Genomic DNA, 57,671 nt, shown 5'->3' with positions numbered 1-57,671 from the left:
ACCTTAACCACTTTAGCGATTGCGGCTTCATTAGGTTTGTCTTCGTATATTTTTATAAACTGAGCCATTTTTTTTTAGTTTAAAGTTTAAAATGTTTAAGATTTGAAGTTTTATTAACTGAAAACTTTAAAACTTAAACTTGAAACAAATTTTTACCCGATAATATCCAATTTTGCAAAACGCAACAGTAATTTTTTTATTCCGCCAACTTCAAATTTGATTTCGGCTTTTTTATCTGCTCCTACGCCATCAAGATTTAAAACTTCCCCTTTTCCAAATCGTTCGTGCATAACTATATTTCCGGCAACCAGTTTATTATCAAATAAATTAGCATTTCCGGAAGCAGCATTGTTGCTGACAGGTTTTAATTTACGAATATTTATATCTGATTTGGGTTCGTTATCAGAAACATATTTGGGCGGTGTTCCGTTAGCTGGTTTTGCCAGACGCAGCTTGGACTTATCCACATCTCCAAATATATCACTATCAATCATAGGTTTGTACCTGTAATTATTTTCAGGAGGTGTCATGTATTCCAGATATTGACTGTCGATTTCCTCAATAAAACGCGAAGGTTCACTGTCTGTCAATTTTCCCCAACGGTATCGTGACTGAGCATACGTAAGATACGCTTGATGCTCCGCACGGGTCAAAGCTACATAAAACAAACGACGTTCTTCTTCGAGTTCACTTCTCGTACTCATACTCATGGCGCTCGGAAACAAATCTTCTTCCATTCCCACCACAAAAACATGAGGAAACTCTAATCCTTTTGCCAAGTGAATGGTCATCAACGCAACACGATCTTCATCACTGGTGTCTTTGTCTAAATCGGTCGCCAAAGCCACATCCTCCATAAATTCTGATAAGGCGCCACGGGCTCCATCCACTTCTTTTTGGCCATCCGTGAAATCTTTGATTCCGTTCAGTAATTCCTCAATATTTTGAATTTTCGCCATTCCTTCAGGAGTAGCATCTTTTTTTAATTCCTGAATCAATCCTGTTTTTTTGGCAACATGATCAGCAAGATTAAACGCATCCTGATTTTCATTTATAGCCTGAAAACTCTGAATCATTGTAACAAAATCGAGTAGTTTTTGCTTGGTTCCTGAATTCAGTTTTAAGTCAATTCGTTCTATGTTTTGCATGACTTCAAACATTGAACGCTTGTAATGGTTCGCTGCGATGGTCAGTTTTTCGATAGTTGTATTCCCAATTCCACGTGCCGGATAATTAATCACCCGAACTAAAGCTTCTTCATCTTTTGGATTGATAACCAATCGTAAATAGCACAAAACATCCTTTACTTCTTTCCTTTGGTAAAATGAAAGTCCTCCATAAATACGGTACGGAATGTCTCTTTTTCTCAGCGCATCTTCCATCGCACGGGATTGTGCATTGGTACGGTACAAAATAGCAAAAGCGCCGTTAGGTAACTGATTTTGCATTTTTTGTTCCCAAATGGTGCTCGCCACAAAACGACCTTCTTCGTTGTCTGTTAAACTGCGGTGGACTTTTATTTTTGGACCAAAATCATTCGCGGTCCAAACGATTTTGTCCAGCTTAACTTTATTTTTATCAATAATTGTGTTTGCTGCTTCAACAATATTTTTTGTGGAACGGTAATTTTGTTCCAATCTGAACGTTTTTACACCTTCATAATCTTTCTGGAAATTCAGTATATTGTTGATGTTTGCACCACGAAACGCATAAATACTTTGCGCATCATCCCCTACCACACAGATATTCTGAAATTTATCAGATAAAGCTCTTACAATTAAATACTGCGAGTGATTGGTATCTTGGTACTCATCCACCAAAATATAACGAAAACGATTTTGATATTTGGCCAGAACCTCTGGAAAACGAGTCAGTAATTCGTTAGTTTTTAATAATAAATCATCAAAATCCATAGCGCCTGCTTTGAAACATCGGTCGACATAATTTTGATAAATTTCTCCCATACGAGGCTTTTTAGACATCGCATCCGCTTCTTGTAGATCCGGATTATTAAAATAGGCTTTTACGGTAATCAAACTGTTTTTAAAATTTGAAATTCGGCTTAAAACCTGTTTCGGTTTGTACACATCGCGGTCCAATTGCATTTCTTTGATAATCCCGGAAATAGCACGAAGCGAATCCTGAGAATCATATATGGTAAAGTTGGAAGGATATCCAAGATGTTCGGCTTCCGAGCGTAAAATTCGCGCAAAAACCGAGTGAAATGTTCCCATCCAAAGATTTTTTGCTTCACCGGCACCTACGATATCCGAGATACGTTTTTTCATTTCTCGGGCCGCTTTGTTGGTAAAAGTAAGCGATAAGATACTGAACGCATCAATACCCTGACTCATCAAATAAGCAATTCTAATTGTCAACACCCGAGTTTTACCGGAACCAGCACCCGCAATAATTATCATGGGTCCGTCTTTTTGGAGAACGGGTTCGCGTTGGGCTTCATTAAGTTGATCGATATATTTGTGCATGGAAGTTTTTATAGTTTTGTATGCAAAAATAAGCATTAAAGATGTAAAAGTGTAATTTTATATGAAGCTAAAAAACCATTCTTTGTTTGTTGAACCAGATAAGGAATATAAGTTCATGTAAGTGCTTTTTCGACTGAAGTGTCGTTAAATAATAGACACAATTTAACTTGTAACCTATTAAAAAATTATTTAAAAAATACATCGTACGCAAAGCGGATTAAGGTCCCTACAACCACGACCAGAAAGAAAATCCGAATAAAACTATTTCCTTTGTTAATGGCTAGTTTTGCACCTATCCAACCGCCAAGAGCATTGCTGGCAGCCATGGGTAATGCTATTGCCCAAATGATTTTTCCTTTTAAAATAAACAAACAAATAGAACCAAAATTTGTCGCCAAATTTACCATTTTGGCATTTGCGGAAGCGTGCAGAAAATCGAAACCCATGATGGCAATAAAAGCCACGACTAAAAAACTTCCGGTTCCCGGACCGATAAATCCATCGTACAAACCAACTACAAAGCTTATTCCGATAGCATTCCAAATTTGGGTTCTAGGTGAATGATTTTTTTCTATGTGTTGTCCAAAATTTTTCTTCCCATAGGTGTAAATCACTAAAAATGAAAGAACAACCAACAATAACGGTTTCATGAAATCGTTGCGGACATACGTCAACAAAGTAGATCCCAAAAATGCCGATGGAAATGCCAAAAGCATCATAATCGACAATAGTTTCCAGTTCATATCTACCTTTTTCAGATATTGATATGCCGCAAAAGAAGTACCACTAAAAGCAGGAACTTTCAAGGTTCCAATTACGGTTGAAACAGGAAGATTTGGCAATAAAATCAATCCCATAGGCGTTTGTATCAATCCGCCTCCACCAACAATTGCGTCAATAAATCCTGCAGCAAAGGCCGCTAAACAAAGAAAAACCAGAACATAAGTCTCCATTATGATATTCAATTTTAAATAGTGCTGTTACGAATGGCAAAAATACTATTCGGTTTGATTTATTGCTATCAAATAGAAATTGTTTTATACTATAAAAAGTATATTTTTGTTCTTTTAATTTTAAATCAAAATGGATTCAACAAAAATTATAGAAATTCTGGCGTACACTATACCGGCACTAATTACTGGTGGAGTGGCTTATTATTTATTTAACTCTTATTTTAAAGATCAACAAAACACAAGACGCTGGTTGTTGCAGAAAGAGGCTCAAAAAGATGCTTTACCGTTGCGTTTACAAGCCTATGAACGCATGGTTTTATTTATGGAACGCATCAATCCTACTAAATTATTGATTCGGATTGCTCCTATTTCTAACGATAAAAACGATTACGAAAACCTGATAATAGCACAAATCGAACAGGAATTTGAACACAATTTAACGCAGCAAATATACATGTCTGATGAATGCTGGACGATTATTGTCACAGCAAAAAACAGTACCATTCAAATGATTCGCAAAGCCAATAGAAGTGAAAGTGTAAATAGTGCTGATAAATTACGTGAAGTACTTCTGAACGATTTGATGGAAAAACAATCTCCTAGCAATGCGGCTTTGGCGTACATCAAAAACGAAGTGAGTCAAATGTGGTAAACATACATCGATACAAAAAACTAAAATTCACTAGTTTCTACAAGAATAATCTTTTGAAAATAGTGAATTAGCGGTTTTTAAATCTTTATTGATTTAAAACTTATTCCTTCAACAACCGATTCAACTGAAATTCCTCGGCTTCATTTAAATTTGGAACAATTCTTTCAAAAGACGCTCTCATTTCTGGATTTTTCAATAATTTTCGAATGCTATCTCTACCAAATTTAGTGAATTGCCACATATGATGCGTAGTAGCATTTACCAGATTTTTCAAAACAATATCATTTGTTATATTGAAAGCAAACAATTTCTCCAATGCATTTTGTCTTGTATTCGCTTCATAATCAATTGATGAATACTGTATTAATTCGGTTTCGAAAACTTGTCTCTCAAAAGCATAATCCGGCGTTGACAAAGCCAATGTCAGCCACAACGTCCTTAAATTATAGTCATTGAAACCCATCCAGGTTTTTGATTTTTCCAAATAATGAATGCGTTGCTCTGGAAAATTATTCCATAAATTATACAGCGCAAGTTCTTGTGTCTGATACGATTTGTCCTCTAATAAAGTTTCATATTGAGTTCTGAAACTTTCTGGAATTTCATTCATTGCTGCGGCGACTGCTTGGCGTAATTGTACATTATTAGTTTCTAAAGCTAAAATAAAAAGATTCTTTTTATCTTCCCATTTTTCATTTTTCAATTGATTTAGAATCGCTTCTTTTACCGAAAAATAAACGTCAGATTGCATTGTTTGTTTAAGAAATTCCTTTTTCTCTAACAACGGTTTGTTTTTTAATTTATCGACTTTAAACAGCGGATGAATTGCTTTATTTTTAAGTAATAAACTATTAGCTTGTTGCGTATTAAAAATAGTTGATTCAAGCCATACTTTACTAAAATTATCTAAATCATAATCTGATACTTTTCTGATTTCAGCAAAGAAATCTTGTGTATTCACATTCTGAAACGCATGTTTTTTTAAATAGTTTTTTACCGCTTTTTTAAACGCCTTATCACCTATTTCTTCGTGTAAAACAAAAAGTGCCCAAGCACCTTTTTGATAAAAAGTCAACGAACTCGCTTTAGCATTCAAAACAGGAATGGTATCCGTTCGGGAAGCATATTTCAGTTGTTGCGCCGACTCGTATAATTTCGAATAAAAATAATCTTCTCCATAAATTTCCTTTTCGGCCAGTAACGCATAATAGGTTGCGAAACCTTCCTGCAGCCAGTGATGCTTACTACTTTCGGCAGTGACTAAATTCCCAAACCACTGATGCGCTAATTCATGCGCATTGACATTTGTGTAACTTCTGTCCTCAAAACCGGTAGAATCGACCACATAACGCGTGTTGAAAAGCGTTGCTGATGTATTTTCCATTCCGGCGTACAAGAAATCCCGAACGGGCGCTTGTTTGTAAATTCCCCAAGGAAACTTTACTCCAATTTCCTTTTCTAAAAAATCAAATATCTTTTTAGAATCGCGATAGGTTGGTTCAAATTTGGCTACATCTTTTGGTTCCAAATACATTTCTAAAGGAATTCCCGACTTTGATTTCTGGCTATTTTTTTCAAATTTTCCGATGGCAAGCATCAATAAATAGGAACTCATTGGTTTTTGCATTTGGTATTGCCAAACCGAAAGTCCATCAAGTCCGGATTTAAACTTCAACGTTCCATTTGAAATTACCTGATACTCATTTTTACATACAATATTCAAATTGAAAACCACTTTTTCATTAACATCATCAAAACTCGGAAACCAATGACTGGTATATTTTCCCTGTCCCTGCGTCCAGATTTGTAAATTATCATTGACTATCGAACCCACGAAATACATCGTTTGCTTTGGCTTAGCCGAATACTGAAAAGTCAGGTTGTTTTTCCCTTTTTTAAACGGAAAAATAATTTGTAATTCTTTCTGATTATTGATATAATTAATCAATTTGCCATTCAGTTTCAAATCAGAAAATTCCATATTTTGAGCGTCAATTTTAATCGTATCAATGGATTTCAAAACGTCAAAATCATAATCAACATCTCCAGAAACTGTTTTTTCAATTGGATTTATGACAATTTTTCCCAGAACCGATTTAAAATCAACAAATTGGGTTTGTTGGGCAAATGTGAACGTGGAAATAAAAAAGAATAGGTATTTCATTAATCGGTTTTTAACAGTGTGGTTTTCAAAGTTACAAAGGTTTCCTAAACTAATCCGACAAATTATGTAAGTTTACCTTCAAAAATTCAAAGGAACAGTACATTGAAAAAGAAAGCCTTATTTAACTGGAGCAGCGGCAAAGATTCTGCACTGGCTTTGTATAAAACACTTCAAAATCCCGAAATTGAAATTGAGTGTTTGTTAACCAACGTAAACCAACAGTATCAACGTGTTTCCATGCATGGTGTCAGAGTTGAATTATTGCAACAACAAGCCGAAAATATTGGGTTACCACTTGAAATTATGCAAATTCCTGAAATGCCTACCATGGAAGTATATGAAAATGTGCTGGGCGAAACATTGGCTAAACTAAAAAATCAAGGCGTCACCCATTCTATTTTTGGCGATATCTTTCTAGAAGATTTACGTAAATACCGGGAGGATAAATTAGCCGAATTAGGTTTCGAAGGCGTTTTCCCGCTGTGGAAAGTCCCAACTCACGAACTCATTCAGGAATTTATCAGTTTAGGTTTTAAAACAATTGTGGTTTGTGTAAATGAACGCTTTTTGGATAAAAGCTTCGTTGGTCGCGTTATCGACCAGGATTTCATAAACGATTTACCTGAAAATGTAGATGTTTGCGGTGAAAATGGTGAATTCCACACCTTCACATTTGACGGTCCCATTTTCTCAAAACCCATAAATTTTGAAATTAGAGAAATCGTTTACCGAAAATATGAAAAACCAAAAAAAGAAGATTTATCAGGTAATGCCTGCGATACGAGTGCATCCGATGCCTTTGATTATGGATTTTGGTATTGTGATTTGGTTGGAAAATAATTTAAATAAAAAACTCCGAAGTCATAAGACAACGGAGTTTCATTTTTATAGAATCTAAAAGAAATTACTAATCTAAACTTGGTACAGAAAAAGTATCCAAAACGCTTTTTTCATTCATAAGGGCTTCAATTTCATTTGATTTCCTTGGTGTTTCCCCAGATAAATTTACGGGTCCATTTGTATTAATCAAAATATCATCTTCAATTCGCACCGCAATTCCCCACCATTTTTTATCACAATCACTACCATTTGGAATGTAAATTCCCGGTTCAACAGTAACAACCATATCAGCTTCAAAAGCTTTAAATAAACCCGGATCGTGAACATCTAACCCAATGTGATGTGAAGTTCCGTGCGGAAAATATTTTCGAGATTCTTGTTCTGTTTTTACAATTCCTAATTTCACCAAACCAGCACTTATTATTTTACGTGCCGCAACATCCGGCGCATTGAAACTATTTCCAATTTTTGCAGCGGCAATTCCTGCTTCTTGCGCTTCATAAACTAAATCATAAATCAGTTTTTGCTCGGTAGAGAATTTTCCGTTAGCAGGAATCGTTCGGGTTACATCAGCAGTGTAGCCATGATATTCAGCACCTAAATCCATTAAAACCAAATTATTTTCGACTTTCATTTTGCTGTTTTCAATATAATGCAATACGCAACCGTTGTTTCCAGCGCCTACAATTGACGGATAACCCTCAAACTCGCTGCCATACTTTTTGTAAACAAATTCATGAATACCCTGAATTTCCGTTTCAGACATTCCAGGATGCATTGCTTTCATGATTTCACGTTGTCCCATTGCCGAAATCCGAACGGCTTTCGTCAACAAAACCAACTCTTCTTTGGATTTTTTCTCACGCAAACTTGCCATGTAAGTCAAAATCAATTTGGTATTTATCACAGCTTTTTTTGAAGTGATGCTTTTTTTAGCATTAATTACGTTTTGAACATTCGACTCCATTTGAGACTTCACTTTTTCGTTGTAGCCAATTTGGGATTTAAACGCTCCAATTAACTTGTATAAATCGGCTTTCTCATTTTTCGAATTTCTGATATCTTCTTCAAATTCCTTAAAGAAAACAGTGTCAAAACTGGCATAATCAATCCCCGAATTTAAAAACGCTGTTCCATTCAAAGCATTTTCAAAACCTAACTCTTTTTTGGCACCTTCCGTTCCTAAACGTACTCCTGTCCATTGCTCTGCTTTTGGATTTTTTTCCTGAACATAAAACAATTCATTGAATGATTTCCCGTCTTTATTGGTTTGATTGTTCGAGAATATTACCAGAATTGAATTAGGTTCTTTGTATCCCGTTAAATAATAAAAATCTGGATCTTGATGGTAGATAAAATCCACATCATTGGCTCGGTTCCGAATGGGATTACTAAAAAACACCGTAACACTATTCTCAGGCATTTTCGCACGTAAAGCTTCTCTTTTTTCTTTATGAAATTGAGCAGATAAGTAATCGTTTGGATTTCCGTTTTGTGCTATGGAAACACAGACAAAAAAGGCAGTAAAAACAAAAGAGAGTTTTAAATTCATAGCGATATACTTTAGAGTTTTGCAAAATAAATACAAGATTTTGACGGCGTTAATTAGTACGTAAATATAATTTTTTTGTACGAACCAACTACAATTTTTAACCAAAGACTGATTTAGTAATACGCTTAAAAATAGAAAAAGAGTATCAAAAGTTTTTCAACTTCTGAGTACTCTTTAGCAAAAGTGCATCATAATCCTAAAATTAACCAAAACTAAACCTTATGAAAATGTTGTAATAAGCACTTATACTTTACTTTTTATATGTTAATCCCGGACCATCACAAAGATTCCAAGTGCTCAACAAGGAATTATTGGAAGTTAAAAACAATACTTCTTTTTGATTTCCGAAACAGCTGCCAATAATTTCGTTGTCATTTGGATAAGTTAGTTCAAAAGATATTCCGTCCGATTGTTTTGTAGTTGCGTAAGTTCCTGAAAGTGTTGTTTTAACCGAATTTGCTTCTCTGGCTTTTGTAAATGTCCCATTGGTATTGAAAAAATAAAATTCTTGCCAAGCCATTGCAGTGCCTGTAAATTCAGAATTAGGTGTAGATCCTGACATTGCAACCAAATTCCATTTTCCGTGATAACCAGAATTATTTATTGTCACTGTTTGCTTTGAACAGGAATTAAAAACGGTAAGGAAAACAACGAGAATGATTTGGTTTTTCATACATCAGATTTTACAGATAATATGAAGATGATTCTTTTTGCAAAAGGTTGCGTCAAATCATAGATATTTTTTTAAGGTAAAAAATAGTCTGTCAATCATCTTTATTTTACAATTAAAAAAACGCTAATTCGCAAATTTAGGCTGGACGATACCATTTATAATTAGCGAATTAGCGGTCAAAAGTGACTAAAAGTCATCAATTCATTACCTTTCTTGATATATTTTTAGCAACTGTGTTACCGTATTCCAATTGCGGATTGTTGCGGTAACATTTAGTTTCTTCTCGATGTATTTTTGGTCAAATCGCGTTTTTCCGGCGCCAACAGCATATTTTATAAAAATTCTACTGGCATCAATACTGGCTTCGTCCGGTTTAAATTGGCTAATTTTCAAATCATTCATACTGGTGCTTTGCAACGTTGTCGAAATAAAAGCCACGTACAACTTCTTGCTGTCAAAATCTTTTTCCTTCAAGAAAGGATTGTTCTTGAAACACGCTTCTAAATCTGCGGAACCAATCACCACAACCGGTACTTCATGACCAAAAGCCTTGAAAATTTCCTGTTTGATTAGAAAACCAACTTTTGCAGGACTTTCTTCCTCCGTGTCCACAAAAACATTCCCAGATTGAATATACGTTTGCACATTTTGAAAACCAATGGCTTCCAAAGTCGTTTTTAGCGCCTCCATTTTTATCATACTGTGACCGGAAACATTGATGCCACGAAGTAATGCGAGATGAGTTGTCATTTTTTAAGCTTTTTTATTTTTGCGAAGATATTGTGTTTGAGTCAAAATTCCCATTTTAACCTAAATGTAAATCTTTTATGTAAAAATGCTGATTTTAAATAAAATTAATCTATGGCTTGAAACAGTAAAACTAAAATCAAAATAATAAAAACAAATAAAATTGCAGGCAATAACAAGTTTAAGATTGATTTTCCTATGGATAATTTTTGTACTTCTGATATTCCTATTACGCACAACACTAGCGACCAAATTCCAAGTGCAAACTCAATAAATAACATAATATATAATACAATACTTTCAATCGAAACTAAATTATATAAGTCATTATCTGATTTGAATAGTTCATTGCCATAAATTGCAATTTGAGGTATCAGTAATATTAAAATAAAAATCGAAGGAAAAAAAGCATAAGCAAAAACTCTTAATATAGATTCCGTATTTCCCTTTCCATTCATCCAACTACCTGTCCAACTTATCAATGCAGAAAAGATATAATAAGTAATCCATCCAAAAAGTCCCCCGAAAATCACACAAATTGCTATTATCGTCCAAATGGAATAATTATCACCCATATTTTTCATGGAAGCTCTATCAAAAGTTCTAACCATACCGGCAAGAAATAATAAAATGTACAGATGTTTCTCATATTTGTAATCATTTATAAACTTAAAAGCTTCTCTAGGGGATGTCAATAATTTTAAAAAAATATCTTTCTCAGAGATTTTAGTTCTTTCAGGAAGGTGTTCTAATTCATTCATGTTTTTAAGCTTTATGTTTTGTGAAGATATTATTATGGACTTTTTAAAGATTTTAATTAAAAAATAATTTACATGTGAAACGCAACTAAACCAATTTATTTAATAATTGACTTTCTTATTTTTTTATTTAAACCATATTTTAACATTAAATCTTGAACTAATTCAGTGAACCATTCAGGAGAATATGGACTCAAAACTATATCATCAATCAATATATCCAAATCCAATTTTATGTTTATTCCTGAATTATTATCTTCTTTTTCCCAATCAAAATCAATACGGTTGACTTCAGGAACTTTGTAGATTAATCTTAATTCATCTTCATAAGAGTATGCCTTATGTTTATGTATTATTTGATAATTTAAATTTCCATCAGGAATCATTTCAGTTTCAAAATCAATATATTTAATTTCACTAATTTGAATATCATTTGTAAAATTATTTTTTAATGAATTGATTAATTTGTCAATTTGTGATGTCACCATGATACCTTTATTCATTTCAGAATATATTTTCCAAAGAGCATAAGATTCAGATTTACTTTTATTCCAACAGCATACACAATTTAGTTTTTTAAATTCCTCTTCAAAACCTTGACGAACTTTCAAATCTTTTTCTAAAGAAACTTCTATTTTTGAATTTTTTGAAAGTAATTCGTTGTGAATTTGCTCATAATATTTTTTTCTGTACTCTAGATTAAGTTTTGGTGAAGAACCCTCAAATTTATCCTCGAGCTTATCTAAACGACAAAAGAAAAGCGATTTACGTTGTAATAACGAAATGAATTTTATGATGTCAAAATACTTATAAACTTTATAATTTTCTTTTGGATATATTACTGGAGCTGAATATTGATTAAAATCTAATATTGGCATTTTTTTCTTTTTAAGTGATATTTAGTTTTTTTAATATAATTTCCGAATAGAAATAGTTGTTTTTCAAATATACATATTTTCCTACTCAATTTCCAAACATTCCAATTTCCAAATTTCCAAACAAAAAACTATCTTCGCTCTTTCAAATAAAAATCCGTTTATATCTGCGTTTTGCTTTTGCAAATCCGTTTTATCCGTGTCCAAAAAAATCTAAATGCAAAACCTCCTACTCACTCCAATCGAATACTTGAAAGGCGTTGGTCCCAATCGGGGCGAATTGCTGCGTAAGGAATTGGGAATTTATAAGTATGTGGATTTGGTTAATTTTTTTCCAAACAGATACATTGACAGAACACGGTATTATAAAATTAATGAACTGCAAAACAATAGTGCCGAAGTTCAGATTATTGGTAAAATCATCAATATCAAAACCGTTGAATTTGGCAAAAATCAAAAACGATTGGTAGCGACTTTTGTGGATGATACGGGACAAATGGAACTCGTTTGGTTTCAAGGTCACAAATGGATTCGGGAAAGTTTAAAGCTTAACGAAATCTGTGTCATTTTCGGGAAATGCACTTCTTTTGGCAGTACTTTCAATATGGCGCATCCGGAAATTGAATTGTTAAGCGAGCATGAAAAAAGTCTGCGTTCGGCTATGCAACCCGTTTATCCTTCGACAGAAACCTTGACGAATCGCGGGATTTCTAACAGGGTGATAAATAAACTGATGGAACAATTGTTTCTGGAAACACAAGCGCTGTTCACGGAAACTTTGCCGGATTATTTGATCAACGAACTAAAACTAATTCCTAAAAAAGCAGCTTTATTCAACATTCATTTTCCAAAAAGCGCTGACGTTCTGGCGAAAGCCAAATTCCGATTAATATTCGAAGAATTGTTCTTTATCCAATTGCAATTAATAACGAAGAACCTGATCAGAAAACATAAAATAAAAGGACATCCGTTTACCACAGTAGGCGAAAATTTCAATGATTTCTATCAGAATCATTTGCCTTTTCAACTGACAAATGCCCAAAAAAGAGTTATCAAAGAAATACGCACTGATATGGGCAGCAACGCCCAAATGAACCGATTGCTGCAAGGTGATGTAGGTTCCGGGAAAACAATTGTGGCTTTTATGAGCATGCTTTTGGCGCTTGATAATGGGTTCCAAGCCTGCTTGATGGCGCCCACGGAAATATTGGCAAACCAGCATTTTGTTGGCTTATCTGAATTAGCCAAAACTTTAAATATAAATATCAGAATCCTAACGGGTTCCACCAAAATAGCACAACGCAGAATTATCCATGAAGAACTGGAAAGCGGCACGTTAAACATCCTTATCGGAACCCATGCTTTACTGGAAGATAAAGTAAAATTTAAGAATTTAGGACTGGCCGTGATTGATGAACAACACCGTTTTGGAGTAGAGCAACGCTCTAAATTGTGGAAGAAAAATGTGATACCGCCACACGTTTTGGTGATGACCGCTACGCCTATTCCCAGAACTTTGGCGATGAGTTTGTATGGTGATTTAGACATTTCAGTTATTGATGAACTGCCTCCCGGACGAAAGCCAATTCAGACGGTTCATCGTTTTGACAGCAACCGTTTAAAGGTTTGGAAATTCCTTCGCGACGAAATCGCTTTAGGAAGACAAATTTATATTGTATATCCGTTGATTCAGGAATCGGAAAAAATGGATTTTAAGGATTTAATGGACGGTTATGAGAGTGTTTCCAGAGATTTTCCATTACCTCAATATTCTATTTCCATACTTCATGGAAAGATGAAACCAGCCGATAAAGATGCCGAAATGAAACGTTTTTCAGAGGGAAAAACCAATATTATGGTTGCCACAACCGTAATTGAAGTCGGCGTAAATGTTCCAAACGCCAGTGTAATGATTATCGAAAGTGCGGAACGTTTTGGATTATCGCAACTGCATCAGCTTCGCGGTCGCGTGGGTCGTGGCGCGGAACAAAGTTATTGCATCCTGATGACGAGCCATAAATTGAGTTCCGATAGTAAAACCCGAATGGAAACGATGGTACAGACAAACGATGGTTTTGAAATTGCCGAAGTAGATTTGAAGCTTCGTGGTCCTGGAGATCTAATGGGAACCCAACAAAGTGGCGTTTTAAATCTTCAAATTGCCGACTTAGTTCGTGACAGAGATACTTTGGCTTTAGCCAGAAATTATGCTTTGAAATTACTTAAGGAAGATTCAGGGATGCAAAAACCCGAACATGCTGCTTTGAGATCAGTTTTTATTGAAATGACCAAAAAGAAAAATATTTGGAATTATATTAGTTAGATTAGTTTGTGTTGCGCATTTTTTTAACATAGTAAGAAATGTAAGTTTATTTTAAAAATTGATATACTGTAATTTACAATTCCTAATTCATCTTTCAAATTTTAATTAAAACGCTATCAATCGGTTTTTTATTTGTTTTATTTATTTTTGCAATTACTCATATGATAGTAGTAAAATTTATAAAAACTTAAATTTCTTAAATATTTCAAAAAGCTATTTCTGAACTTTTTATCTCATAAAACATCTTTTTTTAGATTCTTAATTAAACCATTACCGTTTTTAGAAGTCTTAAACTTTCAAATTATAATGGGTTATGTGAATTTGTACGTGAAGCATTAATCAATTGTTAATATTTGTATGTACAAACGTTAAATAAAAATTAACAAGATCATAATTCCCGTTTCTAAAACCTAAATTTGTTTTTTAACTAAAATTACTGAAACCTAATCCTACTTTATACCGTACCTATGAAAATTAAATACGTAGTTTATGCCTTGCTAGCCATTGGAATCCTTGGATTTATTGGATACAGAATCACTGAAAATAAAAGCGAAAATGCAGATTCAAAAGATCCAAAAGCACAAAGCAAATCGATCAGCGTAAACGGAATTGTGGCAACACCACAAACTTTTGATAATAATTTATCTCTTTCCGGCTCTATTGAAGCCAATGAACAAGTCGAAATCCGAAGTGAAGTTTCGGGAATTGTGGAAGGAATTTATTTTCAGGAAGGAAGTAATGTGAGCAAAGGTCAAGTGCTTTTTAAAGTAAATGATTTAGAGTTAAGAGCCCAACTGAGACAAACGGCAACCAGAGAGGGACTGGCTTCGGAGAACGAAAGAAGAGCTAAATTATTACTGCAAAAAGAAGCCATCAGTCAAGAAGAATATGATTTGGCTCGCGCTGATTTAAAATCAGCACAAGCCCAAAGTCAATTGATTAAAGCGCAAATCGCCAAAACATCCGTCAGAGCGCCATTCTCGGGAAGAATAGGATTGCGTTCAATTTCACCGGGAACTTATATCACTCCAGCGATTTTGGTTGCAAAGTTAGTCAATACAGGGAAACTAAAAATTACCTTTTCGATTCCTGAAAAATACGCCAGCCAAGTGAAAACAAACACCTACATAACTTTTAAAGTTGCAGGTTCTGATGATAAATATACCGCAAAAGTTTACGCTATCGAGCCAGAAGTGGCAGTAGCAACCAGAACTTTACAGGTTCGTGCAATTGCTGAAAATAGCAGTGGCAAATTATTACCGGGAACATTTGCGGATGTCGAATTACCCTTAGACATCATCAAAGACGCTATCGTGATCCCTACGGAAGCCGTAATTCCAGTTCAAAACGGCAAAAAAGTTTTCATCTCCAGCAATGGTCAAGCTAAAGAAGTGATGATAGAAACCGCAACACGAACAGACGCTTCTATTCTGGTACTTTCTGGTTTGAAACCCGGTGATACCGTAATTACGAGTGGTGTTATGTCCTTAAAAAATGAAACTCCTGTAAAAGTTCAAATTAAATAATTTTAAAAGTTATAAATTATAAATTATGGGTTGATACAATACTCTTAATTCATAATTTATAACTCAAAATTCAAAGAAAATGAGTTTATCCACAACAAGTATTAGAAGACCCGTATTTACCATAGTAATCAATTTAGCCATTGTTTTGTTTGGATTAATTGGTTACACCTTTCTGGGCGTTCGAGAATTTCCTTCGATTGATCCCGCACAAGTTTCGATTCGTACGAATTATGCCGGCGCTAATGCTGACATCATCGAATCTCAAATTACGGAACCGCTTGAAAAAGCAATCAATTCCATTGACGGGATTAGAAACGTAACTTCTTCCAGTGCGCAAGGGAGCAGTAACATTACCATTGAGTTTAATTTGGATAAAAATCTGGAAGATGCTGCTAATGATGTTCGTGATAAAGTATCGCAAGCTGTTAGAAATCTTCCTCAGGATATTGATTCTCCGCCGGTAGTGTCTAAAGCGGATGCAAATGGTGATGCCATCATTTCGATGACTGTTCAAAGTGATACACGTAATGCGTTAGAACTTAGTGATTACGCTGAAAATGTAATTTCACAACGTCTGGAGACTATTCCTGGAGTAAGTGGTGTTCAGATTTGGGGACAAAAAAGATATGCTATGCGTTTGTGGATTGATCCTGTAAAGCTGGCTTCTTACGGTTGTACGGTATCGGAAGTGAGAGATGCATTGAACAAACAAAACGTTGAATTACCTTCGGGGAAACTAACGGGAGACAATACCGAATTAACGGTAAAAACAGTGGGAAACCTTTCTACTGCTGAAGAATTCAATAATATCATCATCCGTACCGAAGGCGAAAAAGTAGTGCGTTTCAGCGATGTTGGAGTAGCAAGTCTTGGACCTGAAAACACAGAAACCAAAATGACACAATCCGGAACGCCATTAGTTGGTGTAGCTATTGTGCCACTTCCGGGAGCCAATTATTTAGATATTTCTACTGCTTTTTACAAGGAATTCGAAAAATTAAAAAAGGATTTACCAAAAGATATCAAACTAAATATCGCCATTGACAATACTATTTTTGTAAAAAAATCAGTAATTGAAGTAGCGGAAACATTAGGGATTTCTATTGTTTTGGTAATCCTAATTATCTATTTATTTTTTAGGGATTGGGCGATTGCTTTTAGACCATTAATCGATATTCCAGTTTCGTTGATTGCTACGTTCTTTATCATGTGGCTTTTTGGTTTCTCTATAAATGTATTGACTTTATTAGCTATCGTTTTGGCAACAGGACTTGTGGTTGATGATGGAATTGTGGTCACAGAGAATATTTTCAAAAAAGTAGAAGAAGGCATGACGCCTATCGAGGCAGCCATCAAAGGATCTAACGAAATATTCTTTGCGGTAATTTCGATTTCGATCACTTTGGCAGCGGTTTTTCTTCCTGTAATTTTTCTCGAAGGATTTGTAGGACGCCTTTTTAGGGAATTTGGCGTCGTCATTGGCGCAGCGGTACTTATTTCAGCTTTTGTATCGTTGACATTAACCCCAATGTTAAACGCTTATTTGATGAAAGGCGGCGAACAAAAAAAATCAAAATTTTACATTCGTACTGAACCTTATTTTCAAAAACTAAACAGTGGTTATGCGAGTTCATTAAGCCGTTTCATGAAGAAAAAATGGTTAAGTTTCCCTATTTTGATTGCTTGTTTTGGATTAATTTATTTGTTTTTCAACCTTTTGCAAAAAGAAACAGCGCCATATGACGACCGCAGTGGTTTTGTACTTCGTATGTCCACTCCCGAAGGTTCTTCTTATGAATACACGGATCGCTTCATGCAGGAAGTATCAAAATTGGTTGATGACTCGATTCCAGGCAAAAAGGTAGCCCTGGTAATTACGTCTCCAGGTTTTGGATCTTCATCGGTAAACAGCGGTTTTATTCGGGTATCATTGGTGCAACCAAATGAAAGAACCGATTCGCAAAAAGAAATTGCTGAGAAACTTACCAAATGGACGAAGAAATATCCCGACGCAAAAACATCCGTAATTGAGCAACCAACAATTGCCGTAAATCGACGAGGCGGATTGCCAATTCAATACATTATTCAAGCGCCAAACTTTAAAAAACTGGAAGAAAAAATTCCTGTTTTCATGGATGAAGTTGCTAAAAACCCAACTTTTGCGGTTAGTGATGTGAATTTAAAATTCAACAAACCAGAAATTAATGTAACCATTGACAGAGAAAAAGCGGAAAGTTTAGGAATTTCAGTGATTGATATTGCACAAACGTTACAGCTTTCATTGAGCGGACAGCGTTTTGGTTATTTCATGAGAAATGGAAAACAATATCAGGTTATTGGACAATTCGATCAAAAAGACCGTTCAAAACCATTGGATTTAACTTCTATGTTTGTTAAAAATAATATGGGACAATTAATCCAAATGGACAACGTGGTGACGATTGAAGAAAAAAGTAATCCGCCACAATTGTACCATAATAACCGTTACATGGCGGCCACTGTCTCTGCTGGTCTTGCACCGGGCAAAAGTATCAGCGATGGAATCGATGCCATGAATGAAATAAAAGCCAAAGTTCTTGACGATACGTTTACCACTGATTTAGGTGGAGAATCCAGAGATTTTGTCGAAAGTAGTTCGAATACTGCTTTTGCCTTTGGATTGGCTTTACTATTGATATTTTTAATTTTAGCGGCACAATTTGAAAGTTTTATTGACCCTTTTATTATTATTTTGACCGTGCCAATGGCCGTTGCTGGAGCTTTATTCTCCTTGTGGTTGTTTGATCAGACTTGGAATATTTTCAGCCAAATTGGAACCGTAATGCTTATTGGTTTGGTAACCAAAAATGGAATCCTGATTGTCGAATTTGCAAATCAGCTTCGAGAACAAGGGAAACCAAAATTAGAAGCGATATTAGAAGCATCGGAAGCGAGATTACGACCAATTTTAATGACCAGTCTGGCTATTTCATTGGGCGCGTTACCAATTGCTATGTCTCTGGGTGCGGCTTCAACTAGTAGAATTGGAATGGGAGTTGTGATTGTTGGTGGTACTATTTTCTCTTTAGTTTTAACATTATTTGTTATTCCAGCGATGTATTTGATGTGGTCAAGAGCTAGAAAACATTATCCTGAATTTGATCATATTGAAGAGTATGAAAAAGATTTCAATTAATTTTAATGTAACATTGATGATGCGGATTTAGGAGATTTATAGAAAATCATTGATCCAAGTCAAAAAAATATAATTATGACACATACTAAAATACTTTTTCAAAGCTTTATATTAATCTTTTTCTGCGTAGCGACAGCTAATGCGCAGGAAGTGCTGACATTAGAGAGCGCTGTAAAAATCGCTTTGGAAAACAATTACGAAATAAAAATTGCAACCAATAATTTGACTATTCAAAAAACAAATGTAGCTATCGGTAATGCAGGAATGTTACCAACTGTTTCAGCTAATGTAGTTGATAATAACAGTATTCAGAACAGTTCACAAATACGTCAGGACGGAACAAAAACTGAATTAGACAATGCTAAAAATAATAGTTTAAACTATGGCGTTGGATTAAATTGGACCGTTTTTGATGGTTTTCGCATGTTTGCCAGAATGGATCAGTTGAAAGAATTGCAAAAACTGGGTGAAGCACAATTAAAATTAACCGTAATCACAAGAATCAGCGATGTGAATGCTGCGTATTACGATTTGGTACAACAGCAGCAACAATTAGCTGCTTTGGACACAACAATCGTTATTTCAAACCAGCGATTAACTTTGGCCCAAAACAGATTTACCATCGGAAAAGCTTCAAAGTTAGAAGTTTTGAATGCCCAAGTAGATTTGAATACAGATCAGGTAGCATTGTTAAGACAAAAAGAATTGTACGCGAACAGTAAGATTTTATTAAACCAACTGTTAGCCAGAGATGTTGCTACGGATTTTCAAGTAATTGATGTTTTGAAAGTTGATTCCTTATTATCACTACCAGAATTAAAAGCTTTAGCTGAAAAACAAAATCCACAATTAGAAGCGCAAATTATTAATAAGAGAGTCGGTGAATTGGAATTGAAGCAAATAAAAGCGGCACGTTATCCTAACGTTCGCGTAAATACTGCCTATAATTTTTCAGAAAGTCAATCCAGTCTTGGGTTTGTGGCTCAATCACAATCCAGAGGTTTGAATTATGGTTTCAGCGCTTCACTGAATTTATTTGATGGTTTTGCGCAAAATCGAAATGAAAAAATTGCCAAGATTCAAATTGAAAATTCCAAATTAAATATAGATCAGCAAAATTTAGCTATTAATTCACAGTTAGCGACCTCTTATCAAACCTATTTGACAAATTTAGAATTGATTGCATTGGAAGAAAAAAATGAACTAATAGCCAAACAAAATTTGAATATAACATTAGACAAATTCCGCATTGGAACTATAACTACTTTAGAATTCAGAACGGCACAGTTGAATTATGTGAACGCAAAAGTACGGTACAGCAATGCGCAATTCCAAGGAAAATTATCTGAAATCGCTTTACGAGAATTGGCAGGAAATCTTATTTTTTAATTTACTTTTGTTAAAAATAGTATCTTAAATGATTTCGTACAATACAAAAGATTGGTTTACATTTATTTTCCGCTTTCACAAAGCAGACACTTTTAGAACATTAATGCCCATAATGTTCGCTATTGGACTTTATTCCGGAATTATAGGCTATTTAGAAGTTGAATACTTAAAATTAGCTGACAATAGTTATGTAAAGAACATTACAATCATGCACGGAATGCTTGGTTTCGTAATTTCATTATTACTGGTTTTCAGAACCAATACTGCTTATGATCGTTGGTGGGAAGGTCGTAAAATGTGGGGTGCATTAGTCAACAATAGCCGTAATTTAGCCATTAAATTATCAATTATTTTGCATGACGAAAAAGATAGAAAGTACTTTCGAAAAATGATTCCCGGTTATGCCTCCATTTTGCATAAACATTTGAACGATGAAGATACCAGTAAACAATTGTTTGAAAATGTTGATTTAGAAATTGATCATCATAAACACAAGCCCAATCAAGTAGCGAAGATGTTATTTCAGAAGATTAGTGATTTATACGAATCTAAGAAAATAACTGGCGATCAACTGATAATATTAAACGAGGAAATAAAATCATTTACTGATATTTGTGGTGTTTGCGAACGAATTAAAAACACGCCTATTCCTTACTCATACAGTGCATTTCTTAAAAAATTTATCTTCTTTTATGTAATGACTTTGCCTTTTGGATATGCTTTTAGTCTCGGCTATTATGTAGTTCCTGTGGTCGTATTTATATTTTATGTTTTGGCGAGTTTAGAGTTGATTGCGGAGGAAATTGAAGATCCTTTTGGAAGCGATGCAAACGATTTACCAACGCATAAAATTGCGGAGAACATTAAAAAACATGTAGAAGAATTAATTTAAATTTTGTTAAACTTCACTTTGATTAAAATTATTTTCATTAATTTTAAATTTTACCTTTCTTTAAGTTTAAAACTATGAACAGTAATCGTGCTTTTATAAATCCACCTCATTTATCTAACGAGAAATCGTTGAAAACATTAGTAGAAAACAGAACCGTTTATTCGTTAAACCATTGTGAATTGAATCTTTTTGAGACTTATGAATCTTCTGCTTTAGTTCCTTTAAAATTTAATGATTTTGTGGTGACCAGCATGTTACGTGGTAAAAAAGTAATGCACCTTTTTGATGATCCGGGATTTGTTTACTTACCTGGAGAAACCGTTGTAATTCCCTCGAATGTGGAAATGAAAATTGATTTTCCGGAGGCTTCAAAAAATAATCCTACGCAATGTTTGGCTTTGGCGATAGAACAAACTAAAATCACGGATACATTACAGTTTTTGAATGAGCGATATCCAAAAGAAGGAAACAATCAATTCTGGCAATTAAACTACCAAAATTACTTTTTTTATAACAATATCGAATTAGCAACAACAATTAATAAGTTAATCAAAGAATGCATGAGCACGTCAATTACAAAAGATGCGCTCGCTGATTTAACTTTACAGGAGCTATTAATTCGGATTATTCAAACACAAACTGCCAAAGCAATTGATGATGGATTATTTACAGATCCAAAAAATCCTATTACGCAAGTAGTCGAATTCATTCGGTCGAATTTAAAAGAAAATTTCAGCATGAAACATTTGAGCGAAAAAGCATGTATGAGCACTACTTCCTTCTATCGTTTTTTCAAAAAAGAATTAGGAATGAGTCCTATCGAATTTGTTATCGGCGAAAAAATAAGATGTGCCAAACTGTTGCTCAAAAATCCTTCGATACAAATCAATGAAGTTTGTTATTTATCCGGATTTGAAGATTGCAATTACTTTATTCGATTGTTTAAAAAACATGAAGGAATTACTCCTAAACAATATCAATTATTGTTTGTGAACTAACTCTTATTCAATGTAGGTCACAGGCTCCAGTGAAAGTTCTTCATCAGGTGTAAAAATGCGATATTCAATTCGGAATGTTTTCTTCAATGGTGTTTCCAAGGAAAATCCCCCAACGCCAAATGCATCAATTACATCCAAAGTAAAATGCGCGTGTTTCCAATATTCGAATAAATCCTTGTCTACCCAAAACTCCGTGTTTTCGATTGTACCAATGCAAACATCACCCAATCTTTGGTAAAAACCTCCTTTTTCAAAACATTGTGGTTGCGTTCCTTCGCAACAACCTCCCGCTTGATAAAACATCAAATCACCATGTTTTTCCTGCAATATTTTGATTAGTTCTATTGCTTTTTTTGTGGCATCAATTCTTTTTGTCATCTTTTTTTATTTAAAATAAAACCTGACAAATTTTAAAATCTGTCAGGTTAGTTATTAACGAAAATCTGTAACTACTAAAAGAAACCTAATTTCTTTTTATCGTAAGAAATCAACATATTTTTAGTTTGACGGTAGTGACCTAACATCATTTTGTGATTTTCACGACCAATTCCTGATTGTTTGTACCCTCCAAAAGGAGCTCCGGCAGGATAAGAATGGAATTGATTAATCCAAACACGACCTGCTTGAATTGCTCTTGGAACCTGATAAATTTCATGTGCATCACGTGTCCAAAGCCCGGCCCCCAGACCATACATCGTATCATTTGCAATAGCAATCGCTTCTTCCGTAGTCTTGAAAGTAGTTACTGCCAAAACTGGTCCAAAAATTTCTTCTTGGAAAATACGCATTTTGTTGTGTCCTTTGAAAAGTGTTGGTTTGATGTAATATCCTTCCGATAAATTTCCTTCTAAATGATTTTCTTCACCACCAGTTAACAATTCGGCACCTTCTTCTTTTCCTAATTTAATGTAAGAAAGAATTTTTTCTTTTTGAACTAATGATGTCTGCGCTCCCATCATCGTTGTTTTGTCCAATGGATTTCCCATTTTAATTGCTTCTGTTCTTTCGATCACACGGGCAATAAATTTATCATAAATATCTTCGTGAACTAATAAACGAGAAGGACAGGTACAAATTTCACCTTGATTTAAAGCGAACATTACTGCTCCTTCAATGGCCTTATCAAAGAAATCATCGTCAGCATCACCAACTGATTTCATGAAAATATTTGGAGATTTTCCGCCTAATTCTAATGTTACCGGAATAATGTTTTCAGTTGCATATTGCATCACTAAACGACCAGTTGGCGTTGAACCTGTAAAAGCTGCTTTCGACACTTTTTTATTGGTTACCAAAGCTCTTCCAAGTTCAGAGCCAAAACCATTTACAATATTGATAACTCCAGGAGGAAGAAGATCTCCTATCAATTCCATTAATATCAAAATAGAAATTGGAGTGCTTTCTGCTGGCTTTAAAACTACAGTATTCCCTGCGGCTAATGCCGGAGCGAGTTTCCAAACGGCCATTAAGATTGGAAAATTCCAAGGAATTATTTGAGCAATAACTCCTAAAGGCTCACTTAATGCGATGGAAACCGTTTGTGAATCTAATTCGGCTATTGAACTTTCTTCTGCACGAATTACTCCCGCAAAATACCTGAAGTGATCAACCACTAATGGCATATCTGCCGCTAAAGTTTCTCTAATAGCTTTTCCGTTATCAATAGTCTCAACGGTTGCAAGATATTCTAAATTATCTTCAATAACTTGAGCAATTTTATTCAATAAATTACTTCGCTCTGTAACAGATGTTTTTCCCCAAGTCTGAAAAGCTTCATATGCTTTATCAACGGCAATATCTAAATCTTCTTTGGTTGAATGTGCCGCTTGAGTAAATACTTTACCATCAATTGGAGAAAATACATCAAAGTATTCACCTTTAACTGGTGCGACGAATTTTCCTCCAATATAATTATCATATTTTGCCTTAAATTCAGGTCTTTGCACTACGTTATCCATATTATTATTTTTTTATATTTTACCAAATTTAGTCTACTATTTTTCCTCAGAATAGCATAATTCATCCAACTAATAGCATTAAATTTTCATTTGTGTTTTTTTAACCTAATTTTATTATTTAATTCATATTTATTTATGCTTAACATTAGTAATTTAACATTTCTCACAAATACTTAATATCCCAAATCACATATAAAAAACAAAAAAAATTGTTTTTTACTCCAACCTGCAATCCTTATATTTGCAACCGAGACCGAAAGTCGAACTGACGAAGTAATCTCATTAAAATTTACAGATGAAAATATCTTACAACTGGTTAAAACAATTCATTAAAATAGACTGGAAATCCGAAGAAACAGCGGCATTGCTAACCGATTTAGGTCTGGAAGTCGAAATTGTTGAAAAATACCAATCGGTGAAAGGCGGGTTAGAAGGCATCGTTGTAGGACATGTAATTACCTGTATTCAACATCCCGATGCCGACAGATTGAAAATAACTACAGTAGATTTAGGTAATGGCGTTCCAGTTCAGATTGTATGTGGTGCCAGCAATGTTGCCGTTGGACAAAAAGTGCCGGTTGCTACTATTGGAACTACATTATATGACAAAGAAGGAGTTGCTTTTTCAATAAAAAAAGGAAAAATTCGTGGTCAGGAAAGTCACGGAATGATTTGCGCCGAAGATGAATTAGGTCTTGGAGAAAGCCATGACGGAATTATGATTTTAGATGATTCTTTAACACCAGGAACTCCTGCTGCAACAGTTTTCAAAATAGAGGATGATGAAGTGTTCGAAATTGGATTAACACCTAATCGTGCCGACGCGATGAGTCATTTGGGAACTGCCCGTGATTTGAGAGCAGGAATGTTACAAAGCGGCGTTAGTGTGGAACTGATTACTCCATCCGTAAGTAATTTTAGAGTTGACAAAAGAACTTTGAAGATTGATATTGATTTAAAAGAGCCCAAACTTGCGCCCCGCTATTGTGGTGTAACTATTTCTGGAATAGAAGTAAAACCATCCCCGGCTTGGTTACAAAACAGATTGAAAGCCATTGGATTAAATCCAAAAAATAATATTGTAGATGTTACCAATTATGTTTTGCATGAATTGGGTCAGCCACTTCACGCATTTGATGCCGCAAAAATCAACGGAAAAATCGTAGTGCAAACTCTTCCTGCAGGAACTAAATTTGTTACTCTAGACGACGTTGAAAGAACCTTACACGAAGAAGATTTAATGATTTGTGATGAAAAAGGTCCTTTATGCATTGCTGGTGTTTTTGGCGGAAAAAAATCAGGAGTTTCTGAAAATACTAATTCAATTTTCTTGGAAAGCGCCTATTTTAATCCCGTAAGTATCCGAAAAACGGCTAAAAGACATCAATTGAATACGGATGCCTCATTTCGTTTTGAAAGAGGAATTGATCCAACCATTACGGAGTATGCTTTAAAACGTGCTGCCTTATTGATTCAGGAAGTAGCTGGGGGAGAAATTACATCGGATTTAATTAATGTTTATCCAAAAAAATTAGAAAATGTTAATGTGTTTTTAAATTTCAGTAATGTTGATAAGATTATTGGTCAGCAATTACCAAAAGATATTATCAAGAAAATTTTAGTTTCATTAGACATTAAAGTTAATAGTGTTTCTGATGCAGGACTTGGATTGACAATTCCTAATTATCGTGTGGATGTAGAACGAGAAATTGATGTAATAGAGGAGATTTTGAGAGTGTATGGTTACAATAATATTAATTTTTCGAAAAAACTTAATGCTACAGTTTTCAATGCGCCAAGAAATGAAGACTATAAAATTCAAAACACAATTGCCTCACAATTAAACTCACAGGGATTCCATGAAATGATGGCAAATTCACTGACTACGGCTTCCTATATTGCCCTTTCAGAGCAGTTGAATCCCTCTCACAATGTCACTATGCTTAATCCGTTAAGTGCTGATCTATCAACAATGCGTCAATCGTTATTGTTTTCAGGACTGGAAGCAGTTTCTTATAATATCAATCGCAAAAATGCTGATTTGAAATTATTTGAATTCGGAAAAACATACCATAACTATCTTGCTGGTTACGAGGAAAAAAAGCACATGAGCTTATTTCTTTCTGGAAACAGAAATCAAGAAAACTGGACTAGTGTACAACAAACGTCCGATTTCTTTTTATTTAAAGGATATGTCTCTGGAATACTTTCGAGATTAGGGATTGAAAAGACACAAAATTTACCGATCACATCTGATGTATTTTCAGAGGGAATAGCTATTGAAATTGGTAATCAAAAGATTGTTGAATTAGGAGTAGTAAAAAAATCTATTTTAAAACATTTTGGAATTAAACAAGAAGTATTTTATGCTGATTTTGATTGGGATTTAATTTTAAAGAAAATTGCTACCAAAATTAAATATGCTGAGATTCCTAAATACCCTGAAGTTCGCAGAGATTTAGCCTTGCTGATAGATCAAAATGTTACTTATGAAAGCATTTATAAAATTGCCCGTCAAACCGAGAAATCATTACTAAAAGATATCGATTTATTTGATGTATACGAAGGACAGAATCTTCCCGAAGGTAAAAAATCTTACGCGTTAAGTTTCATTATACAAGACACCTCAAAAACTTTGACGGATGTTCAGATTGACAAAATTATGAGCAAACTGCAAAAGAATTTTGAAACAGAACTTGGAGCTAGTTTACGATAAGTTAAGTTTATATATTTGAGAAAATCCCGATTCTAAAATTAGAATCGGGATTTTTTTTAAAACAAAAGAGCCCTACAAATGCAGGGCTCTTAAGACTAACAAAATATCAACCTCTAAAATTATTTTTTTGGTAAAACTACAGCGTCAATGACATGAATCACACCATTTGATTGGTTTACATCAGCAATCGTTACTTTAGCTTTGTTCATATTCTCATCGGAGATATATAAATCTTTCCCTTTCATCCAAGCTGTTAAAGTTCCACCACTCACTGTTTTCATTGTTGCTTTTCCTTTTCCTTTTTTAATAGCTTTCGCTATATCTGAAGCATTCATTTTTCCTGCAACAACATGATAGGTTAGTATTGTTTGCAACATTTTCATGTTCTCTGGCATCAATAATGTTTCCACTGTTCCTTTTGGTAATTTATTGAATGCGGCATTTGTAGGGGCAAAAACGGTAAATGGTCCTTTACTTTGTAATGTTTCTACTAATCCCGCTGCTTTTACCGCTGCAACTAATGTGGTATGGTCTTTCGAATTCATTGCATTTTCAACAATATTTTTAGTTGGATACATAGCCGCTCCTCCAACCATAACTGTTTTTTGAGCGAATGAAGTTGCTCCGAATACTAATGCAATAAATGCAATTGATAAAAATTTTCTAGTTTTCATAAAATCTGTTTTTTTAAGTTATATAATTTCATTTACGGTGTTTAAATGAATTTGGTTTTAAAAAAATGAAATTATTTTAATTATTAAATATTATGAGGCAATGAAATACAACGTAAAAAAACCGTTTCTAAAAATAGAAACGGTTTTCTATTGTTCAACTACAATGTTTAATTTTTAATAAACTTCATACTCGAACTTCCCTTATCTGAATCTATTTTAATGAAATAATTACCCGTTTTTAAATTCGACACATCAATTTTAGAAATTACTTTTACATTAGGAAGCGCTATAACGAGTTGTCCCAAAATATTATAAACAGCAATCGATTTCACTTCAATTTCATTTATTGTAACAATATTCAGGATTTCATTTACAGGGTTTGGATAGAGAGTAAAATAGTTTGAAAATTTAAAATCTTGTATTACCAATGTTTTAAATATTGAAGTTGCTTTATTCGTTACAATTGGAAAATTATAATCAAAAAAGATACTAGCCTCATTTATAAAAGTATCATTCACCACTAGCGTTGGTTTGGTCTTAATTTTGAAAGCAATAAACCCATCATTATTTGCATCATCAAAAGGAAGATTGATGTTCTCAAAGATAAATTCTACTTTGTTGCCCGCACTTATTTTAGTGATGTAGGAATGACTTGCTTTTGTTGGAACTAAAGTCGAAATATCAAATTTTGATAAATCAATTATATCTTTCACTACAATATTTTTGGCTGGATAAGTTCCGGTATTTTCAAAACGAATTAGATAATGCACATATTCTCCTATCAAACTTGGAGAAATCGTTGTGCCTTCTAAACAGGTTTTGTCGTTAGGATCGAATGAACCTACAACCGTCTGATTCATTGTGAATGTATTGTCTTTTGGAATTTCATCAATAGCTGAAGAAACAATTTTTGTTGTGTATGCCAAAACGTCTCCATTATTCACTGCTGGGGTTTCCATAGGAGAATTCACGTTGAGAGTAAATGTAATTTCGCGAGTTTCAAATGGCAATAAATTAGTGAAACTCCAAGACAAATTGTTTGTGGTTTGATTTGTTGTTACAGGATTTGACACAACTAAATCCAAAACGGTATCATCAAAGGCAAGATTTACGAAACTTGATTGAATAGTATTTCCTTTGTTTTTATATATGATTTTATACTTCGCGTCAAATCCGGGTCTTGCAGGTTGCAATGGCAATAAAGTGACTTCTAAATCAGGATGGGAACCATTGGGTGTAACACAAAAATCTTGTACAAACGTACTTGCTTGTGTTGGAAAAGTAACGTTTACTGTTGCTGGAGAAATTGTAAAATAATTTGAGTTTTCTAATGATGGAGTGATAGTGTGAGTTCCTGCTTGAACAGGAATGGAATAATTTCCTGCAGTACTGGATATTAAACTTCCAATTGTTGGGCCGTTAGTTATATTAAATTTTAAATTTGGAACAATAACATCAAGAACATCGCATCCATTAGTATTACTGTCTAACTTATTTTTTCCTTGTATAGAATAAAATACTCCACCTGGAACAAAGGAACAATATGAATTCACATTACAATTGGTATAATTGTTAGATTTTATAATTCTTTCCATATTACGAATATTGCCTTCCCGAACACAGATATATTTCAAATTTGGACAATTAGAAAATAAAGAAGCATTATAATAAAAATCACCTATAGTTTCTATTTCTGCATCTTTTAAAATCAATTTATTAAGATCAGGATTATTACTACAATTGAATTGAAAAAAATTACTAAAAGGCAATTCAATAGTCTTTAAAAAATTATATGATAAATCTATACCTTCATCTCTAATAAATCTTGGAAAAATAATTGAAGTCAATAAATTATGACTGCAAAAAATGCCGAATAATGTTTCAAATGAAGATAAATCAATTGTAGTCAAATTATTATTTGAACAAATAATTTGTCTCAAATTAACGAAGCTCTGGATTCCTGTTAAATTACTTATATTACTATTTGAAACATCTAAATATTGTATTGCTAAAGCTTCGCTTATTTCAATCTCACCATTATGATTTGCATCTAATTGAATACCTTGCATGAAATTATAACCTGCCACAACATTACTTGTGTTTGCTGATAGAAGTTTCGCTTTAAGATTGGCATCAGGAATATTCACAATCTGCGCACTCAAACCATTAAAAACACATAAAGCAATAAGTAAAAAGTAGATTTTTTTCATATTTACAATTATTAGACATGTAAATATAAATCAATAAATCATTTAATATTTTTTTTCGTACAAAAATTTAATGTACTATTACAAAATAAAAGCAATCAAAATAACTCAATAACAAACCTTTAAACAAAAAAAGCTCCGCAAATTGCGGAGCTTTCTATATTCAAAAAATTAAGAAATTATTTTTTCTCTGATTTTTCCATTTTAGCTTTTAATGCTGCTAATACGTCATTATTGTCACCTAAAGTTGCAGCTGGTGCATTTGTAGATGAGTTAGATGAAGTGTTTTCAATAGCTGTTTTCACATTTTTATCTTCTTCTTCACGGAAGATAGCAGTGTGAGATGCAACTACTCTTTTGAATTCTTTATTGAATTCGATTACTTTGAAATCAGCTGATTCTCCTTTTTTCAATTTCTTTCCGTCTTCTTTTTCAAGGTGACGAGTAGGAATGAAAGCAACGATATCATCTCCGAATTCTACAGTAGCTCCTTTGTCAACAATTTCAGAAATTTCACCTGTGTGGATAGTTCCTACAGCGAAAGAATCTTCATACTGATCCCAAGGATTAGCGGTAGTTTGTTTGTGACCTAAAGATAATTTACGTCCTTCAACATCTAATTCTAATACTACTACGTCAAGTTTTTCACCAACGTTTACAAATTCAGATGGATGTTTGATTTTTTTAGTCCAAGACAAGTCAGAGATGTAAATTAATCCATCAATTCCTTCTTCTAATTCTACAAAAATTCCAAAGTTTGTAAAGTTTCTAACGATACCTGAGTGTTTAGACCCTATTGGGTATTTAGCAGTGATATCAGTCCAAGGATCTTGAGACAATTGTTTGATACCTAATGACATTTTACGGTCATCTCTATCTAAAGTTAAGATAACAGCTTCAACAACATCACCTACTTTTACGAAATCTTGTGCAGAACGTAAATGAGTAGACCAAGACATTTCAGAAACGTGGATTAAACCTTCAACACCTTCAGCAACTTCGATGAAAGCACCGTAATCAGCGATTACAACTACTTTACCTTTTACTTTATCACCAATTTTTAAGTTAGCATCTAAAGCGTCCCATGGGTGAGCATTTAATTGTTTCAATCCTAATTGAATTCTTGTTTTCTCATCATCGAAATCAAGGATTACAACATTTAATTTTTGGTCTAATTCCAGCACTTCACTTGGGTGGTTAATACGACTCCAAGAAAGGTCAGTAATGTGAATTAATCCATCAACTCCACCTAAGTCAATAAAGACACCATAAGAAGTAATGTTTTTAACAACACCTTCTAATACTTGTCCTTTTTGTAATTGACCGATGATTTCTTTTTTCTGGATTTCGATATCCGCTTCAATAAGCGCTTTATGCGAAACAACAACATTTTTGAATTCGTGGTTAATTTTTACCACTTTGAATTCCATCATTTTGTTTACATATACATCGTAGTCTCTAATTGGCTTAACATCAATTTGAGATCCTGGTAAAAACGCTTCAATTCCGAAAACGTCAACGATCATACCACCTTTAGTTCTGCATTTTACAAAACCATTAACGATTTCTCCTGTTTCGTTAGCCGAAATAACTCTATCCCAAGATTTGATAGTACGTGCTTTTCTGTGAGATAATACTAATTGACCTGTTTTATCCTCACGGATGTCAATTAATACCTCAACAGTATCACCTACTTTTAATGCTGGGTTGTAACGGAATTCGTTCAATGAAATAACACCTTCCGATTTTGCGTTGATATCAACGATAACGTCTCTATCTGTAATTCTAACAACTGTACCATCAACCACTTCTTCTTGATCCGTAGCGATAAATGTTTTTGAAACTAATTCTTCGAATTCTAATAAGTTTTTCTCATCAACAGCATCAATACCTTCTTCGAAATTGTGCCAGTTAAAATTTGCTAAAAACTCTTCTTGTGATTTTACTTGTTCAGACATGCTGATTAAAAATTTGTATTCTGCGTTCTCTCGAGTTTCTTACTGTGCTAGAAAACAACAGAAGTTGTTTGTATAATTAGTTGAACCCTAAAGGAAACTCTTATTCACCAAAAGGACTGCAAAAGTAACACATTTATCTTAATTAGCAAAATTTTACAGGTAAGATAATCGATTGAAAATCAGGAGCGAAATAATTGGTTTTTTTTGCAGGTAAAGTTCCCGCTTTCCGCTATATCTTTTACACAGCTTCCAGCCTTTTGAGGGCTGGAAGCTGTGTAAAAGGATGCCGCTTCACTCGGGGCTAGTTAGCTTAAATCGGTATTTTTCAGCATAAAAAAAACCGATAACTATATTTCAGTTATCGGATTCTATTCATTTTTCCGTCGCTTTTTAATGACTTACATTTTGCACATCCAAAGGATTGTGTTTGTGCTTAAATAAAACAGCAAATGCAACCGCAATTATCAATGCGTAAATAGCAAAAGCCAGCCAAATCGTATGCCAGTCTTTCATAAAAATGGCTTTACTGAACAATCCATCGGCTGTAATTGTATTTCCTTGGCCAGTAACAAATTCCAACATTTTTGAATTTGTCGTTTCTGTTTCCAGAAAACCAGCCAAATCTGTAGTATTATTAAATGATTTTGTAAAGTATTTATCAATAGCCCATCCGGAGGTAAAACTTCCTAAAACCGCTCCAAAACCATTGGTCATCATCATAAACAATCCTTGTGCCGAAGAACGATTTTTTGGATCTGTATTGGTTTCAACAAATAATGATCCTGATATATTAAAGAAATCAAAGGCCATTCCGTAAACCACGCAAGACATGATAATCATCCATAATCCGCTTGTTGGATTTCCGTAAGCAAATAATCCAAAACGCAATACCCAAGCCAACATACTAATTAACATCACTTGTTTGATACCAAAACGTCTTAGAAAAAAAGGAATCGCGAGAATAAATAAAGTCTCCGAAATTTGAGAAATTGACATTATAATCGTTGAATATTCCACAACGAAAGAATCCGCATATTTTGGAAAATGTTTGAATTCATCCAAGAAAACATCTCCATACGCATTTGTTAATTGTAAAGCGCCTCCCAAAAACATGGAGAAAACAAAAAACAAAGCCATTTTATAATCTGCAAATAATTTAAACGATTCTAATCCTAATGTTTCCATCACAGAAGCATTCTCTTTAGACAAGCGTTGCGGTTTACATTTTGGTAACGTAAAAGAATAAATTCCCAAAAGTATCGCCGCTAAACCTGCGATGTAAAACTGATACTCTGTCGCTTTATTTCCCGTTAAATTGGTAATCCACATCGCAACAATAAAGCCAATTGTTCCCCAAACCCGGATGGGCGGAAAATCTTTAATAACATCTTTATTATTAAGTTTAAGTGCGGTGTAAGAAATAGAATTGCTTAAGGCAATTGTCGGCATGTAAAAACACATTGCCAATAGCATAATATAAATAAAGGTTTCCGGAGTGGAAACTTGTGGAATATAGAATAGAACTGCAGCATATAAAATATGAAGAATTCCGTATAATTTTTCAGCATTTACCCATCTGTCAGCGATAATTCCGGTCAGTGTTGGCATAAATAAAGAAGCAATTCCCATTGTTCCAAAAACCAGCCCAAACTGAGTTCCTTCCCAATTTTTGGTGCCAAACCAGTAATTCGCAATGGTAATTAACCAAGCTCCCCAAACAAAAAACTGAAGAAAACTCATTATTACCAATCTATTTTTAATTCCCATGAGACGAATTTTTTTTTATTTTAAAAAATTTACAAGGCGTAAATCTACTATTAAAAATGAGATCTGCAAATAATTATATCGTTTTAGTAATTTCATTTACCAATTCTAAAACAAGCTTGAATTGTTCCTCACGATTCAAATGTGAATTATCAATTTCTATTGCATCTTCAGCCATAACCAAAGGAGAATCTTCGCGATGCGTATCAATGTAATCACGCTCCTCTACATTTGCCAAAACTTCTTCAAATGTTACGGTATCAACTTTTGCGACCAACTCATCATAACGTCGTTTTGCTCTTGTAGTTGCGCTAGCGGTCATGAAAATTTTAAGTTCGGCATCCGGAAAAACTACGGTACCAATATCCCTGCCATCCATTACAATTCCTTTATCTTTTCCCATTTCTTTTTGTTGTTCCACTAATTTGGTGCGAACCTCAGAAACTTCGGCTACTTTACTCACAAAGCTTGACACTTCAATCGTTCTGATTTCGGTTTCGACATTGACATCATTCAAATACATTTCAGCGAAACCCAAATCAACATTGAATTTGAATTGCAATTTTATATTTGGCAGACTATTAATTAAAGTTTGTTTATCAAAAGAATCCGCATTTATGTAACCGTTTTGCATCGCAAAATAAGTCACTGCACGATACATCGCGCCCGTATCAACATAAATAAATCCTAAATGATTCGCTAGTTGGTTGGCCAACGTGCTTTTCCCTGTAGAGGAGAAACCATCAATGGCTATAGTAATTTTTTTATCCAAAATTTTTAATTTTAAGTTTTATGTTACACCAAAATCCTTATTGAAAATTAATTGTCAATCCAAAAAGGCTTGTATTTCCGGCCAATGTATATCTGGAATACGAATAATTGAACTTTAGTTTATTTAATTTGAGTCCAAACCCCAATGAAACTCCTGAGAAATTCCGTTGTTCTAAAAGCCGTAATTCCTCCGCTCTTCTAAAATTATATCCTATTCGAAGGTTAAATGCTTTTTTAGGGAAGAGTTCAACACCCACAATTACGTGTCGTAAAGTATTATTTACAAAAGATACTTTTTCTTCGGTGGATTCTCCATTAAATGAAGATTCCGATCGTGCAGGATTTGAAAAAGCAATATTCCACTGCTGTAAATTCTCCAATGTAAGATGCCAGCGAATAGGCACATTTTCTAATTCCTGTGAAACTCCAGCTATTATTTCGAGTGGCAATTGTTCATTAATACCATTATACGTAGAAAATTGAGTTCCAATGTTTCTGATGGCTAAACCCCAATTTACGTCGTTTCTTTCATCAATATACAAAGCACCGATATCAAGAGCTCCTCCAAAAGAATGATAGGTTTCTAAACTGGAAGAAATCAGTTTTGCACTGGCTCCAATGTGAATGTCAGTATAAGGAATGTTGTAAGAATAGCCAAAAGAAAGGGCTATTTCACTTCCTGTAAATTCTGCTGTTGGCTGACCATTTTCGTCATATCCTTCAAAATTGCCATAGTTGACGTAATTTACTCCAGCCTGAAAAGTTTGCAAATGACGGTCATATGTATACGCGTAAGAAGCTGTTCCGTAAGTCACTTCTTTGAAATAACTTCCATAATTCAAAGCTAGATGGTTGTCCATTTCTGCATTTATAGTTGCCGGATTAAAATGAACCTGATTAACGTCATCATCATAAATCGTAATTACTTTTCCTCCCAACGCTGCCTGTCTTGGCGACGTGACCAAGTTTAAAAACTGATAAGTATACTTCCCTCCTATCTGACTGTAAGAAACAGCGCAAATGATGAGGAAACAGTATTGAAGAAGTTTTTTTAACATGCTCTAAATTGCAGTTGGTGTAAAATAAAAACGCAACTGCGAAGATAAAATTATAAATACAATAAATGGCAACTTTGAAACTCGTAATCGCAAATAAAAAATCCAAATTCCATCTCTTGAAAATCAAGTTTTGGAAGTTGGATTTTTAACATTTAGAAGTTGTATTGATTACAAATCCTTTGCATTTTTAACTTTCTGATCAGTTAAAGCAAATTTTAATACTTCGCTCATTTCTTTCACATAATGAAAAGAAAGTCCTTCCAGATATTCTGGTTTTATTTCGTCAATATTACTTTTGTTTTCGTGACACAAAATGATTTCTTTAATGTTGGCTCTTTTGGCTGCCAGAATTTTTTCTTTAATTCCGCCTACTGGCAACACTTTTCCACGTAACGTGATTTCTCCTGTCATCGCCAGGTTTTTCTTCACTCGTTTTTGTGTAAACAACGAAACTAATGAAGTTAACATTGCAATTCCGGCACTTGGACCGTCTTTTGGAGTGGCTCCTTCCGGAACGTGTAAGTGAATATTATATTTCGATAGTATCTCTGAATCCAACCCCAAAAGTTTCGCATTTGCCTTAATATATTCTAAAGCAATGGTTGCAGATTCTTTCATGACCGTTCCTAAATTTCCAGTTATGGTCATGTTGCCTTTTCCCGGAGAAAGCAACGATTCTATAAACAGAATGTCACCACCAACAGAAGTCCAAGCCAAACCAGTTACCACACCAGCAACATCATTGTTCTCGTATTTATCTCTTTCTAGTCTTGGTACACCAAGCGTTTTTATGATATCTTCGTCGGTCACTTTTTTGTTATACTCTTCTTCCATTGCAACAGATTTTGCTGCATTACGGATTACTTGAGCAATTTTGGCCTCTAAACCACGAACACCCGATTCACGAGTGTATCCTTCGACAATTTTCTCTAATTGTTTTTTACCAATGCTTAAATCCTTTATCGTTAAACCGTGTTCTTTCAATTGTCTTGGAAACAAATGCTGGCGTGCAATTTCTACTTTTTCTTCAATCGTATAACCTGACATTTTGATAATTTCCATTCTGTCTTTCAACGCTGGTTGAATTGCTGCCATGTTATTTGAAGTCGCAATAAACATCACTTTAGATAAATCATATCCCATTTCAAGGAAGTTGTCATAAAACGAATTGTTTTGCTCCGGATCTAAAACCTCCAGCAATGCTGACGATGGATCTCCTTGATTACTATTTGATAACTTATCAATTTCATCCAAAACAAAAACCGGATTTGATGTTCCTGCTTTTTTCAAACTTTGAATAATTCGTCCTGGCATGGCACCGATGTAGGTTTTTCTGTGTCCTCGAATCTCCGCCTCATCACGTAAACCACCGAGAGAAATTCGAACATATTTCCGACCCAATGCTTCAGCTATAGAACGCCCGATAGATGTTTTTCCAACTCCCGGAGGTCCTGTCAAACAAATAATTGGAGACTTCATATCATTTCGCAATTTTAAAACTGCTAAATGTTCTATCATTCTTTTCTTAACATCTTCAAGACCAAAATGATCTCTGTCCAATATTTTTTGAGCTCTTTTTAAATCGAATTTATCTTTAGAATATTCATTCCAAGGCAATTCTAAGAATAACTCTAAATAGTTTCTTTGAATTCCAAAATCTGGCGCTTGCGGATTCATGCGGCGCATTTTAGACAATTCTTTTTCAAAATGTTTTTTGGTTTTCTCATCCCATTTTTTGGTCAAAGACTTCTGCAACATTTCGTCCATTTCTTCGTCCTGAGAAACGCCACCCAATTCTTCCTGGATGGTTTTCATTTGTTGATGGAGGAAATATTCACGTTGTTGTTGATCTAAATCAAAACGAACTTTAGATTGAATGTCGTTTTTTAATTCAAGTTTTTGCAACTCAATATTCATATAACGAAGCGTCTCTAAAGCTCTTTCTTTCAATTCATTAATAGCTAATAAATCTTGCTTCTCTTTAACAGAAAGATTCATATTAGAAGTCACAAAATTGACTAAAAACGATTGGCTTTCAATATTCTTAATAGCAAAAGTAGCTTCACTGGGAATATTTGGACTTTCTTTGATAATCTGAATGGCTAATTCTTTGATTGAATCCAGAATCGCTACAAATTCAGTATCATTTTTCTTAGGTCTTTTTTCAGGAACTTCCTTAATTTTCGCTGTAATATAAGGCGTTTCATTAATAACAGAATCAATTTCGAAACGTTTTTTACCTTGAAGAATTACGGTTACATTCCCATCAGGCATTTTAAGCACACGCAAAATACGGGCTACAGTACCTATTTTATGAATATCATCTTTGGTTGGATCTTCATCTTCCTCATTGATTTGAGCAACAACTCCAATAGTTTTTCCAGCGGCATTAGCATCATTAATCAGTTTTATTGATTTATCGCGTCCCGCAGTAATTGGTATCACAACTCCGGGAAATAAAACCATATTTCGTAAAGGTAAAATAGCCAATAATTCGGGTAAAGCCTCATTATTCATTTCCTCCTCATCCTCGGGAGTCAAAAGTGGAATTAAATCTGCTTCCGAATCAAATTCCTGAAGTGACAGATTGTCAATAGTAAGTATTTTATGATTTGACATATATTATTTAAGTCTTTTTGTCATTAAAAAATTCATTCTTTAAGCAAATATAGGGTTTCAAAATATTCTTTTTAGATAAAAGCAATGTTTAATCTTCATTATCTGCATAGCGCTGAATGAGTCAATCTTTGTGCCAAAAGAAACTATCTTTATCCTATTTTTCATCAGAAAGTGATATTTTAGACACAACAAAAGCATCAAAATAAATAAAGATTTAAACCCCATAGAAAAATAGTTTATATTCCTGTAAAAATAAATTTTGATTGTAATTTGAATTCACAATAGAAAAAAAGTATAGGCTTTTTTTCAATATCAGCTAAATTTCGACTTTTCCGAATAGTTTTAAATTAAAAAATTAAATTAATTCTATGTTTCTATGTGGTTCAATTTTTAATGAGTTTGACCGCTGATTTTAGATACGACAAACAAGAACCAAATAAAATAATTGAGCATGTTTTGATGCTTACTTAAGTGATTCGGGTCATATGATAATAGCTGGGAGAATAGTCAATTTTAGCAGTAATTTCAATGATTTCAATGCTAGTAATGCTTGCGATTTTAAAGCTAAAAACGTAAAAATTACCGTTTCTGATTTAGGAGACAATACAGTTTTCTGCAGCGAAAACCTTTATGCAAGAGTTTCGGGCTCGGGAGATGTTGAATACAAAGGTGATCCTAAGAAAAAAGATATAAAAATGAATGGTTCCGGTACCATCTCTAAGTCTTAACTCGACAATATTCTTTTAAAGTAAAGGTGTTCTATTACTTTAGGACACCTTTTTTTGGAACTCTTCTCAACAAAACAACAGCCACAACAAAGAATACTCCCAAAAATACGATGGCAAGTCTTGGACTGCCGGTAATTTGGTCAATAATTCCATACACTAACATGCCTATTACGATGCCAATTTTTTCAGCAACATCATAAAAACTAAAAAAAGAAGCGGTATCCTGTGTTTCTGGTAATAATTTTGAATAAGTGGAGCGCGATAATGCCTGAATCCCTCCCATCACAAGGCCTGCAATAGATGCCATCACATAAAAATGTATGGGCAAAGTAATAAAAAATGCAAGTGCACAAAATACTGCCCAAATACAATTGATCCCAATTAAAGTGGGAATATTTCCGAATTTGCCTGAAGCTCTTGAAGTTATTATGGCTCCAAGAACAGCCACTAATTGAATAATTAAAATACAAATAATTAAACCTGTTGTACTTTCGGCTTTAGAAGACCAAGCAATTTCCTGTGCGCCAAAGTAAGTGGCAACAAGCATTACTGTTTGTACGGCCATACTTGAAACAAAAAAACTGCCTAAATACCGCTTTAATGCAATGTTTTCGTTCAATAAAAACCAAACTATTTTTAACTCTTTCAAACCATTAAAAATAACATGGTGTGTTACTTTACGATCGGCATTTTTATTGCCTTTTGGCAAAAAATAATACGTATACTGACTGAATACAATCCACCACACACCAACCATAATAAAGGAATATCGCATGGCTTTCATCGCCGCTTCTCCATCAGTTCCTGTAATTCCAAAAAGTTTTGGTTTCATTATCATCGCTAAATTAATGATCAATAAAATCACACTTCCAATGTATCCTAAGGAATATCCTTTGGCACTGATTTTATCCTGTTGCTCCACATAAGCTATATCAGGCAAATATGAATTATAAAAAACCAAACTTCCCCAATATCCAATCAATCCAAAAAAGTAAAATGCCAATCCAATGTATATACTTTCAAGATTGAACCAATATAATCCCATACAAGATAATGCTCCCAAATAACAAAAGAACTTCATAAATGATTTTTTATCCCCCACATAATCAGCAATACCTGATAATAAAGGTGAAATAAAAGCGACCAATAAAAATGCAAAAGCGGTAACAAAACTAATTAAAGCTGAATTTTTCAGATGTACACCAAAAACATCAATATAATGATCTCGTTCCGAAAATAAAGCTTCGTAAAAAATTGGAAACACGGCAGATGCGATGGTAAGCGTATAAACTGAATTTGCCCAGTCATAAAAAGCCCAAGCGTTTAATAATTTAGTACTTCCTTTTTGTAAATCTGCCATGATTAATTTTTTTATGATGCGAATTTATTTATTTTTCGTTAAGAATTGTAAAAAAAATGAATAAATCATGGGTTAACAAATCATTAATAAACACGAACAGTTATAAATATCTAAAAGGCAGAATACAAAAAAAGCTATCCCTTTTGAGGATAGCTTAAACTATTTTTTAGATAAAAATTACTTGTAAATGACTCCAACTTTAGCCGCTAAAGCTTTTGCTTCAGGAATTAATGCTTTTAAGTTTGCGATTCTTGTAGCATCAGACGGGTGTGTACTCATAAATTCTGGTGGTGCTTGTCCGGCTGATTGCGCAGACATTCTTTGCCAGAAGGTAATAGATTGTTCTGGATTATATCCTGCAATTGCCATTAGAGTAAGACCTATTTTATCCGCTTCCGTTTCGTGATTTCTGCTAAAAGGAAGCATTGCTCCATATTGCGTAGTTACACCATAAGCTTGTTGCCAGATTTGTTGATTTTCCGCGCTTTTTCCACCTGTTGCAACAGCAACTCCTACAGCTCCTAATTGTTGCAATTGAGCCGCACTCATACGTTGCGCTCCATGATTTGCCAATGCATGAGAAACTTCATGTCCAATTACAGTAGCTAAACCTGAATCGTCTTTAGTGATTGGCAAAATTCCTGAATAAACAACAATTTTCCCTCCTGGCATACACCATGCATTCACTTCTTTATTGTCAATTAATTTATATTCCCAACGGTAGTCCTGTAAATATTGCGCTTGTCCTAAATAGGTTAAATATTTTTCGGCTGCAGCTTTAATTCGCATTCCAACTGCTTCCACTTTTCTGGCATCTGCAGTACCGGTAATTACTTTATTTTCCTTTAAAAAAGTACCGTATTGTTGAAAAGATGTTGGAAACAATTCACTGTTAGAAACAAAATTTAAACTTTTTTTCCCTGTAATTGGATTAGTAGCACAAGAATAAATTAATCCTACTGCAAAAATTCCTACTATTAAATGCTTTTTCATAATTTTATCTTTTAAATATTCATCAAAAATACAACTGTTTTTAACAATAAAATTTATATAATTAAATGTAAAAGTATCATCTTTTTTGTTATTCACCAGTAATATGAAATGCCGTAAATTCTTTATCAACAATTATGTAACTTTCATTTTCTAAAGTATTTCTGTCAAACGACACTTCCACATTATCAATCTCAATCATTTTAACTTTAAAGGGTAATCCGATTAGATTTATTTTATATTTCGAATAATTCGTATCGTATTTTCCTTCTTTATGCAACTGAACAATCAGTTCATTCTCTTTACCAGTTATTTGAAACGATAAAAAACTGTATCTCCCTTTTTTATAATCGTAACCATCTTGCGCATCTTCATAAACTACAGACTTTTCTTTTCCCTCTTTATAATAAATATCGAGTGTTAATTCCTCAAATTCTAATTCTCCGACATATTGTTGAACAGGATATTTAGGGATAATAGCTCCCGCTTTCACAAAAATTGGAATTTGATCAAATTTAGTGTCTACCCAAATTTCTTTTCCTCCTTTTACTTTTTCGTTAGTCCAATAATTATACCAGTGTCCACGAGGAATATACATTCTTCTGCCCAAAGCATTTGGTTCTAAAATTGGACAAACTAATATTTGATTTCCAAATACAAATTCATCATTTCTGTAGTGCGTCTGAATATCTTCTTGATCGTAATACACTAATGGTTTCAACATAGGAATTCCTTCCTCAATGTACTGCCAAAACATAGTATATAAATAAGGCAACAATTGATACCTCAAATTGACAAATTTTCTGGTAATATCAATTACTTCTTCATCAAAAGCCCATGGCTCTTGATCTCCGTGATCTCCAGAGGAATGCGTTCTACAAAACGGATGGAAAACACCCAATTGAATCCATCTAGCGTATAATTCTCCGGAAGGTTGTTCCGCAAATCCACCGATATCTGAGCCTGTAAAACCCATCCCGGAAATTGACATTCTTTGCACCTGAATATTGGCAATCCATAAATGCTCCCAAGTGGCCACATTATCTCCAGTCCAAGAAGACGTGTAGCGTTGCGCCCCGGCGTACGCTGATCTTGTGATTACAAATGGTCTTTTTGGATAAGCAAATCGTTTTACACCGTGATAAGTTGCTCTGGCCATTTGTGTACCGTAAATGTTGTGTGCTTTTCTATGGCTGCAAGGATTTCCGTCGTAATCGTGGCGTACATCCATAGGAAATGTTTTATTAGGAACCTCCATTACTGCGGGTTCATTCATGTCATTCCACACTCCTTTTACTCCAATCTCCGAAATTAATTCTTTAAATAGTCCTGCCCACCATTCTCGTACTGCAGGGTTTGTATAATCCGGAAAATTACATTCTCCCGGCCAAACTTTCCCTTTCATGTATGGACCGTCAGCTCTTTTACAGAAATAATCTTTTTCTAAAGCTTCTTTATAAACAGCGTATTCTTTGTCAATTTTTATTCCTGGGTCAATAATTACAACCGTTTTGAAACCATCTTCTGCTAATTCAGCCACCATTCTCTTTGGATCTGGAAAATATTCTTTATTCCAAGTAAAACATCGAAAACCTTCCATATAATCAATATCCAAATACAACGCATCGCAAGGAATTTTCAACTCTCTAAATTTGGCAGCAACTTCTTTTAAATTACTTTCTGGATAATAACTCCATTTACATTGGTGGTATCCCAGTGCCCAAAGTGGCGGTAATTCGGGTTTTCCAGTCAAATCAGTATAAGTGGTAACTACATCTTGCATTTGTGGTCCATAAATGAAATAGTAATTCATTTCTCCGCCTTCTGCCCAATAACTGGTTACGTTTCTTCTTTCGTGACAAAAATCAAAATAAGTTCTGAACGTATTATCAAAGAATATACCGTACGACTGCTTGTTTTGTAGTCCAATGTAAAATGGAACTACTTTATATAATGGTTCCTGATCTTTTTGAAAAGCATATTGATCTGTCGCAAAATTCTCCAGTCTTTTTCCTTTCAAATTCAATTGGGTTGCTTTATCACCAAGTCCGTAAAAACATTCCCCATCTTTTGAAGCCTTACTCATTTTTACGATATTCCCACCGTATTCATAGCTTTCTTCCCAATGGAACCCCAATTCGTCCTCTAAAATAATATTATCCTCCAAATCATAAATAGACAATCTCATGTCTATTTTTTGAATTCTGCATTTTACTTTACTTGTTTTTATCTGATAATACTCTTCCACTTCAGAAACCTCAAGAAAATTATATCCATGAGAATGACTTTTATCAATTGCATAAGAAAAATCATTACTGAAATATCCTTTTGTAGTAAATCTAAATCGGATTAAACTGTCTCTTAATACCGTTACTTTTAATATGACACTATTTTCAGTGTGAAAACATATGGAATCTACCTCATGTTCAAAAGAAACTATTTTTGTGGGATATAAATCTCCTTTGTATTCTAATTCTGTATTTGTAATCATGTTTTATGGTATTAATTCTAATCAATTTTTAATTTTCAAAAATACAAAAATACTTTTAAGCTTATGTAGATCTGATGTGTATTAACGAAAACGTTGTAGTTTATTTCAATGTAACAATCAGCTATATAAACTAATGGCTTCCAAAATAAATGAAAACCATTAGTAGTATTTATTTAAAAATAAGGGAGTTTTTTTACTTATGAAATCTTAAATACAATTACACTCAAAGGAGGTAAAAGCAACTCAGTAGAGTAATCTCTTCCATCATAAGGCATGGCCTCGACTGCTATTTTTTTAACATTAGAAACTCCGCTTCCTCCATATTCTAAAGCATCACTATTAAAAATTTCGGTTAATTTACCTTTTTTAGGTAAACCAATTCGATAATCAGGGCGTATAACCTGAGTAAAATTGCAAATTACAATTACATCGTCTTTTGGATCATTTCCTTTTCGAATGAAAGACATCACAGCATTTTGATGATCGGAGTAATTAATCCATTCAAAACCTTCCGAACTGAATTGTTTTTCGTGTAATGCAGGTTGTGTTTTATAGAGTTTATTCAAATCCGTAATTAATTTTTTGATGCCGGCATGAAACGGATATTGTAACAAATGCCAGTCTAAACTTTCTGAAAAATTCCATTCGCTGCTTTGTCCAAATTCACTTCCCATAAACAATAATTTTGTTCCGGGATGCATAAACATATAACCATACAGTAATCTTAAATTCGCGAATTTTTGCCATTCATCTCCTGGCATTCTTCCTGCTATAGATTTTTTTCCGTACACTACTTCGTCATGCGAAAGCGGTAACATAAAATTTTCCGAAAAAGTATAGGTCATCGAGAAAGTCAAATCATTTTGATGGTACTTTCTGTACACCGTGTCTTTTTGAAAATATTCCAAAGTATCGTGCATCCAACCCATCATCCATTTCATTCCAAAACCCAAACCACCTATAGATGTTGGTCTGGAAACCATTGGGAACGAAGTGCTTTCTTCGGCAATAGTTTGTACGCCTTCAAAATTAGAATAAACGGCTTCGTTAAATTCTTTCAGAAAACTGATAGTATCTAGATTTTCTCTTCCACCGTAAATATTAGGTTCCCATTCGCCATCGTTTCTGGAATAATCCAAATACAACATCGAGGCGACAGCATCAACGCGAAGCGCATCAGCATGATAATGTTGCAACCAAAATAATGCATTACTGATTAAGAACGAACGAACTTCGTTTCGTCCATAATTAAACACTAAACTTTTCCAATCAGGATGATATCCTTTTTTACGATCTGGATGTTCAAAAAGATTCGATCCGTCAAAAAATCCTAAACCATGGGCATCGTCAGGAAAATGAGAAGGAACCCAATCCAGAATTACTCCAATCCCGGCTTCATGCAATTTATCTACTAAATGCATGAATTCCTGCGGATTCCCAAAACGGGAAGTTGGTGCAAAATATCCCACTAATTGGTATCCCCAAGAAGGATCGTAAGGATACTCCATTATTGGCATGAACTCTACATGAGTAAAGCCAGTTTCTTTCACATAGTTTACTAAATCTTCGGCAAATTCGAGATAAGTTAAAAACCGATTTTCATCTGTGTGACGTTTCCAAGAGCCTAAATGTACTTCATACACTGAGTAAGGTTTGTCTAAACCATTATGATTTTGACGGGTTTCCATCCAGTTAGCATCTTTCCAATTATACTCTAAATCCCAAACTACTGATGCTGTATGCGGTGGTTTCTCACAATAAAAAGCAAACGGGTCGGCTTTCTCAGTACTAATTCCGCCATTATTGGATTGTATTTTATATTTATAGGTGGTCCCTTTTTCTACATTTGGAATAAATCCTTCCCAAATACCGGAGGAATCCCAACGAACTTCTAAAAGATGCTCGCCTTGTGTCCAAAAATTAAATTCCCCAACAACAGAAACGGAATGCGCTGTTGGTGCCCAAACGGCAAAATAAACACCATCCAATCCGTCAACCGTGGTAAGATGTGCGCCTAATTTTTCGTAAAGGCGGAAATGTTTTCCAGCTTTAAATAAATCAATATCAAAATCGGTAAAAAAGGAATGCGAGATAACTTTACTCATATAACAATTGTATGCTTCTGCTTTATGTAAAAATCAGAATATTAGTGTAAGAAAAACAGTTTTAAGATTTATTTGATAATATAATTATCCGGTATAACTGCTCCTTTTTTAATAACAACAATTCCATCTTTTATGGCGTACAACTCATTAGAAAAGTCTTGTAAATGGTTTCCACCATTGATGTAAACGTCATCACCAATTCTGCAGTTTTTATCCACGATCGCATTGCTAATAAAACATCTTTCCCCAATTCCCACCAATTGTCTGTCGCTTTTAAGATCTTCATTCATATCATCAATATTCTGATAGAAATCATTACCCATTACGTAACTGTTTTGAATTATGGTTCCTTCCCCTATTCTGGATCGAATACCAATTACAGAACGATTAATTTCTTTGGCATTCAAAATACAACCTTCCGAAATCAATGATCTATCAACCATTGTTTTTTGGAATTTTGATGGTGGCAACAATCTTGGTCTGGTAAATATTTTATTTTCGTTATCAAATAAATTGAATTTTGGCAAGTCATCTGTTAATCCTATATTCGCTTCAAAAAAGGAATCAATATTACCAATATCCGTCCAATATCCTTCATATTGATAACTTAAAATTTTTTTGTGCCCTACTGCCTGAGGAATAATTTCTTTACCAAAATCTTTGGTTTCTTTATTGGACATAATGTCTACCAACAGTTTTTTGTTGAAAATGTAGATTCCCATTGAAGCCAGGTAATTTTTCCCTTCACTTTTCATTTGTTCACTCACATCCGATTCCCAGTCTGGCAACAATTCTTTAGCCGGTTTTTCAATAAAAGATTCAATACAGCTTTCGGAGTTTGTTTTTAATATCCCAAATTCAGGCGCATCCTTAGCATTTACTGGCAAAGTAGCAATAGAGATGTCAGCTTCGTTCTTTATGTGTTCTTCTAACATATCGTTGAAATCCATTTGGTACAACTGATCACCGGAAAGTATCAACGCATAATCAAAATCATGATTTAAGAAGTGAGGCATACATTGTCTTACAGCATCCGCGGTACCTTGAAACCAAGTTGGATTGTCAGGAGTTTGTTCTGCTGCAAGAATATCAACAAAAGCATGGCTGAAAATACTAAAGTTATAGGTGTTTTTGATGTGTGCATTTAAGGAAGCGGAGTTAAACTGCGTCAATACAAACATCCTGTAAATATCTGAATTCATACAATTTGAAATTGGAATGTCAACCAATCTATATTTGCCTCCAATTGGCACAGCTGGTTTTGATCTTGATTCTGTCAACGGATATAATCGAGATCCTTGTCCTCCACCTAAAATTATTGCAATTACATTTTTCTTTTTGGCTTTCATTTCTTGTTAATTATTAGTTTGTACATTTCTATATATTCCTGACAAACACGCTCCCAAGAATGGTCCGTGTTCATTCCTATTTTTCTAATTTTATTAAAATGTTTTTTGTCGTCGTATAAATCAATTGCTCTCTGAATCGAATAACATATATCGCCAACTGTGGCCTGATCATGACAAATCCCATTTCCGTCATCACCAAAGTCAATTACCGTATCTCTTAGTCCACCTGTTCGTCTCACAATAGGAATTGTTCCGTAGCGTAAAGAATACATTTGGTTCAAACCACAAGGTTCTACTCTGGAAGGCATTAATAAATAATCAGAACCGGCGTAAATCAAGTGTGCTAGTTCTTCATTGTATCCAATGAACGTATTGTAATTTCCCTTGTAATCTTGTAGCAAACTATTTAATTGATTTTCAATAACTTTATTTCCAGAACCTAAAATCAAAATATTAATTTGCTGATAATTTTCTGACAATGCAAGCGCTGCGGCATGCGGCAATAAATCACCTCCTTTTTCTTCTAATAATCTTCCTATAAAACTAAAAAGTGGTTTTGTTGGATCCAGATTGAAGAGGTTACATAACTTTTCTTTATTTTCCTGTTTTCCTTTTTCAAAATTTTTAATTGAATAGTTTTTTTCCAGCATGGCATCATTTGCTGGATCCCAAACTTCGATATCAATTCCGTTTAAAATTCCTTTAGATTTATAACGCACCAGATTAAATAAGGATTCTAGTCCGTTTGCTGAATAATTGATTTCATTCAGATAATTAGGCGAAACTGTCGTTACAGCCCAAGCACACTTAATGGCAACTGCCAATGAATTGATGCAATTATCCCATTCTAAAACGTTGACATGAGCCAAATCAAATTCTGGTAAATAATACAATTTATCAAATCCAAACTGACCTTGATACAAACCATTATGAATGGTAATCATGGAAGGAATACTCCGTAATTTTTCGTATTTATGGCAATACAACATCATAAACGGAATCAAACCCGTATGATGATCGTGACAATTAATGACATCCGCCACTTCGCTTCTGCTTGTAATCCAATCCAAAGTTGCAATTTGGAAAGATAAAAAACGCTCGATATCGTCTTGATATCCATAAACATCTTTTCTATCAAATAATTCCTGGATTTCAACCAAATACAATTCAAATCCTAACTTATCTGTTTTTTCTTTAAGAATATTAAAAGGAAAATTGAAATCCCCCAACTTTACATGCCCCCAATAGACACATTCAAAATCATTTTCTTTTTTAAATTTTGTGTCGTAGCAAGGCATCACTACACGTACTTTATGTCCTGCATTATTTTGATATTTTGGCAATGCGCCAACAACGTCAGCTAAACCTCCTACTTTCGCAACGGGATAACATTCTGCGCTGATATGAAATATTTCCATTTATGAAATTTTAATGTTTTCAGTAAATTCTTCTATGATTGGAATATTTAATATTTGAGTCTTTTATGTTAATACCAATAAAAAACTTTATAAAAAATACTACTTTTATGTTTTTCTAAATTTACTAAAAAATTTATAGAATAATAACTCGGTTAAAAATTTATTGAAATGACAAAAAAAACTTCTAATCATACCCAATCATTGAAAATTCCTAAGATAATTTTATTAACCAGTAAATTAATCTCTTTTATTTCTCCAAAACTAATTACATTATTTGCTGCTAAACTCTTTACGACACCGATAAAACATAAAATTCCAAAAAGAGAATTAGAAATGGATTACAAAAGCATTCAAAAATTAATCCGAGTGCCCGCAATTGATAAGGAGGTTGTTTTGTATCAATATGGAAAAAGCGAGAAGAAAATTTTATTAGTACACGGTTGGTCAGGACGCGGAACTCAATTATTCAAAATAGCCGACGAATTATTAAAAGCCGGATATTCAACTATTAGTTTTGATGCTCCAGCGCATGGAAAATCACCCGGTAAAACTACTATTATGGTCGATTTCATCGCTACAATTTTAGAAATAGAGAAGCAATTTGGACCGTTTGAAGCAGCCATTGGTCATTCATTAGGAGGAATGTCCGTTTTAAATGCGATAAAAAAAGGTTTAAAAGTAAATCATGCCGTAGTGATTGGCAGTGGAGACATTGTGGAAGATATTATGGATGATTTTGTAGCAAAATTAGAATTGAAACCAGCTGTAAGCACTCTTTTGCGCCTGTATTTCGAAAAAAAATACGGAGAAAAAATGAGTAATTATTCTGCTTTCCTAGCCGCCAAGGAAACTGCTATTCCAGTTTTAGTAATACATGACAATCACGACCCTGAAGTTCCCGTAAAGGCTGGAATTCACATTCATAAATATTTAAAAAATGGAGAGTTACTATTAACAGACGGATTAGGACATAGAAAGATTCTAGGAAACCCTAAAGTAATTGAAAAAACAGTTCAATTCATCCAAAATAAATAATTGAAATACAACACTATACAATTAAAAAAAAATAATCATGAAATATCCTGTAGAAAAAACCGAACAAGAATGGAAAGAACAATTAGGCGAGGAACGCTATAGAATTCTTCGACAAAAAGGGACTGAATATCCACACACGGGAACATATAACTTGCTTTATGAAAAAGGAACGTATTGCTGCGGCGCCTGCGGAGAACCTTTGTTCGAAAGCAATTCTAAGTTTTATGCGCATTGCGGTTGGCCGTCATTTGATGAATCCATTCCTGGAAAAGTTGAATATATTTCAGATGTTACGCATGGCATGAAACGTACCGAAATCCTTTGTGCAAATTGCGGCAGCCATTTAGGGCATGTGTTTGATGACGGACCTACAAAAACCGGACAACGCTATTGTGTGAACTCTTTATCAGTGGACTTTAAAGAATAGTGATACGGATTTATTTGAAAACTTAACGCAAAGGGCAAAAAATTTAGAATTAATTGTAACAAACAGGTGGGAAAAAAACATTCGTTGGAGTGTCATAATTTAAACGAATTTATGGTGACGGTAATTTAATAAGCGCAGAATTCCAATGCCAATATTAAAAAAATTGCCACAATAGTATTTAAAGCATACTCAAATATGGAAAACTCAACGATTTCTAATGAGGAAGCATTATTCCTGTGTATATCTGAAGTCGGAAATTTTGGAACCAAAGCAAAATGGCTTTTAAAATAGCGCAAACCACCCAAAAAGACGAAAACATTCGACTAACCATGGAGGGTTTAGTTGCATTGAAGAGAAGCTGAAGATGATTCGCTAATCTAATTCTTCGAGAAGCAAAAGTTCTTGTATTAGGTATGATCGCCGATTTACATGTTATTAGAGTAGTTCCGAGAATTGCAATTATAAAAGAAACCTAAGATGGAATTAAATCCAAAAAAATAGTTGATGCGAGTATCGCTAAAAAAATTTTTGGGAGAAATTGGGATGGCTATTTCATTTTTAGGATGAGACATTTGCCGCCCACAATTCAAATGTCCAGAATATTTAATTAACTCCATTTGTGAATATTAAGTAAAAATAAAAGGGTAAAAAGTGATTCACTCTTTACCCTTTTTCATATTCTTTAATCGCGTGAATAATTATAAAAAAGACGGCTTAAATGCTGGTTTTAGTCGCTTTTTAGATGCTTGTTCATACGCATAACCTAATCCGATTAATTCTCCTTCAGTGTACGGCGTTCCAAAAAAAGATAATCCAACGGGTAAATCATACACTATCCCATTTGGAACAGTAATGTGTGGATATCCACTTGCCGCTGCTGGCGATGTTAAAGAATATCCTCCCCAGCGATCCCCGTAAATCATATCAATACTGCAAGCAGGGCCCATCGTTATTCCACAAATGGCATCCAACTTATTTTCTTCAAAAACAGCTTTTAAAATACTTTTACTTCCTTCGAAACTTGCAGCTAATGCTTCCAAGTATTTTTTATCATCCAAACCTTTTTTTGCGTTAGAACTCTCTAATGTTTCTTGTTTAAAATAAGGCATTGCTTTATCTTCATTACTGCTATTAAAATCTATTACATCTTTTAAAGTTTTTACTTTTGCATTAGCCGTAGCCAAGTAGCTGTTCAATCCGTCTTTAAATTCATATTGTAAAACTTCAAATTCGGCTTGACCAAAAGCATTAATTTTATCGAAATAGTCAATTTCGACAATGACAGCACCTTGCTTTTTTAGTAAGTTAATGGCATCGTTTAAAAGTGCATTGATGTATTTATTATCTCCTTGCGGTTTTTTCTCAATACCAATCCTTTTTCCTTTCAAAGCGTTTGCATCTAAAAATGTCGTGTAATCTTTATGAGCTTTCCCTTTGCTTTCAAGCGTTACGGCATCATCTTGGTCATCAGCAGCAATTGCACCTAATAGTATTGCCGCATCGGTTACGTTTCTTGCCATTGGACCAGCTGTATCTTGTGTTTTTGAAATCGGAATAATTCCTGAACGGCTAACCAAACCTACTGTTGGTTTGATCCCCACAATTCCATTTACTGAAGCTGGGCAAACAATAGAACCATCCGTTTCGGTTCCAATAGCAACTACGCAAAGATTGGCTGACACAGCGGTACCTGATCCCGCACTGGAACCACATGGATTGTGATCTAAAATGTAAGGATTTTTAGTCTGCCCGCCCCTGCTGCTCCATCCGGAACACGATTGCGTGGAACGAAAATTTGCCCATTCACTCAAATTGGTTTTGCCAATGATTACTGCTCCAGCCTCTCTCAGTTTTTTAACAACAAAAGCATCTTTTAAAGCAATATTCCCTGCCATAGCCAAAGATCCTGCGGTTGTTTGCATTTTATCGGCAGTGTCTATATTATCTTTTATCAAAACAGGAATTCCGTGTAAAGGCCCTCTGATTTTGCCTGCCATCAATTCTTTATCCATTGCAACAGCAATAGTTACTGCATCCGGATTGATTTCAATAACCGAATTTAATTGAGGTCCATTCTTATCTACCGCTTCAATTCGTTTCAAGTACAGTTGCACTAATTGTTCCGAAGTATATTTTCCGGAAGTTAATTTCTCTCTTAAACTGCCAATGGTTTCTTCATCCAGTTCAAAGGCTTCATTAGAATCTCCTAATGGTACTGAATCTTCATTCTTTTTAGTACTGGAGGTGCAACCGGTAACCAAAAGTGTGGTAAGACCTGCAGAAGCAAGAGTTGCAGTGGTTAAAAAAGATCGTCTTTTCATAGGTTAAGTTATTTATGTGGTTATCGATTTATTAAACAAAAAACTAAAGTAGTTTTTTTTCACAAGATACAATAACCTATTAATTGGAACAAATGTTAAAGTTTAAATTCTCTTAATATGGAAATAAACGAAAATAAACTCCTAAACAAAAAAAAACGAAAATAAAATGGAAATTAAAATTATATACGTAAAAACACGGACTAGCTTTCGTTGAGGATGTTTGTAATGAACGGCATCATTTTTTAAAAAATTACTGAAAAACAACATCAATTTGCTTTCAAATAGTTTTGATAATTGCTTGCTTAAAACATGTGTAAAAGTGAATAAAGTGCTTTTTTCTAATGAGGAATTCCCCTTATTATTTCCATCTTTAGTATCACTAAACCCAACAATACTATTACAGTGATAATTTCTTAAAAATCCTCTATTCTCGTCTTCTTCCTCTTCAATATTCCTTAAAACGAAAAACCAAGAACAGATCAAAAAACTGAGTAGCATAAAATATATTGAAAAATCAATTTCTGAACCTTTCACAAGGGTAAAATAGTATATTCCGAAGCCAATATTAGAAAGTAAAAGCGATTTGTAAGGAGAATTTGACTTAGCTTCTACAAGGAAACTTAGTAGAATAATACCAAAAGCGATATAAGAAAAAACTGTAAAATTTTGCAGATGCAAAAAAATAGAATCCATAATTAAAACTGTATTATTTACTTTATAATAATGTGATTTTTTGAAAGAAAAGTAAATGCCTGCCTTGACAATTCCCTTACGGATGTTGCGGACATAAAAAGCTTGTTAAACTCAAAATAAAAGAACATATAGCACCACAATATTTACAAAATTATTGCGCTTTTTCCAGACCTTAAAATACTATTGCTTTTGAAAACACAATTTTAACAGTAATACGTTTGCATATGATTTGATCTTTGATTTACCTCCTTTGAAACAAAAATATAGGTTTACCGTAAGCCCAATTAAATCATCTTATGAAAGGTGCTTTTTAAGCTATGAAAGAGCTCAATTGGTTTGTAAAGATAAAAGGCTCCAATCCAAAATTGGATTAGAGCCTTTATAATTATTCATTTCAACTATTATATAGTCAGTCTTATGGTCACTGTCGTTCCATTATTTTCTGTAAACTGAATGTCAATCGGATTGACATTTGAATTTTGTAAAAGCGAAAGTCTTTCTATAGTCAACTGAATGCCTTTCGAATTATGAATTTTCGTTTTTTTAGCAGCATTTAAGCTCATACCATTGTCAATAATTTTGCATTCTAAAATATTCTTAGTCAACATTTCAAAAGAGATTGTCAATTTTGGAGCAGGATGCGAAGCGTAAAAAGCATGAACAAAAACATTTTCAACAAAAGGCTGCAACAACATGGTAGGAATTTTGGAATGGTAAACATCTACGTCAGAACCAATATGGAATTCCGTTTTAATTCGGTTATCAAAACGCATATTTTCAATCATAATATAGGATTTCAAATACTCAATCTCTTCTTCAATCGCAATCGTTTGTTTAGATGAATTTTCTAATGTTTGACGAATTAATTTAGCAAACTCTCCTATGTATTTCAAAGAATTACCGATATCATTACTAATAATATAATCCTGTATGGCATTCATTGCATTAAATGTAAAGTGAGGATTCATTTGGCTTAACAAAGCTTCCAGCTTGGTTTCTGCGATACGTTTTTGTATCACTGCCTGCTCTCTGGATTTCTTTTTAGATTTAAAAATCAAATACACTAAAACATTAAAAATAGACAAAACCGCTAAAGCAATAAACCACCACGTCATCCAAAAAGGAGGTCGAATATGAATTTCCAATAATTTAAAAATGGTTGCTTTCCCTGCATTCGAATCAAAAACTTCAACCTCTAAATTATAGTTACCGTACGGCAAATAAGGTAAAAACAGGTTTGTTTTTTCACTATACGGACTCCATCGATTGGTACTTTTTAGACGATATCGAAATTTTAATTTATTAGGAAAATCATGCCCTTTTGGTATAAAATTAATGGAAAAGGAATTGTCTTTGTAATCACAAATTAATTCTTTTGAATTATAACGAAACCATTTATAATTAGAGGAACTAATTGGAACATTGTTAATTTCGATTGTTGAAATTGTCATCTCTGACACGGTCATTTGTGGCGCTATTAATCGGTCTAAATCAATTGTGTAATATCCTTTTTTGGTTCCCAACCACAATTGATTTTCGAATATTTGTGAAGTGGTAACCGCGCAATCTTTCAATCCTTGCTCTTTATCAATCGATCGAACAACACCATCCTTATACAAGTTGATTCCTTTTTCGGTTCCGATGAGAATAAAATCTTTAAACGATTCTAAAAACAGAATAGTATTACCTACAATCTCTTTTTTAGAAATAATTTTTAAAATTTTAAAAGCTTTTGAGTCATCTACAATAAAAACATTTCCAAATTCGGCAGCCAAAATAAGTTGTCCCTTGCTATTAACTGTAATATGTTTGAGCTTTTTCTCCATCCAAATTCCTTCTGCTAAGTAAGAATGAAACTGATTATTTTTATAGACATACAATCCATTAAAAACAGATAGAAGATAAGTTTTGTCATTATAATTGAGAGCTTTTACGATGGCCGTAACCTTTTCATCTAAAGATTTTACTTTCAAATTATAAATATCATCATATACATGAACTCCACCATAAGGATTGGTCTCAAAAAAATTATTATTTGGAGTAAAACCAAATTCATAAGTGTGAATGGGAACATAGTTTATTATCTTTCCCTCAAAATTAATTTCGAAAAGTCCAATATTACTACTAGTCCAAAGGACTTTACCATGCTTTACGAGCCTATAAAATTCGATACCGCTTGCCGGTAACTTATAATTCAATTCAAAAAAATCATCAGCGTGTGTGGGCAATGGTTTTTTAGTTTTCTTTATAAAATCTATTTCTGCCTTTTTAAAATCGGATAAAGAAATATTACTTAAAAGAGTATTAGAAGCATTGAAAATAGAGATCCCTTTATGGTGCAAAATGACTTTTTGATTATTAAAAACTTCAAAATCAATAATCGATTTCTCCTCAAACAAGTTATAATTAATCATTTTATTCAACCGAACTTCATAAATTCCTTTGTCTTTCGAACCTACATAAAGAATATCTTTTGATTTATCATAAACAACATTGAGTAAATTTCGGGAATCAATACCATAATAATCTGAAACATTAACCATCTTATTATTAGAAATTTGATACAATCCACCATCGCTGTCGAAAAGGCCCCAAGAAGCAGCTAAAATGTTATTTCTGTTGTCTTTTACATAGTCCCAAATAATAGATTGACCAAACGTGTTTGTAGATAGAAGACCCTTTTTTAGATGTTCTAATTCAATAATATTAATAAATCCTTTATTGCTTAAATAGAGTTTAGAATCAAAATTTCCTAAACTATAAGCGTGTGAATCCTTGGCATTTCCAGTAATTTTAAATTCTACAATAGGTACAATTTTCGGAATGGAGCTAGAAAAATCAACTTTAAACAGACCCTCGTTAATAGTCGAAAAATAAACTGCCTTTTTGTAAGTAAAAAAATCACTTACCATAAACACTCCAAAATGAGGACGAATTCCTTTTGTTGTAACAACTTCATTGGTCTTAATGTCGATGATAGAAATACCTAATTCAGTTCCAATAAACATTTTATTTTTATACGAAAATAATTTTCTAACCCGATCTAAGGGCAATCCATTTTTTACATTAAAAACAGTAAACTTTTTACCATCATATTTACTAACTCCACCTCCATAACTGGCAAACCAAATGTTTCCATTACTATCTTGATTAATATCCCAACAGCTGTTATGACCCAAACCATCAATTTCATTAAGAGTAGAAAATGAACCATTCTCCATTCTGGAAACACCATTTTCAGTTCCAATCCATAAAATATTTTTTGAATCCAAAAACAATGAGCGAACTGCATTATTAGGTAAGCCATCTGCGGTAGAATAATTCTTGGAGGGATAATACTGCCCTAAAAGTAAATATGGGAAAAAAAATAGACCGAAAAAAAGGATCAACTTATTTAGAAATCGCATCAATTAATTCTTTTTTGGTAAATGATTTATCTGAAACAGGAATTTTATCACCAGTAATCATTTCTAAGATAAATTCATCAGATCTGAAGCTAATTACAAATTTGACATTAATTAGAAAGCTTCTATGAACTCTCAAAAAATTAGCGGAATGAAGCAATTCACAAGTCTCCTTAAATGATTTAGAAGTAAAGTAATTTTTATCCAAAGTATGAACTGTAGTATAAGCTCCATCCGATTTACAAAAGATAATTGTATTGGCTTGCACAACTTCAAAACCAGTTTTTGAGGGGAAAACAATTCTTTCTTTCCCTGTATTCTGATTGGCAATGTTCTCCGCTAATAACTTATAACGATCAAAATTAATTTTAACCAATTTGGCTTGCTCAACTCGAGCAATTGCTAATTTAAAATCGGCAATGTTAATGGGTTTAAGAAGATAATCTAAAGCACTATTTTTAATAGCATCTATGGCATATTCTTTATAAGCTGTTGTAAAAATAGTTTCAAATGTTATCGTTTCAAAATATTTAAAAAGTTCAAAACCATTTTCATCTTGCATTTGAATATCTAAAAAAACAATATCGGGATTGTATTTTTTTATCGAAACAACTGCTTGCTGAACGGAGTTACATTCGTCAATAATTTCTATTTTTTCGCTAAAATAAAGATTACATAATTTTCTTAGAAAACTACGTCCATGGGCTTCATCGTCAACTATAATTACTTTTAATTTCATTTAATTATAAATATTTTAGCTAAAAATACTACATTTAAAAGTTGAAACCTACCAACAGTAAATCTTAAATGACCTTTACAAACAAAAAAATTTTATTCAACCAAAGAAATAGGATATAATAGACTCAGAAATAAGTTTAAATTATAAAAAAGCGAAGTCAAAATCGGAAATTTGAAATTAATTTTAATTTTCTTACAGGAAATAGCTAATATATCATGCTATTTATAAATAAAAAAACTTCATCAGTTTTAAACTAATGAAGCCTTTTGTACTCAGAGCGGGACTTGAACCCGCACGAACATTGCTGTTCACTGGATTTTAAGTCCAGCGTGTCTACCAATTTCACCATCCGAGCATTTTGTGGTACCTCCAGGGATCGAACCAGGGACACATGGATTTTCAGTCCATTGCTCTACCATCTGAGCTAAGGTACCGATAAACATCTTCTTATATTAAAAAAGAATGAATAAAAAACCCCGTTCATCAGAACGGGGTTTTCAAAGAAAGGCGACGACATACTCTCCCACATAACTGCAGTACCATCTGCGCAGGCGGGCTTAACTACTCTGTTCGGGAAGGGAAGAGGTGAGCCCCGCCGCAATAACCACCTTAAGAGGTTATAATTGCTTTGGGCAATCATTGTAATGTTGTTTATACTGCTATAAACATCAATTACATAATATCTTAACATACTGAGATAAAGAATTTATCCTGAATTTATTTCAGGAACTAATAAAAAAGATACTGAAACAAGTTCAGCATTAAGAAAGTTTCTTCCTGCCGATTGCTCGGCAGGAAAAGCGTACATAAGCTTACGGGTTATTAGTACTACTCGACTATGACATTACTGCCTTTACATCTATAGCCTATCAACGTGGTCATC

38 protein-coding genes, 2 tRNA genes, 1 rRNA gene and 1 pseudogene (1 of these 42 running past the window's edge) are annotated in these 57,671 nt (G+C 33.8%); 12 read left to right on the top strand and 30 right to left on the bottom strand.

Annotated features, from left to right (window positions below):
- The 3 genes from ACP7AV_RS05910 to ACP7AV_RS05900 all read right to left on the bottom strand — a co-directional run.
- On the bottom strand, positions 1 to 68 hold the beginning of the coding sequence (locus ACP7AV_RS05910) for an L-threonylcarbamoyladenylate synthase (protein ID WP_426091144.1). The gene continues 553 nt to the left of window position 1, outside the view; 68 of the gene's 621 nt are visible here — the first part of the coding sequence; the start codon lies at positions 66 to 68; its stop codon lies off the left edge, out of view.
- 84 nt (positions 69 to 152) lie between these two features.
- On the bottom strand, positions 153 to 2,486 hold the full coding sequence (locus ACP7AV_RS05905) for an ATP-dependent helicase (protein WP_426091143.1): 2,334 nt from the start codon (positions 2,484 to 2,486) through the stop codon (positions 153 to 155).
- 185 nt (positions 2,487 to 2,671) lie between these two features.
- Positions 2,672 to 3,439: a sulfite exporter TauE/SafE family protein gene (locus ACP7AV_RS05900; RefSeq protein WP_426091323.1), complete on the bottom strand. Its 768-nt coding sequence runs from the start codon at positions 3,437 to 3,439 to the stop codon at positions 2,672 to 2,674.
- A gap of 130 nt (positions 3,440 to 3,569) precedes the next feature.
- Here ACP7AV_RS05900 and ACP7AV_RS05895 point away from each other — a divergent pair, with 130 nt between their 5' ends.
- A complete protein-coding gene (locus ACP7AV_RS05895) occupies positions 3,570 to 4,091 on the top strand; it encodes a hypothetical protein (RefSeq protein ID WP_426091142.1) in 522 nt (173 codons plus the stop codon).
- Between the two features lie 100 nt (positions 4,092 to 4,191).
- Here ACP7AV_RS05895 and ACP7AV_RS05890 read toward each other — a convergent pair whose 3' ends face one another.
- A complete protein-coding gene (locus ACP7AV_RS05890; RefSeq protein WP_426091141.1) occupies positions 4,192 to 6,255 on the bottom strand; it encodes a M1 family metallopeptidase in 2,064 nt (687 codons plus the stop codon).
- 102 nt (positions 6,256 to 6,357) lie between these two features.
- Here ACP7AV_RS05890 and ACP7AV_RS05885 point away from each other — a divergent pair, with 102 nt between their 5' ends.
- Complete coding sequence (locus tag ACP7AV_RS05885) at positions 6,358 to 7,095, top strand: diphthine--ammonia ligase (protein ID WP_426091140.1); 738 nt, start codon at positions 6,358 to 6,360, stop codon at positions 7,093 to 7,095.
- Between the two features lie 67 nt (positions 7,096 to 7,162).
- Here ACP7AV_RS05885 and ACP7AV_RS05880 read toward each other — a convergent pair whose 3' ends face one another.
- The 5 genes from ACP7AV_RS05880 to ACP7AV_RS05860 form a co-directional block, all read right to left on the bottom strand.
- Positions 7,163 to 8,647 (bottom strand): aminopeptidase P N-terminal domain-containing protein, encoded by a 1,485-nt coding sequence (locus tag ACP7AV_RS05880; protein WP_426091139.1) that lies wholly within the window; start codon positions 8,645 to 8,647, stop codon positions 7,163 to 7,165.
- Between the two features lie 250 nt (positions 8,648 to 8,897).
- The gene (locus ACP7AV_RS05875) at positions 8,898 to 9,320 is read right to left on the bottom strand and encodes a hypothetical protein (RefSeq protein ID WP_426091138.1); all 423 of its coding nucleotides are present in this window, start codon (positions 9,318 to 9,320) and stop codon (positions 8,898 to 8,900) included.
- A gap of 204 nt (positions 9,321 to 9,524) precedes the next feature.
- Complete coding sequence (locus ACP7AV_RS05870) at positions 9,525 to 10,070, bottom strand: DUF1697 domain-containing protein (RefSeq protein WP_426091137.1); 546 nt, start codon at positions 10,068 to 10,070, stop codon at positions 9,525 to 9,527.
- A gap of 104 nt (positions 10,071 to 10,174) precedes the next feature.
- Positions 10,175 to 10,828: a Yip1 family protein gene (locus ACP7AV_RS05865; RefSeq protein ID WP_426091136.1), complete on the bottom strand. Its 654-nt coding sequence runs from the start codon at positions 10,826 to 10,828 to the stop codon at positions 10,175 to 10,177.
- 95 nt (positions 10,829 to 10,923) lie between these two features.
- Positions 10,924 to 11,703 (bottom strand): DUF2971 domain-containing protein, encoded by a 780-nt coding sequence (locus ACP7AV_RS05860; RefSeq protein WP_426091135.1) that lies wholly within the window; start codon positions 11,701 to 11,703, stop codon positions 10,924 to 10,926.
- 214 nt (positions 11,704 to 11,917) lie between these two features.
- On the opposite strand from ACP7AV_RS05860, the gene recG reads away from it, so the two are divergent.
- From recG to ACP7AV_RS05830, 6 genes are all read left to right on the top strand, one after another.
- The gene (recG, locus tag ACP7AV_RS05855; protein WP_426091134.1) at positions 11,918 to 14,023 is read left to right on the top strand and encodes an ATP-dependent DNA helicase RecG; all 2,106 of its coding nucleotides are present in this window, start codon (positions 11,918 to 11,920) and stop codon (positions 14,021 to 14,023) included.
- 467 nt (positions 14,024 to 14,490) lie between these two features.
- Complete coding sequence (locus tag ACP7AV_RS05850) at positions 14,491 to 15,549, top strand: efflux RND transporter periplasmic adaptor subunit (RefSeq protein WP_426091133.1); 1,059 nt, start codon at positions 14,491 to 14,493, stop codon at positions 15,547 to 15,549.
- A gap of 79 nt (positions 15,550 to 15,628) precedes the next feature.
- Complete coding sequence (locus ACP7AV_RS05845) at positions 15,629 to 18,724, top strand: efflux RND transporter permease subunit (protein WP_426091132.1); 3,096 nt, start codon at positions 15,629 to 15,631, stop codon at positions 18,722 to 18,724.
- A gap of 75 nt (positions 18,725 to 18,799) precedes the next feature.
- Positions 18,800 to 20,113: a TolC family protein gene (locus ACP7AV_RS05840; RefSeq protein ID WP_426091131.1), complete on the top strand. Its 1,314-nt coding sequence runs from the start codon at positions 18,800 to 18,802 to the stop codon at positions 20,111 to 20,113.
- A 28-nt stretch (positions 20,114 to 20,141) separates the two neighbouring features.
- Positions 20,142 to 21,005, top strand: coding sequence for a bestrophin family protein (locus ACP7AV_RS05835; RefSeq protein ID WP_426091130.1), 864 nt, complete (start codon positions 20,142 to 20,144; stop codon positions 21,003 to 21,005).
- 74 nt (positions 21,006 to 21,079) lie between these two features.
- Positions 21,080 to 22,003 (top strand): AraC family transcriptional regulator, encoded by a 924-nt coding sequence (locus ACP7AV_RS05830; protein WP_426091129.1) that lies wholly within the window; start codon positions 21,080 to 21,082, stop codon positions 22,001 to 22,003.
- A 3-nt stretch (positions 22,004 to 22,006) separates the two neighbouring features.
- Here the strand turns inward: ACP7AV_RS05830 and ACP7AV_RS05825 are convergent, their stop codons facing one another.
- Positions 22,007 to 22,381 (bottom strand): DUF779 domain-containing protein, encoded by a 375-nt coding sequence (locus ACP7AV_RS05825; RefSeq protein WP_426063654.1) that lies wholly within the window; start codon positions 22,379 to 22,381, stop codon positions 22,007 to 22,009.
- A gap of 74 nt (positions 22,382 to 22,455) precedes the next feature.
- On the bottom strand, positions 22,456 to 23,961 hold the full coding sequence (locus ACP7AV_RS05820; RefSeq protein WP_426091128.1) for an aldehyde dehydrogenase family protein: 1,506 nt from the start codon (positions 23,959 to 23,961) through the stop codon (positions 22,456 to 22,458).
- A gap of 295 nt (positions 23,962 to 24,256) precedes the next feature.
- Here ACP7AV_RS05820 and pheT point away from each other — a divergent pair, with 295 nt between their 5' ends.
- A complete protein-coding gene (gene pheT, locus ACP7AV_RS05815) occupies positions 24,257 to 26,677 on the top strand; it encodes a phenylalanine--tRNA ligase subunit beta (protein WP_426091127.1) in 2,421 nt (806 codons plus the stop codon).
- Between the two features lie 119 nt (positions 26,678 to 26,796).
- On the opposite strand, the gene ACP7AV_RS05810 is transcribed toward pheT, so the two are convergent.
- The 7 genes from ACP7AV_RS05810 to lon all read right to left on the bottom strand — a co-directional run bounded on the left by ACP7AV_RS05810 (position 26,797) and on the right by lon (position 37,728).
- A complete protein-coding gene (locus ACP7AV_RS05810) occupies positions 26,797 to 27,351 on the bottom strand; it encodes a fasciclin domain-containing protein (protein ID WP_426063651.1) in 555 nt (184 codons plus the stop codon).
- 167 nt (positions 27,352 to 27,518) lie between these two features.
- Positions 27,519 to 29,561: a DUF7619 domain-containing protein gene (locus ACP7AV_RS05805; protein ID WP_426091126.1), complete on the bottom strand. Its 2,043-nt coding sequence runs from the start codon at positions 29,559 to 29,561 to the stop codon at positions 27,519 to 27,521.
- 176 nt (positions 29,562 to 29,737) lie between these two features.
- The gene (rpsA, locus tag ACP7AV_RS05800) at positions 29,738 to 31,516 is read right to left on the bottom strand and encodes a 30S ribosomal protein S1 (RefSeq protein WP_426091125.1); all 1,779 of its coding nucleotides are present in this window, start codon (positions 31,514 to 31,516) and stop codon (positions 29,738 to 29,740) included.
- Positions 31,517 to 31,906: 390 nt separating this feature from the next.
- Positions 31,907 to 33,283, bottom strand: coding sequence for a nucleoside permease (locus ACP7AV_RS05795; protein WP_426091124.1), 1,377 nt, complete (start codon positions 33,281 to 33,283; stop codon positions 31,907 to 31,909).
- Positions 33,284 to 33,356: 73 nt separating this feature from the next.
- Positions 33,357 to 34,052 (bottom strand): (d)CMP kinase, encoded by a 696-nt coding sequence (cmk, locus tag ACP7AV_RS05790; protein ID WP_426091123.1) that lies wholly within the window; start codon positions 34,050 to 34,052, stop codon positions 33,357 to 33,359.
- Positions 34,053 to 34,089: 37 nt separating this feature from the next.
- Positions 34,090 to 35,109, bottom strand: coding sequence for a type IX secretion system protein PorQ (gene porQ / locus ACP7AV_RS05785; protein ID WP_426091122.1), 1,020 nt, complete (start codon positions 35,107 to 35,109; stop codon positions 34,090 to 34,092).
- 168 nt (positions 35,110 to 35,277) lie between these two features.
- Positions 35,278 to 37,728: an endopeptidase La gene (gene lon / locus ACP7AV_RS05780; protein ID WP_426091121.1), complete on the bottom strand. Its 2,451-nt coding sequence runs from the start codon at positions 37,726 to 37,728 to the stop codon at positions 35,278 to 35,280.
- 470 nt (positions 37,729 to 38,198) lie between these two features.
- Between lon and ACP7AV_RS05775 the strand changes: the two are divergent.
- Positions 38,199 to 38,456: pseudogene (locus ACP7AV_RS05775) on the top strand (GIN domain-containing protein); the annotation flags it as partial.
- 34 nt (positions 38,457 to 38,490) lie between these two features.
- On the opposite strand, the gene ACP7AV_RS05770 reads toward ACP7AV_RS05775, so the two are convergent.
- From ACP7AV_RS05770 to ACP7AV_RS05745, 6 genes are all read right to left on the bottom strand, one after another.
- Positions 38,491 to 39,816: an MFS transporter gene (locus tag ACP7AV_RS05770; RefSeq protein WP_426091120.1), complete on the bottom strand. Its 1,326-nt coding sequence runs from the start codon at positions 39,814 to 39,816 to the stop codon at positions 38,491 to 38,493.
- Between the two features lie 177 nt (positions 39,817 to 39,993).
- Positions 39,994 to 40,809: a M48 family metallopeptidase gene (locus ACP7AV_RS05765; protein ID WP_426091119.1), complete on the bottom strand. Its 816-nt coding sequence runs from the start codon at positions 40,807 to 40,809 to the stop codon at positions 39,994 to 39,996.
- An 88-nt stretch (positions 40,810 to 40,897) separates the two neighbouring features.
- Positions 40,898 to 43,297 carry a glycoside hydrolase family 31 protein gene (locus ACP7AV_RS05760; protein WP_426091118.1) on the bottom strand — a complete coding sequence of 800 codons (2,400 nt, stop codon included), beginning with the start codon at positions 43,295 to 43,297 and terminating at the stop codon, positions 40,898 to 40,900.
- 197 nt (positions 43,298 to 43,494) lie between these two features.
- Positions 43,495 to 45,402, bottom strand: a complete 1,908-nt coding sequence (glgB, locus tag ACP7AV_RS05755; RefSeq protein ID WP_426091117.1) for a 1,4-alpha-glucan branching protein GlgB — start codon at positions 45,400 to 45,402, stop codon at positions 43,495 to 43,497.
- Between the two features lie 68 nt (positions 45,403 to 45,470).
- Complete coding sequence (locus tag ACP7AV_RS05750; RefSeq protein WP_426091116.1) at positions 45,471 to 46,751, bottom strand: glucose-1-phosphate adenylyltransferase; 1,281 nt, start codon at positions 46,749 to 46,751, stop codon at positions 45,471 to 45,473.
- The gene (locus ACP7AV_RS05745) at positions 46,748 to 48,169 is read right to left on the bottom strand and encodes a glycogen synthase (RefSeq protein ID WP_426091115.1); all 1,422 of its coding nucleotides are present in this window, start codon (positions 48,167 to 48,169) and stop codon (positions 46,748 to 46,750) included. The genes ACP7AV_RS05750 and ACP7AV_RS05745 overlap by 4 nt, the downstream gene beginning before the upstream one ends.
- A 168-nt stretch (positions 48,170 to 48,337) precedes the next feature.
- Here ACP7AV_RS05745 and ACP7AV_RS05740 point away from each other — a divergent pair, with 168 nt between their 5' ends.
- Together ACP7AV_RS05740 and msrB are read left to right on the top strand one after the other, a co-directional pair.
- Positions 48,338 to 49,204 carry an alpha/beta fold hydrolase gene (locus ACP7AV_RS05740; protein ID WP_426091114.1) on the top strand — a complete coding sequence of 289 codons (867 nt, stop codon included), beginning with the start codon at positions 48,338 to 48,340 and terminating at the stop codon, positions 49,202 to 49,204.
- 37 nt (positions 49,205 to 49,241) lie between these two features.
- The gene (gene msrB, locus ACP7AV_RS05735) at positions 49,242 to 49,631 is read left to right on the top strand and encodes a peptide-methionine (R)-S-oxide reductase MsrB (protein ID WP_426091113.1); all 390 of its coding nucleotides are present in this window, start codon (positions 49,242 to 49,244) and stop codon (positions 49,629 to 49,631) included.
- 698 nt (positions 49,632 to 50,329) lie between these two features.
- Here msrB and ACP7AV_RS05730 read toward each other — a convergent pair.
- The 6 genes from ACP7AV_RS05730 to rrf form a co-directional block, all read right to left on the bottom strand.
- Positions 50,330 to 51,952, bottom strand: a complete 1,623-nt coding sequence (locus tag ACP7AV_RS05730; RefSeq protein WP_426091112.1) for an amidase — start codon at positions 51,950 to 51,952, stop codon at positions 50,330 to 50,332.
- A gap of 1,094 nt (positions 51,953 to 53,046) precedes the next feature.
- Complete coding sequence (locus ACP7AV_RS05725) at positions 53,047 to 56,052, bottom strand: histidine kinase (protein ID WP_426091111.1); 3,006 nt, start codon at positions 56,050 to 56,052, stop codon at positions 53,047 to 53,049.
- On the bottom strand, positions 56,036 to 56,788 hold the full coding sequence (locus ACP7AV_RS05720; RefSeq protein ID WP_426091110.1) for a LytR/AlgR family response regulator transcription factor: 753 nt from the start codon (positions 56,786 to 56,788) through the stop codon (positions 56,036 to 56,038). Before ACP7AV_RS05720 ends, ACP7AV_RS05725 begins: the two co-directional genes overlap by 17 nt.
- A 269-nt stretch (positions 56,789 to 57,057) precedes the next feature.
- Positions 57,058 to 57,143 (bottom strand) — tRNA-Leu (locus tag ACP7AV_RS05715).
- Positions 57,144 to 57,149: 6 nt separating this feature from the next.
- Positions 57,150 to 57,222, bottom strand: a tRNA-Phe gene (locus ACP7AV_RS05710).
- 68 nt (positions 57,223 to 57,290) lie between these two features.
- A 5S ribosomal RNA gene (gene rrf / locus ACP7AV_RS05705) occupies positions 57,291 to 57,400 on the bottom strand.
- Positions 57,401 to 57,671: the final 271 nt, after the last annotated feature.

Source organism: Flavobacterium sp. DSR3-2, assembly GCF_049896525.1.
Taxonomy (GTDB): Bacteria; Bacteroidota; Bacteroidia; order Flavobacteriales; family Flavobacteriaceae; genus Flavobacterium.
The sequence above is the reverse complement of the archived record's forward strand: the minus strand, read 5'-3'. Positions and strand labels throughout refer to the sequence as shown.

Coding starts and splice junctions, on each gene's coding strand:
- ACP7AV_RS05835 (WP_426091130.1), top strand. CDS start 20,142: ATGATTTCGTACAATACAAAAGATTGGTTTACATTTATTTTCCGCTTT.
- ACP7AV_RS05725 (WP_426091111.1), bottom strand. CDS start 56,052: ATGCGATTTCTAAATAAGTTGATCCTTTTTTTCGGTCTATTTTTTTTC.
- ACP7AV_RS05805 (WP_426091126.1), bottom strand. CDS start 29,561: ATGAAAAAAATCTACTTTTTACTTATTGCTTTATGTGTTTTTAATGGT.
- pheT (WP_426091127.1), top strand. CDS start 24,257: ATGAAAATATCTTACAACTGGTTAAAACAATTCATTAAAATAGACTGG.
- ACP7AV_RS05740 (WP_426091114.1), top strand. CDS start 48,338: ATGACAAAAAAAACTTCTAATCATACCCAATCATTGAAAATTCCTAAG.
- lon (WP_426091121.1), bottom strand. CDS start 37,728: ATGTCAAATCATAAAATACTTACTATTGACAATCTGTCACTTCAGGAA.
- ACP7AV_RS05865 (WP_426091136.1), bottom strand. CDS start 10,828: ATGAATGAATTAGAACACCTTCCTGAAAGAACTAAAATCTCTGAGAAA.
- ACP7AV_RS05810 (WP_426063651.1), bottom strand. CDS start 27,351: ATGAAAACTAGAAAATTTTTATCAATTGCATTTATTGCATTAGTATTC.
- ACP7AV_RS05895 (WP_426091142.1), top strand. CDS start 3,570: ATGGATTCAACAAAAATTATAGAAATTCTGGCGTACACTATACCGGCA.
- ACP7AV_RS05750 (WP_426091116.1), bottom strand. CDS start 46,751: ATGAAAGCCAAAAAGAAAAATGTAATTGCAATAATTTTAGGTGGAGGA.
- ACP7AV_RS05850 (WP_426091133.1), top strand. CDS start 14,491: ATGAAAATTAAATACGTAGTTTATGCCTTGCTAGCCATTGGAATCCTT.
- ACP7AV_RS05905 (WP_426091143.1), bottom strand. CDS start 2,486: ATGCACAAATATATCGATCAACTTAATGAAGCCCAACGCGAACCCGTT.
- ACP7AV_RS05900 (WP_426091323.1), bottom strand. CDS start 3,439: ATGGAGACTTATGTTCTGGTTTTTCTTTGTTTAGCGGCCTTTGCTGCA.
- porQ (WP_426091122.1), bottom strand. CDS start 35,109: ATGTTAAAAAAACTTCTTCAATACTGTTTCCTCATCATTTGCGCTGTT.
- ACP7AV_RS05720 (WP_426091110.1), bottom strand. CDS start 56,788: ATGAAATTAAAAGTAATTATAGTTGACGATGAAGCCCATGGACGTAGT.
- ACP7AV_RS05870 (WP_426091137.1), bottom strand. CDS start 10,070: ATGACAACTCATCTCGCATTACTTCGTGGCATCAATGTTTCCGGTCAC.
- rpsA (WP_426091125.1), bottom strand. CDS start 31,516: ATGTCTGAACAAGTAAAATCACAAGAAGAGTTTTTAGCAAATTTTAAC.
- ACP7AV_RS05760 (WP_426091118.1), bottom strand. CDS start 43,297: ATGATTACAAATACAGAATTAGAATACAAAGGAGATTTATATCCCACA.
- ACP7AV_RS05765 (WP_426091119.1), bottom strand. CDS start 40,809: ATGAAAAAGCATTTAATAGTAGGAATTTTTGCAGTAGGATTAATTTAT.
- ACP7AV_RS05875 (WP_426091138.1), bottom strand. CDS start 9,320: ATGAAAAACCAAATCATTCTCGTTGTTTTCCTTACCGTTTTTAATTCC.
- ACP7AV_RS05770 (WP_426091120.1), bottom strand. CDS start 39,816: ATGGCAGATTTACAAAAAGGAAGTACTAAATTATTAAACGCTTGGGCT.
- ACP7AV_RS05825 (WP_426063654.1), bottom strand. CDS start 22,381: ATGACAAAAAGAATTGATGCCACAAAAAAAGCAATAGAACTAATCAAA.
- msrB (WP_426091113.1), top strand. CDS start 49,242: ATGAAATATCCTGTAGAAAAAACCGAACAAGAATGGAAAGAACAATTA.
- ACP7AV_RS05840 (WP_426091131.1), top strand. CDS start 18,800: ATGACACATACTAAAATACTTTTTCAAAGCTTTATATTAATCTTTTTC.
- recG (WP_426091134.1), top strand. CDS start 11,918: ATGCAAAACCTCCTACTCACTCCAATCGAATACTTGAAAGGCGTTGGT.
- ACP7AV_RS05745 (WP_426091115.1), bottom strand. CDS start 48,169: ATGGAAATATTTCATATCAGCGCAGAATGTTATCCCGTTGCGAAAGTA.
- ACP7AV_RS05820 (WP_426091128.1), bottom strand. CDS start 23,961: ATGGATAACGTAGTGCAAAGACCTGAATTTAAGGCAAAATATGATAAT.
- glgB (WP_426091117.1), bottom strand. CDS start 45,402: ATGAGTAAAGTTATCTCGCATTCCTTTTTTACCGATTTTGATATTGAT.
- ACP7AV_RS05730 (WP_426091112.1), bottom strand. CDS start 51,952: ATGAAAAGACGATCTTTTTTAACCACTGCAACTCTTGCTTCTGCAGGT.
- ACP7AV_RS05860 (WP_426091135.1), bottom strand. CDS start 11,703: ATGCCAATATTAGATTTTAATCAATATTCAGCTCCAGTAATATATCCA.
- ACP7AV_RS05880 (WP_426091139.1), bottom strand. CDS start 8,647: ATGAATTTAAAACTCTCTTTTGTTTTTACTGCCTTTTTTGTCTGTGTT.
- ACP7AV_RS05890 (WP_426091141.1), bottom strand. CDS start 6,255: ATGAAATACCTATTCTTTTTTATTTCCACGTTCACATTTGCCCAACAA.
- ACP7AV_RS05795 (WP_426091124.1), bottom strand. CDS start 33,283: ATGGGAATTAAAAATAGATTGGTAATAATGAGTTTTCTTCAGTTTTTT.
- ACP7AV_RS05830 (WP_426091129.1), top strand. CDS start 21,080: ATGAACAGTAATCGTGCTTTTATAAATCCACCTCATTTATCTAACGAG.
- ACP7AV_RS05845 (WP_426091132.1), top strand. CDS start 15,629: ATGAGTTTATCCACAACAAGTATTAGAAGACCCGTATTTACCATAGTA.